The 57,671-nt window shown below is 40.2% G+C and carries 60 protein-coding genes (1 of these 60 running past the window's edge); 18 read left to right on the forward strand and 42 right to left on the reverse strand.

Translation table 11 applies throughout. The features are described from left to right. Positions 1-86: 86 nt before the first annotated feature. The 13 genes from FB379_RS18980 to prfA form a co-directional block, all read right to left on the reverse strand. Positions 87-2,315, reverse strand: coding sequence for a S8 family serine peptidase (locus FB379_RS18980; protein WP_277874796.1), 2,229 nt, complete (start codon positions 2,313-2,315; stop codon positions 87-89). Between the two features lie 275 nt (positions 2,316-2,590). Further along, a complete protein-coding gene (gene upp, locus FB379_RS06700) occupies positions 2,591-3,220 on the reverse strand; it encodes a uracil phosphoribosyltransferase (RefSeq protein WP_063389021.1) in 630 nt (209 codons plus the stop codon). A 188-nt stretch (positions 3,221-3,408) separates the two neighbouring features. After that, positions 3,409-4,650, reverse strand: coding sequence for a serine hydroxymethyltransferase (gene glyA, locus FB379_RS06705; protein WP_063389022.1), 1,242 nt, complete (start codon positions 4,648-4,650; stop codon positions 3,409-3,411). Positions 4,651-5,156: 506 nt separating this feature from the next. After that, complete coding sequence (locus tag FB379_RS06710; protein ID WP_063389023.1) at positions 5,157-5,705, reverse strand: TIGR01440 family protein; 549 nt, start codon at positions 5,703-5,705, stop codon at positions 5,157-5,159. Positions 5,706-5,717: 12 nt separating this feature from the next. Beyond that, positions 5,718-6,164, reverse strand: a complete 447-nt coding sequence (rpiB, locus tag FB379_RS06715) for a ribose 5-phosphate isomerase B (RefSeq protein WP_063389024.1) — start codon at positions 6,162-6,164, stop codon at positions 5,718-5,720. A 16-nt stretch (positions 6,165-6,180) separates the two neighbouring features. After that, entirely contained in the window at positions 6,181-7,476 is a 1,296-nt protein-coding gene (locus FB379_RS06720; RefSeq protein WP_144597571.1) for a methyl-accepting chemotaxis protein, read from the reverse strand. Between the two features lie 16 nt (positions 7,477-7,492). After that, positions 7,493-7,945: a low molecular weight protein arginine phosphatase gene (locus FB379_RS06725; RefSeq protein ID WP_082829607.1), complete on the reverse strand. Its 453-nt coding sequence runs from the start codon at positions 7,943-7,945 to the stop codon at positions 7,493-7,495. Between the two features lie 215 nt (positions 7,946-8,160). After that, entirely contained in the window at positions 8,161-8,706 is a 546-nt protein-coding gene (locus tag FB379_RS06730) for a manganese efflux pump MntP (RefSeq protein ID WP_063389026.1), read from the reverse strand. A gap of 262 nt (positions 8,707-8,968) precedes the next feature. Further along, positions 8,969-10,012, reverse strand: coding sequence for an L-threonylcarbamoyladenylate synthase (locus tag FB379_RS06735; protein ID WP_144597573.1), 1,044 nt, complete (start codon positions 10,010-10,012; stop codon positions 8,969-8,971). A 174-nt stretch (positions 10,013-10,186) separates the two neighbouring features. Beyond that, positions 10,187-10,618, reverse strand: coding sequence for a GNAT family N-acetyltransferase (locus FB379_RS06740; RefSeq protein WP_144597575.1), 432 nt, complete (start codon positions 10,616-10,618; stop codon positions 10,187-10,189). A 64-nt stretch (positions 10,619-10,682) separates the two neighbouring features. Then, the gene (gene spoIIR / locus FB379_RS06745) at positions 10,683-11,327 is read right to left on the reverse strand and encodes a stage II sporulation protein R (RefSeq protein WP_144597577.1); all 645 of its coding nucleotides are present in this window, start codon (positions 11,325-11,327) and stop codon (positions 10,683-10,685) included. 114 nt (positions 11,328-11,441) lie between these two features. Further along, positions 11,442-12,302, reverse strand: coding sequence for a peptide chain release factor N(5)-glutamine methyltransferase (prmC, locus tag FB379_RS06750; protein ID WP_144597579.1), 861 nt, complete (start codon positions 12,300-12,302; stop codon positions 11,442-11,444). Between the two features lie 3 nt (positions 12,303-12,305). Then, positions 12,306-13,376, reverse strand: coding sequence for a peptide chain release factor 1 (gene prfA, locus FB379_RS06755; RefSeq protein ID WP_063389031.1), 1,071 nt, complete (start codon positions 13,374-13,376; stop codon positions 12,306-12,308). A 563-nt stretch (positions 13,377-13,939) separates the two neighbouring features. Between prfA and FB379_RS06760 the strand changes: the two genes are divergently transcribed. After that, positions 13,940-14,449 (forward strand): MerR family transcriptional regulator, encoded by a 510-nt coding sequence (locus FB379_RS06760; RefSeq protein ID WP_144597581.1) that lies wholly within the window; start codon positions 13,940-13,942, stop codon positions 14,447-14,449. A gap of 89 nt (positions 14,450-14,538) precedes the next feature. Here FB379_RS06760 and FB379_RS06765 read toward each other — a convergent pair whose 3' ends face one another. The 9 genes from FB379_RS06765 to FB379_RS06805 form a co-directional block, all read right to left on the reverse strand. Further along, entirely contained in the window at positions 14,539-14,970 is a 432-nt protein-coding gene (locus FB379_RS06765; RefSeq protein WP_066251326.1) for a hypothetical protein, read from the reverse strand. A gap of 134 nt (positions 14,971-15,104) precedes the next feature. Beyond that, entirely contained in the window at positions 15,105-15,677 is a 573-nt protein-coding gene (locus tag FB379_RS06770) for a thymidine kinase (RefSeq protein ID WP_063389034.1), read from the reverse strand. Positions 15,678-15,762: 85 nt separating this feature from the next. Continuing rightward, entirely contained in the window at positions 15,763-15,963 is a 201-nt protein-coding gene (rpmE, locus tag FB379_RS06775; protein WP_063389035.1) for a 50S ribosomal protein L31, read from the reverse strand. Between the two features lie 138 nt (positions 15,964-16,101). Then, positions 16,102-17,379 carry a transcription termination factor Rho gene (rho, locus tag FB379_RS06780; RefSeq protein ID WP_063389036.1) on the reverse strand — a complete coding sequence of 426 codons (1,278 nt, stop codon included), beginning with the start codon at positions 17,377-17,379 and terminating at the stop codon, positions 16,102-16,104. A 272-nt stretch (positions 17,380-17,651) separates the two neighbouring features. Then, complete coding sequence (glpX, locus tag FB379_RS06785; RefSeq protein WP_063389037.1) at positions 17,652-18,617, reverse strand: class II fructose-bisphosphatase; 966 nt, start codon at positions 18,615-18,617, stop codon at positions 17,652-17,654. A gap of 48 nt (positions 18,618-18,665) precedes the next feature. Beyond that, positions 18,666-19,955, reverse strand: coding sequence for a UDP-N-acetylglucosamine 1-carboxyvinyltransferase (locus FB379_RS06790; RefSeq protein ID WP_063389038.1), 1,290 nt, complete (start codon positions 19,953-19,955; stop codon positions 18,666-18,668). A 285-nt stretch (positions 19,956-20,240) separates the two neighbouring features. Beyond that, on the reverse strand, positions 20,241-20,882 hold the full coding sequence (fsa, locus tag FB379_RS06795; RefSeq protein ID WP_144597583.1) for a fructose-6-phosphate aldolase: 642 nt from the start codon (positions 20,880-20,882) through the stop codon (positions 20,241-20,243). Positions 20,883-20,995: 113 nt separating this feature from the next. Next, complete coding sequence (locus FB379_RS06800; RefSeq protein ID WP_063389040.1) at positions 20,996-21,856, reverse strand: class II fructose-bisphosphate aldolase; 861 nt, start codon at positions 21,854-21,856, stop codon at positions 20,996-20,998. A 177-nt stretch (positions 21,857-22,033) separates the two neighbouring features. After that, entirely contained in the window at positions 22,034-22,405 is a 372-nt protein-coding gene (locus tag FB379_RS06805) for a response regulator (RefSeq protein ID WP_144597586.1), read from the reverse strand. Between the two features lie 178 nt (positions 22,406-22,583). On the opposite strand from FB379_RS06805, the gene FB379_RS06810 reads away from it, so the two are divergent. Further along, positions 22,584-23,102 carry a DUF2529 domain-containing protein gene (locus FB379_RS06810; protein ID WP_144597588.1) on the forward strand — a complete coding sequence of 173 codons (519 nt, stop codon included), beginning with the start codon at positions 22,584-22,586 and terminating at the stop codon, positions 23,100-23,102. 428 nt (positions 23,103-23,530) lie between these two features. On the opposite strand, the gene FB379_RS06815 is transcribed toward FB379_RS06810, so the two are convergent. From FB379_RS06815 to FB379_RS06825, 3 genes are all read right to left on the reverse strand, one after another. Continuing rightward, positions 23,531-25,135, reverse strand: a complete 1,605-nt coding sequence (locus tag FB379_RS06815; RefSeq protein WP_063389043.1) for a CTP synthase — start codon at positions 25,133-25,135, stop codon at positions 23,531-23,533. 203 nt (positions 25,136-25,338) lie between these two features. Next, positions 25,339-25,893 carry a DNA-directed RNA polymerase subunit delta gene (gene rpoE, locus FB379_RS06820; RefSeq protein WP_117016863.1) on the reverse strand — a complete coding sequence of 185 codons (555 nt, stop codon included), beginning with the start codon at positions 25,891-25,893 and terminating at the stop codon, positions 25,339-25,341. 291 nt (positions 25,894-26,184) lie between these two features. Beyond that, positions 26,185-28,302 (reverse strand): (Fe-S)-binding protein, encoded by a 2,118-nt coding sequence (locus FB379_RS06825; protein ID WP_117016864.1) that lies wholly within the window; start codon positions 28,300-28,302, stop codon positions 26,185-26,187. Positions 28,303-28,524: 222 nt separating this feature from the next. Here FB379_RS06825 and FB379_RS06830 point away from each other — a divergent pair, with 222 nt between their 5' ends. Continuing rightward, positions 28,525-29,049, forward strand: a complete 525-nt coding sequence (locus tag FB379_RS06830; RefSeq protein WP_063389046.1) for an RNA polymerase sigma factor — start codon at positions 28,525-28,527, stop codon at positions 29,047-29,049. Between the two features lie 518 nt (positions 29,050-29,567). Here the strand turns inward: FB379_RS06830 and argS are convergent. The 4 genes from argS to speE (FB379_RS06850) form a co-directional block, all read right to left on the reverse strand. Then, the gene (argS, locus tag FB379_RS06835) at positions 29,568-31,244 is read right to left on the reverse strand and encodes an arginine--tRNA ligase (protein ID WP_144597590.1); all 1,677 of its coding nucleotides are present in this window, start codon (positions 31,242-31,244) and stop codon (positions 29,568-29,570) included. Further along, positions 31,245-31,670: a YwiB family protein gene (locus tag FB379_RS06840; protein WP_063389048.1), complete on the reverse strand. Its 426-nt coding sequence runs from the start codon at positions 31,668-31,670 to the stop codon at positions 31,245-31,247. It lies immediately after the preceding gene. Between the two features lie 164 nt (positions 31,671-31,834). Continuing rightward, a complete protein-coding gene (gene speB / locus FB379_RS06845) occupies positions 31,835-32,716 on the reverse strand; it encodes an agmatinase (RefSeq protein ID WP_144597592.1) in 882 nt (293 codons plus the stop codon). Between the two features lie 93 nt (positions 32,717-32,809). Next, a complete protein-coding gene (gene speE / locus FB379_RS06850) occupies positions 32,810-33,640 on the reverse strand; it encodes a polyamine aminopropyltransferase (protein WP_082829608.1) in 831 nt (276 codons plus the stop codon). Between the two features lie 197 nt (positions 33,641-33,837). Between speE (FB379_RS06850) and FB379_RS06855 the strand changes: the two genes are divergently transcribed. From FB379_RS06855 to FB379_RS06865, 3 genes are all read left to right on the forward strand, one after another. Then, positions 33,838-35,898 (forward strand): transglycosylase domain-containing protein, encoded by a 2,061-nt coding sequence (locus tag FB379_RS06855; protein WP_144597594.1) that lies wholly within the window; start codon positions 33,838-33,840, stop codon positions 35,896-35,898. 283 nt (positions 35,899-36,181) lie between these two features. Next, positions 36,182-37,015, forward strand: a complete 834-nt coding sequence (lipL, locus tag FB379_RS06860) for an octanoyl-[GcvH]:protein N-octanoyltransferase (RefSeq protein ID WP_094244729.1) — start codon at positions 36,182-36,184, stop codon at positions 37,013-37,015. A gap of 19 nt (positions 37,016-37,034) precedes the next feature. After that, entirely contained in the window at positions 37,035-37,649 is a 615-nt protein-coding gene (locus tag FB379_RS06865) for a PH domain-containing protein (protein ID WP_144597596.1), read from the forward strand. A 226-nt stretch (positions 37,650-37,875) separates the two neighbouring features. On the opposite strand, the gene FB379_RS06870 is transcribed toward FB379_RS06865, so the two are convergent. Then, complete coding sequence (locus FB379_RS06870) at positions 37,876-38,553, reverse strand: RsfA family transcriptional regulator (RefSeq protein WP_066251351.1); 678 nt, start codon at positions 38,551-38,553, stop codon at positions 37,876-37,878. A 182-nt stretch (positions 38,554-38,735) separates the two neighbouring features. Between FB379_RS06870 and FB379_RS06875 the strand changes: the two genes are divergently transcribed. The 5 genes from FB379_RS06875 (at position 38,736) to FB379_RS06895 (ending at position 42,273) form a co-directional block, all read left to right on the forward strand. Next, a complete protein-coding gene (locus FB379_RS06875; RefSeq protein WP_063389054.1) occupies positions 38,736-38,960 on the forward strand; it encodes a YuzB family protein in 225 nt (74 codons plus the stop codon). Positions 38,961-39,126: 166 nt separating this feature from the next. Further along, positions 39,127-40,452, forward strand: coding sequence for an HD domain-containing protein (locus FB379_RS06880; RefSeq protein ID WP_094244733.1), 1,326 nt, complete (start codon positions 39,127-39,129; stop codon positions 40,450-40,452). A 17-nt stretch (positions 40,453-40,469) separates the two neighbouring features. Then, on the forward strand, positions 40,470-40,988 hold the full coding sequence (locus FB379_RS06885) for a YwgA family protein (RefSeq protein WP_063389056.1): 519 nt from the start codon (positions 40,470-40,472) through the stop codon (positions 40,986-40,988). A 100-nt stretch (positions 40,989-41,088) separates the two neighbouring features. Further along, positions 41,089-41,751: a site-2 protease family protein gene (locus FB379_RS06890; RefSeq protein WP_144597598.1), complete on the forward strand. Its 663-nt coding sequence runs from the start codon at positions 41,089-41,091 to the stop codon at positions 41,749-41,751. A gap of 15 nt (positions 41,752-41,766) precedes the next feature. Continuing rightward, positions 41,767-42,273 (forward strand): YwhD family protein, encoded by a 507-nt coding sequence (locus FB379_RS06895; protein WP_063389058.1) that lies wholly within the window; start codon positions 41,767-41,769, stop codon positions 42,271-42,273. Between the two features lie 76 nt (positions 42,274-42,349). Here the strand turns inward: FB379_RS06895 and pta are convergent, their stop codons facing one another. Beyond that, positions 42,350-43,324: a phosphate acetyltransferase gene (gene pta / locus FB379_RS06900; protein ID WP_144597600.1), complete on the reverse strand. Its 975-nt coding sequence runs from the start codon at positions 43,322-43,324 to the stop codon at positions 42,350-42,352. Between the two features lie 225 nt (positions 43,325-43,549). On the opposite strand from pta, the gene hemQ reads away from it, so the two are divergent. Then, the gene (gene hemQ, locus FB379_RS06905) at positions 43,550-44,317 is read left to right on the forward strand and encodes a hydrogen peroxide-dependent heme synthase (RefSeq protein ID WP_063389059.1); all 768 of its coding nucleotides are present in this window, start codon (positions 43,550-43,552) and stop codon (positions 44,315-44,317) included. After that, positions 44,310-44,627 (forward strand): hypothetical protein, encoded by a 318-nt coding sequence (locus FB379_RS06910; protein WP_066251356.1) that lies wholly within the window; start codon positions 44,310-44,312, stop codon positions 44,625-44,627. Before hemQ ends, FB379_RS06910 begins: the two co-directional genes overlap by 8 nt. Before the next feature lie 15 nt (positions 44,628-44,642). Here FB379_RS06910 and FB379_RS06915 read toward each other — a convergent pair whose 3' ends face one another. Then, a complete protein-coding gene (locus tag FB379_RS06915; RefSeq protein WP_277874798.1) occupies positions 44,643-45,326 on the reverse strand; it encodes an alpha/beta fold hydrolase in 684 nt (227 codons plus the stop codon). 377 nt (positions 45,327-45,703) lie between these two features. On the opposite strand from FB379_RS06915, the gene FB379_RS06920 reads away from it, so the two are divergent. Together FB379_RS06920 and gerQ are read left to right on the forward strand one after the other, a co-directional pair. Then, on the forward strand, positions 45,704-46,081 hold the full coding sequence (locus FB379_RS06920; RefSeq protein WP_144597646.1) for a cell wall hydrolase: 378 nt from the start codon (positions 45,704-45,706) through the stop codon (positions 46,079-46,081). Between the two features lie 10 nt (positions 46,082-46,091). Then, positions 46,092-46,535 (forward strand): spore coat protein GerQ, encoded by a 444-nt coding sequence (gerQ, locus tag FB379_RS06925; protein WP_063389060.1) that lies wholly within the window; start codon positions 46,092-46,094, stop codon positions 46,533-46,535. 383 nt (positions 46,536-46,918) lie between these two features. Here gerQ and FB379_RS06930 read toward each other — a convergent pair whose 3' ends face one another. The 5 genes from FB379_RS06930 to FB379_RS06950 form a co-directional block, all read right to left on the reverse strand. Continuing rightward, positions 46,919-48,559 carry a b(o/a)3-type cytochrome-c oxidase subunit 1 gene (locus FB379_RS06930; RefSeq protein WP_063389061.1) on the reverse strand — a complete coding sequence of 547 codons (1,641 nt, stop codon included), beginning with the start codon at positions 48,557-48,559 and terminating at the stop codon, positions 46,919-46,921. Continuing rightward, positions 48,556-49,029 carry a cytochrome c oxidase subunit II gene (locus FB379_RS06935; RefSeq protein WP_063389062.1) on the reverse strand — a complete coding sequence of 158 codons (474 nt, stop codon included), beginning with the start codon at positions 49,027-49,029 and terminating at the stop codon, positions 48,556-48,558. Before FB379_RS06935 ends, FB379_RS06930 begins: the two co-directional genes overlap by 4 nt. Positions 49,030-49,044: 15 nt before the next feature. Then, the gene (locus FB379_RS06940) at positions 49,045-49,200 is read right to left on the reverse strand and encodes a cytochrome c oxidase subunit 2A (RefSeq protein ID WP_117016867.1); all 156 of its coding nucleotides are present in this window, start codon (positions 49,198-49,200) and stop codon (positions 49,045-49,047) included. Between the two features lie 286 nt (positions 49,201-49,486). After that, entirely contained in the window at positions 49,487-49,858 is a 372-nt protein-coding gene (locus tag FB379_RS06945) for a DUF423 domain-containing protein (protein WP_144597604.1), read from the reverse strand. 80 nt (positions 49,859-49,938) lie between these two features. Continuing rightward, complete coding sequence (locus tag FB379_RS06950) at positions 49,939-50,244, reverse strand: YwdI family protein (protein ID WP_144597606.1); 306 nt, start codon at positions 50,242-50,244, stop codon at positions 49,939-49,941. A 151-nt stretch (positions 50,245-50,395) separates the two neighbouring features. Here FB379_RS06950 and speE (FB379_RS06955) point away from each other — a divergent pair, with 151 nt between their 5' ends. Further along, a complete protein-coding gene (gene speE, locus FB379_RS06955) occupies positions 50,396-51,244 on the forward strand; it encodes a polyamine aminopropyltransferase (protein WP_094244739.1) in 849 nt (282 codons plus the stop codon). 717 nt (positions 51,245-51,961) lie between these two features. Here speE (FB379_RS06955) and FB379_RS06960 read toward each other — a convergent pair. The 3 genes from FB379_RS06960 to FB379_RS06965 form a co-directional block, all read right to left on the reverse strand. Further along, positions 51,962-52,390, reverse strand: a complete 429-nt coding sequence (locus FB379_RS06960) for a hypothetical protein (RefSeq protein WP_063389066.1) — start codon at positions 52,388-52,390, stop codon at positions 51,962-51,964. A gap of 28 nt (positions 52,391-52,418) precedes the next feature. Then, positions 52,419-52,592 (reverse strand): hypothetical protein, encoded by a 174-nt coding sequence (locus FB379_RS18445; RefSeq protein ID WP_158640171.1) that lies wholly within the window; start codon positions 52,590-52,592, stop codon positions 52,419-52,421. Between the two features lie 902 nt (positions 52,593-53,494). Further along, on the reverse strand, positions 53,495-54,178 hold the full coding sequence (locus FB379_RS06965; RefSeq protein WP_063389069.1) for a uracil-DNA glycosylase: 684 nt from the start codon (positions 54,176-54,178) through the stop codon (positions 53,495-53,497). Positions 54,179-54,926: 748 nt separating this feature from the next. Here FB379_RS06965 and FB379_RS06970 point away from each other — a divergent pair. Continuing rightward, entirely contained in the window at positions 54,927-55,562 is a 636-nt protein-coding gene (locus FB379_RS06970; protein ID WP_063389070.1) for a L,D-transpeptidase, read from the forward strand. A 137-nt stretch (positions 55,563-55,699) separates the two neighbouring features. On the opposite strand, the gene FB379_RS06975 is transcribed toward FB379_RS06970, so the two are convergent. Both FB379_RS06975 and FB379_RS06980 read right to left on the reverse strand, forming a co-directional pair. Further along, positions 55,700-56,647: an SDR family NAD(P)-dependent oxidoreductase gene (locus FB379_RS06975; protein ID WP_066251363.1), complete on the reverse strand. Its 948-nt coding sequence runs from the start codon at positions 56,645-56,647 to the stop codon at positions 55,700-55,702. A gap of 82 nt (positions 56,648-56,729) precedes the next feature. Then, the gene (locus FB379_RS06980) at positions 56,730-57,302 is read right to left on the reverse strand and encodes a TetR/AcrR family transcriptional regulator (RefSeq protein ID WP_066251367.1); all 573 of its coding nucleotides are present in this window, start codon (positions 57,300-57,302) and stop codon (positions 56,730-56,732) included. Positions 57,303-57,502: 200 nt separating this feature from the next. On the opposite strand from FB379_RS06980, the gene FB379_RS06985 reads away from it, so the two are divergent. Further along, positions 57,503-57,671, forward strand: the beginning of a protein-coding gene (locus tag FB379_RS06985) for a bifunctional hydroxymethylpyrimidine kinase/phosphomethylpyrimidine kinase (protein ID WP_066251370.1). Its footprint extends 641 nt past the window's final position; 169 of the gene's 810 nt are visible here — the first part of the coding sequence; the start codon lies at positions 57,503-57,505; the stop codon falls past the right edge of the window.

A 57,671-nucleotide genomic window follows, 5' to 3' on the forward strand; every position in this document is an offset into this window, starting at 1 on the left:
CATTGTAAAGGATTTTTTTGTTTTGAAATCAATAAAAAATTGAACATTCTTAGTATTTTGAATCATCAGATTTAATTACTGCAATGCTAGTGATCTAAAATGATTGTCGTTTCATAGCTGCTTTCTTCCCCGTCTTTTTTTGCAAAAATAAGCGCTTTGTAAACGCCGTTTGGAATGTCCTTAAATTGCCCGGAAATGTCTCTTTTCAACAAACCTCCCGGAATATTTCTTTGCCAGTCTAAAAAGCCTTTGAATGTTAAAGTGTCCGTATCATACAGGGCAATCCCGAATTCATCCGCCCCTTGCGGCAAATAAAGCTCATAATGGTACATATTCCCTTGATCGGCAAGCCCAAATTCAAATCCCATGATTTTTGGATAATTCGGTTCGCCAACAACGAATAAATATGGAAGGCGGATTGTCTGGCTGCCGGCTGTTACAACAAGAGTCCCGTCATACAATCCTTCCCTCAATGATTTTGGTGCAACATCAATCGAGACGGATACTTCTCTTTTCCCGTTAGCAGGAACCTTTACGGAAATAGGGAGCTGCCATTGAACCCCTTTTTGATAATGCGGTTTAGAAAAAACAAACGTTTTTTCTTGATCGGAGAGATTTTCAAGAGTTAACGTGATCTCTTTCTTTTTCCTGCCGATATTTTTGTGAAATTGACCGAATGATAGAGATGCCGGATAAATGAGAGCTCTTGTCTGAACAGCCGATAAAATATCGATTCTTCCCGCCCCCTGCTCAAACACCTTGTACAGCCTTCCATTTTGATCATAAAGCGGTTTAGCAGTATTCATCATAGCTGCTTTTATTTGTTCCGGCGACCAATCTGGATGCTTTTGTTTGATCAATGCCGCTGCACCTGCTATATGCGGAGCAGCCATGCTTGTTCCTTGAAGAGCCATATACCCTTTAGGTATTGTGCTGTCAATTGCTACACCAGGCGCGACAAGATCGGGCTTCACTTCCCATGTGACTGTTACCGGTCCTTTTGATGAAAAGGGTGCGAGGCGATCTTTTTCTATCTGAATGGTTGTTTTGATGAACGATTTTTCATTCAATTGTTTCAGCAGCCATTCGCCATCTTCCTTTGAGATGGAGACAACAGGAAAGTCCAATTTTTCTTCTAAATTGCCGGTAAATCTCCCTTTCATGTTGTTGCAAATAATCAACGCTTGGGCTCCGGCTGATTTTGCATTTTTCACTTTTTCGGCAAACGTGATCTCCCCGCGCTTCACCAAGGCTATTTTTCCTTTAACAGAAGGTTTAAAGTCTTTTTTCTCCCCTAAGCCTGCATATTCTATCCGTCCTCTAATTGTTGTCCAAGGGGCAGAATTGAACAAAGATTCAGCTGGTATTTTCTTTTGAAATCCTGAAAGGGTTAAATACTTTACGTCAAGCGGCGGTGTCGATGCGCCGACGGAAATTGCTTTGCTTGCAGTGCCAGGCGAACCGACGGTCCAAATGTTAGGTCCAGAGTTTCCGCTTGATACAACTGCAGTTATCCCCTCTTCAACGGCTCGGTTTAACGCCAGGCTTGTCGGATAATCCGGACCGTTCACATCATTGCCAAGGGAAAGATTTACGATATCTACCTGATCCTCAATCGATTTTTCAATCGCTGCAATAACTTGGTCTGTCGTCCCGTACCCATGAGGGCCAAGCGCTCTATAGGCAATGATGGAGGCTTCCGGAGCAACCCCTTTCAATTTTCCATTTGCCGCTATAATTCCTGCTACGTGAGTGCCGTGAATTGTCCTCGAATTGTCTTTCGCGACTGTTTCCATTGGGTCTTTGTCTTGATCTACAAAATCAAATCCGCCTTGATAATTTTTTTGTAAATCTCGGTGGTTGTAGTCGATCCCCGTATCTATAACAGCTACTTTCACTCCTTTTCCTGTCAATCTTTCATCCTTCGTGTCAAAATAGCCGCGTGCATCGATGCCGCCTATAAAAGGAACACTTTCTTCAACCGTTGCTTGAAAAGTCGTTACAGGCTCTGCATGTTCAATGTAAGGCTCTTTTACTAGCTGATCTAGATCTCTTTTTTTCCCTTTTACTGAAAATCCGGTAAACGTTTTTTTATATTCCCAGCAAATGTTTATTTCCGGATATTTTTTTTGAATCAACTCTTTTATTTTTGAAAGGTTCTGATCTGACAAAACAATGATCATTGTGACTTGTTCATCAGCATTCTCTTCAGGGATTTGTGGATGTTCGGGGAAGGTCTTTGCAAAAGCAGTTATATCAAAAACGTGGAAAATGAAGAAAAAAAGCAAACAAATTCGCACTGAAGGGTTTCCCATTTCTATCACCTCAGCACTTATTGTTCGCTATGAACATCAGTTTATTGCATGAAAAAAGTCGTTTTAAGGGAAAAGTGAGAAATTGATGGAGCTGTTTAATAAGTCGTTTTTACGGCTTATTGACGCCTATTAATGTTTCAGAAACGTTGATATATCGATGTTTATGATTTTGTGTTTTCAAATGGGGATTTGACTTTCTGGACAGCTCCTTATATTAATGAATTTTCATACTATGCTAAAAAGAAAGAGAGGGCACTTCACTTCGCCCTCTCCTGTTATTTTGTACCAAATAAACGGTCTCCTGCATCTCCTAAACCTGGTACGATATAGCCATGGTCGTTTAATTTCTCATCAAGTGCGGCAATGTAAATATCGACATCTGGATGAGCTTCTTCCATTGCTTTTACCCCTTCAGGAGCAGCTACTAGACACATGAAACGGATATTTTTTGCACCGCGTTTTTTTAGACACTCTATTGCTTCAACTGCTGAACCGCCGGTAGCCAGCATTGGGTCAACAACGATGAAATCCCGCTCTTCCACATCAGAAGGAAGTTTTACATAGTATTCTACAGGCTTTAATGTTTTCGGATCCCGATATAACCCGATATGGCCGACTTTTGCGGCAGGAATCAGTTTCAAAATGCCGTCAACCATTCCTAGCCCCGCACGCAAAATGGGAATAACCCCAAGTTTTTTTCCTGACAAGATTTTTGTTTTCGCTACTCCTACCGGGGTTTCTACTTCCACTTCCTCCAGCGGAAGATCTCGTGTTATCTCAAACGCCATTAATGTAGCAATCTCATCCACAAGCTCTCGAAATTCTTTTGTTCCGGTTTTTTTATCGCGAATATAGGATAGCTTATGCTGAATTAACGGGTGATCAAATACAAACACTTTGCCCAAGTTTCACATCTCCTTTTCTTTTGCCTCAATAGATTTTACAGAAAAAATTTTTGAGTTTCAACATTTTCATCAACCTTTTTCGACAACATTCCAAACGATGAAATCCATTTTAAATAGTTTTAAGAGGCAGAAAATTAAAATAAAAAAAGAGCGTCCGAAGCATGTGGCTTCGAACACTCAATATTTCCTCAATAATTTGGGTAGAGCGGGAATTTTTCTGTTAAAGCTTGCACCCGTTTTCTCGCTTCTTCCAATTTAGCTTCGTCTTGATGGAATTTCAATGCAAATGCAATAATCGATCCGATTTCATCCATTTCTTCCAAACCAAAACCGCGGCTTGTGACAGCTGCCGTTCCAATACGGATTCCGCTTGTAACAAAAGGTGATTCAGGATCGTATGGAATCGCGTTTTTATTCACAGTAATGCCGATTTCGTCCAAAACATGTTCAGCAACTTTTCCTGTTAATTGCAAGTTGCGGACATCAACTAAAATCAAATGGTTATCTGTTCCTCCAGATACTAAAGTCAGTCCTTCTTCTTTTAATTTTTCTGCCAGCCGCTTCGCATTGTTGATAATGTTTTGCGCATATGTTTTAAATTCTTCTTGTAAAACTTCTCCCAATGCTACCGCTTTTGCCGCAATAACATGCATTAACGGACCGCCTTGAATGCCTGGGAAAATGATTTTATCAATTTGTTTTGCAAATTCTTCTTTGCATAAAATCATTCCGCCTCTTGGACCGCGAAGTGTTTTATGCGTCGTAGTTGTTACAAAATGGGAGTACGGCACAGGATTTTGATGAAGACCTGCAGCAACAAGGCCGGCAATATGAGCCATGTCAACCATTAAGTAAGCTCCCACTTCATCAGCGATTTCCCGAAACTTTTTAAAATCAATTTCACGAGGATAAGCGCTGGCACCAGCAACAATGATTTTCGGTTTATGCTCAAGAGCTTTAGCTCGAACATCATCATAATCGATAAGATGAGTGTTAGGATCAACACCGTATTCAACAAAATTAAATTGCATTCCGCTGAAGTTTACCGGACTTCCATGCGTTAAATGGCCGCCGTGAGACAAATTCATTCCGAGAACAGTGTCCCCATGATTTAAGACAGCATAGTAAACAGCCATATTGGCTTGAGAACCGGAATGCGGCTGAACGTTTGCATGCTCAGCTCCAAAAATTTTTTTCGCCCGTTCGCGAGCTAAATCTTCCGCAACGTCAACATATTCGCATCCTCCATAGTAGCGACGTCCCGGATAACCTTCTGCATATTTATTTGTTAATACAGAACCTTGGGCCTCCATTACCGCTTCACTGACAAAATTTTCTGACGCAATCAGTTCGATTTTCGTACGCTGGCGCTTTAATTCGTTCTGTATCGCTTCATATACTTCAGGATCCTGTTGTTGAATATATTTCATGAAATGTTCCCCCTCTAGTCTTTCATCGATTGAACGGCACAGGCGAGCGACAAAATCGTCATGCCGATCTACTTATTAATCAGAATAACCGTATTGATCATCCTTTGGCAACCCTTTTCTTTTATGTAAGCGTATTCTTCCCAAACTTTTTTTTGGCATGAATAGTTTTTAATTCGGAATTTCTTAAAACCTCGATTCTGCCTGTATACTTAAACTATCAGTTCGTAAATTGAATCATGTCTTGTACAACTCGACCAACGGAGCTTCTGTACCTAACTCAATGCACAGGGTCGTCAAGCAGGAAATGATCGGCAACCTGTATTTTCATTAAACAAAATCGCATCAAAGTTTGATACGACTTTTGCTTACAATTTCTAAAGATGGAGGGGCCCCGATATACTTCAAAGAGATGATGTGCATGATTTTTTTCGTTCCGCTCCACTTCTTTTATAAAAAAATAGCAGCACAAACCATGACGTAAGTTCGCACTGCTAATATTCGAATGTTTATTTTGTATAAACTGCCCGCGCACCGCCGATAAGCTTCGGCCGGCTAAAAGCTAAGTTTACATGGGCTTGTCCGACTTGCTTGACCGAGCTTCTAACAGGGACAGCAACATGCTTTAAATGCATGCCAATAAGTGTATCTCCGATGTCAATGCCTGCATCTGCCTTAATAAATTCAACAACAACCGGATCCCTCATATGCTCATAAGCAAACGCTGCCATGGAACCGCCTGCTTTCGGGATTGGGATGACAGAAACGATTTCGTAATTGCGCTTTTCTGCTGTTTCCCGTTCAACGACAAGAGCGCGATTTAAATGCTCGCAGCATTGAAAAGCGAGCTCTACACCTGTTTCTTTTTGAAATTCCGATAATGCAGAAAATATCATTTCGGCAACATCCGTATTTCCGGCAGTGCCGATTTTTTCTCCGATTACTTCGCTCGTTGAGCACCCTATGACAATCAGCTGCCCTTTTTGAATTGGTGCTTTTTCTTTAAAATCGGCCAGCACTGTTAAAAGCTGTTCCCGGTATTCTTGCAATTCCGGCATTCGATCATCACCTTATAAATGGGTTTCTTCATATTTTGAAATTTTTTCTATTCTATTCGCATGCCTGCCTCCCACATATTCAGTTGTCAGCCACGTTTTCACAATTTCGCGGGCAAGTCCCGGCCCGATGACACGTTCACCCATTGCAAGCATGTTGCTGTCGTTATGCTCCCGGGTTGCTTTTGCACTAAACACATCATGTACAAGGGCGCAGCGAATACCTTTTACTTTATTGGCCGCTATTGACATTCCGATCCCTGTTCCGCAAATTAAAATACCGCGGTCAAATTCTCCTTTCGCGACTCGTTCAGCTGCCGGCAATGCGTAATCAGGATAATCAACTGATGTCCCACAGTCGCAGCCGATATCTTCGTATTCGATATTCATCTCGTCAAGCAATTTTTTGATTTCTTCACGTATGTTGACCCCTCCGTGATCTGAGGCAATTATGACTTTCACTAGCTGCTCCTCCTTTTTATTTTTCATAAGTAAATCGATCGATTACTTTCTTTAGCTGCTGAGCGCTTGCTTCAAGCTCTCTCGTTAATTGATTAATGTTAGAAATATTATCAGCTTGTTCTTGTACAGATGAGGCCACTTCCTGTGCACCAGCAGATGTCTCTTCGGCAATCGCTGCCACTTCTTCGGATTGCGCTCCTGTTTGTTGAATGCTTTTTTGCTGTTCGTCCATCAGCTCGCTGATCACCTTAACCGCTTCGGCAACATGCAAAATCGATTTCGACATCTCCACAAGAATTTTCTCTGTTTCTTTCCCTCTTTGCGCTTCTTGTCGAGCTGTTTTCACTTGATCTCCAATCTGTTCAACAACATTGCTTACTTCTTTTTGAATGTTAGAGATCAGCTCGGAAATTCCTTGAACAGCTTTGGCGCTTTGGTCAGCAAGCTTTCGAACTTCTTCCGCAACGACAGCAAACCCTCTGCCGTGTTCACCTGCTCTTGCCGCTTCAATTGACGCGTTCAGCGCCAGCAGGTTTGTTTGATCGGCAATATCGCCGACAAGGGATACAATAGTCTCCACCTTTTTGGCATTTTCTTCAAGACGCTGTACCGCCAAAATAGATTGCTCGTTTTTTTCGGCCAACGATTGAATCCCTTTAATTAAAGATTGAAATATCTTTTTGCTTTGGTCAAGTGATTGAACCATTTCATTCGCCATTTTTTCGGATACTTTTGCTTTTTCTTTTACCTGACTAGCAAGCTCTACCGTATCTTCCACCGCTTCTGCTGTTTCCTGAATAGCAGCCGCCGATTGGTCGGCTCCTGTTGAAATTTCCTTAATCGTATATGAAATGCTTTCAGCTTGTCTTGTTGCCTGTTCTGTTGCAGCATGTATTTGTTTCACCTGCTCATTTGTTTGCTCAAAATTTATTTCAATGTTTTTCACCATATGTCTTAAATTGGAAAGCATTTCATTAAAGGCTCTGCTTAAGGACCGAATTTCATCATCTGATTTGATGTCAGGAACATTTACGGAAATATCGCCATCGGCCGCTATAAGAGCAGCCTTTTCAAGCCGCTTTAGCGGAGAAATAAGAAATCCAGCTGCAATAGCTGTTAAAATCCCTGACCATATGATTCCAAGAGTCAGCGTCAAAAGGGTAAAAGATGTTCGGTCAATATATTGTTTCACATACTCGTATACAACATAAATGAAAAATCCGCTTGTTGAATATGTAATAAGAGCAACAATCGTAATAAAGATGACGATTTTTAAACGGATGCTGAATTTGTATCGATTCTTGTTTTTCACAGAGTCCACCTGCCTGCTAATTTGTTTCTAATTTTGAAATAAGCTTTTGAAGCAATTGCTCCAGCTCTTCCCTTGTTTTTCTGTACTTTTCCACGGAACTGCCAAACGGATCGGTAATATCACGTATCTCCTCATCTTTTCCAACAACGAACTCGCTTACCGTAAATGTTTTTTCGGCTGCTTTAGGAAAAAATTGGCATAATATGTTTTTATGATCTTTAGTCATCGTAAATACATATGTTGCCCAATCGATATGTTCTTCCGTAAGTTTTGAAGCACTGTGCTCAACATGTATTCCCTTTTCCTCCAGCACTTTTTTTGCATTTTCTGAAATTTTCTGCCCATCCAATGCAAACACGCCTGCTGAACGAACGTTAAATCGGCCGTTTTTTTGCAAATGCTTAAAAATAGCCTCCGCCATCGGGCTTCGACATGTATTTCCGGTGCAAACGAATAAAATGTTTGTCACAAGGTTTTCTCCCTTCTATCTCTCCCTTTTGATGTTACCTTCATTATAATCAAAAAGTTCGAAAGAATGGAAACCATGAGGAATTTTTTTTATTTTTATTATCGACAAAAAGTCACAATTTTTTTGCATAATAGGCATATTTAACCAAAAAAATTAACAAAAAAAAGCACGTCCAATGACTGTGCTCAAACGATTGGTTTAGACAATACAGCTTTCTACATTGAAAATAATAATTTCAAGCCAAATACAAGCAAAATGCTGCCGCCAAAAGCTTCACTATATGTGCCGAACCAATCTTGAACCCGTTTGCCGATCAATAACCCGCTCCAAGTGAGCACCATGCTCATAAAACCAAACATTACGACGGTTAACAAAACCTCCGCTCCGTAGATACCTAGACTTAATCCTACCGAAAAACTGTCTAAACTGACGCTCAGCGCAAAAAGGAACAGGCCGATGCCGACCGGTGCAATGAAAGGCGATTCATCGCGTTTAAAAGACGAATAAATCATTTGAATTCCTAAAAGAGTGAGCAGACATCCTCCAATATACATGGCAACTAAACCAAACTTTTCCGATAGTACTTTCCCCAAGACAATTCCGATAAGCGGCATGATCATATGAAAAATCCCAATATATATACCGATGTCAAAAATTTGCTTCCATCGCAAACGAACTAAGCCCATCCCAAGGCTAACTGAAAAGGCATCCATCCCTAATGCAAATGCCATTAAAAATAAAGTTACTATTTCTGCAGCCATATAGATAACCTCCCCCGGACACGCATATTGAACGATATGCACGTCAGAGGGACATTATGACAAAGAATGGCGCCCGGTTCATTGATCTCTGTTTATTTAACTGCGCGATCTGTTTCTGCCTATGCGTGCGATGGCAGATGAGCCTTTACCATTTTTATATTTGCTTTTGATCTGTCAATTCCGCCTGTTAAACAAAGGATCAGAAAGTCTGGACTCAAAAAAACCGGCCTGAGCGCCGATTTTTGTTCAAGGCATTAAAAGTTTACCGTTCTTTTATGATCCGGTGGGATGCAGCTTTTAACAAGCGATTCATAATAGCTTGTCCAACTCCTTCCGCAGGAAACGCTTCGCTGAATAATACATCCAGCTGTTCTTCATTAAACTTTCTGAGCGAATCATACAGTGCGCTGGCAACTGTTGGCAAATCGCTTCTTTTTCCGCAGACAACAATTTTATCCGCACTGTAAAAACGACTATTTTCTTCTGTTGTCAACACCCCGACTTTTTTTTCTTTTTCTTTCTCTTTTTGTATTAATTGTTCAATAAATTCTTTGCTTCCATCGACAATCGTTAAAGGAGCATCAGGTGCATAATGTGTATATTTCATGCCCGGCGCTTTCGGCAATTCCTCCTGATTCAGCAGCGCAGCATCTATGCGCACCGAACCGATGACTTCTTCTAATTGCTGCTTTGTAACACTACCTGGACGCAGGATCACTGGAATATCCTCGGTGCAGTCAAGTACTGTTGATTCTACGCCAAGTCCAGTAGGGCCTGCATCGACAATTCCCGGGATTCGCCCTTCGAGATCATCCATGACATGTTTAGCAGAAGTGGGACTTGGCTTTCCGGAAAGATTGGCGCTCGGAGCTGCAATCGGCAGATTTGCTGCTTCGATTAATGCTAATGCTGCAGGGTGATCCGGCATGCGCACTGCTACTGTTGATAATCCTGCTGTGGCAAGATTCGACAGACCTTCTTTTTTTGGCAAAACAAGGGTGAGCGGGCCTGGCCAAAAACGGTCAATTAATGGATCAATCCAATCGGGATAGCTATCCACAATCTCTGTTAACTGTTCTTTTTTAGCAATGTGGATAATTAACGGATTATCGCTCGGTCTTCCTTTCGCGCTATAAATTTTTGCTACTGCTTCATCGCTTTTCGCGTTTGCTCCTAGTCCATAGACTGTTTCTGTTGGAAAGGCAACCAATTCATTTTTTTTCAATAGTTCGGCTGCCTGAACAATTTGTGGAGAATTTTTTGTAACATGCTCTAAATTATCCACAATCCAATGCTTCGTTTTCATTTCGTTTACTCCTTTGCTAATACATGGACGAGTGTTATAAATCTTTCTAAGCAATAGTGAAACTGTTCAATTATTTTTCAAGAACAAGCTTTATCCACAAATTGTGGATAAAGCTGTTGATTGCAGTGGATAAATTTTGTGGATATTGTGTATAATTTATACGTATCCATAGCTTTATTTTACCATAAACGCTACATTTGGAACGGATACCAGCTGATTCATGAGATTTGACGCAAGCATGTGGGCAGGCAATTCATCCGCTTGAATCCTCTTGAATCCGAATATTTCTAATAACTCTGCTGCAGAATTTTTGTTGACTGCAAAATAAATATTTTTCAAACGAAACTGTTCCATTAATAAGTCTGCTGATTTTAATAGGGAAATGATATGTCCTTGATTCAAATTGCTGGACACAACGCAAGAGCGGAGGAGACCATCCTGATTGATGACTTCCATTCCTAGACATCCCGCTATTTCACCATGATCAGTCTCCATAATAATAAAATGGCTGTTGTCGAAGCCTTCCGTGGAAACGCCCGCTTGATCTGCAAATTGTTGAATGGTTTTTAAGTCTTCCCTTTCCGCAAACCGCAATGAATAATACACGCTTTCACCCCTTTTATTCGGACAAATCTAGTAATCAATGTATGAGGCAAAAGCTGAATTAGACCTATGAAAACAGATTTGTAAACCATTCTACTAAGAAAAATTTCACTTCTACTTCTTCATCATGTTCTTCAGGAGCGAATAAGATTTTTGTTTTCTCTAATTTCTTTTCTTCTTTTACTTTATCCTTTTCTTCATCCTGTTGAATAGCTTCACCGCTTGAAAAGTCGACAAAGCAAAGCGGCGGAAACAACACACACCACCAGTTGGCTCCTTTTCCTTCTCCAAGAGTGATCAATATGGCTTCATAGTTTCCAGCAGGATAAAGGAAATTTCCATAAAGCTTTGTCGGAAATTGAATTTTTTTAAACTCCACTGTAAAGGATTGGCTGCTGTTTTCCTGTTTTAAAACGCTTTGGACGATATCTTTAATTTCTGGTATTTTTGCTCGAATGATTTTACGCGCCTCTTCAATCGAAGTTAGATCCTGAACCCATTGATTAATTGCTTCATTGACCGCATTCCGAACATTCCGTTTTAAAGCTTGATCTTCCGGAGAATCGCTATTTGCTAAAATTCGCAGACGAATGGCTTCGTCAGGAATGATCACCTTCTCATTTTGTTTTGCGTCTGTCGGCATTTCATAAGCTGTTAATAGGCTGCCAAACAGCATTAAAAAAATATATATAACAGATAATTTCTTTTTCATCGTTTTTCCTCTCCCTTCAGTACGTCATTATCGACAGAAGAGAGAGATCTTAAACATAAAATTGGTTCAGATTTGAAGTTTGCTAGAAAAGGAGGGAATGGCTCGAAAAGCTTATTATAACGAAAGGACAGCAAATACTTTCCGTTCTTTTCCATTCATATCGTATTCAATTTGTACCTCTGCTTTTGGGAACCTATTCTCTAGCATGCTTTTCACATCTTTTCCTTGCCCGTGTCCGATTTCAAATGCGATTAATCCAGGGTAGCGGATCACATCTGGAAGCTGCTCCACAATTTTTCGATAATACAAAAGACCGTCCGCTCCTCCTGAAAGCGCTAATGTCGGCTCCCAGTCCTTTACAACCGTTGACAGCTCCATGATTTCTTCATCCGGAATATACGGCGGATTGGACACAACAACATCCGCTTTTTGCTTCGCATTTATAATAGGTTTCAGCAAATCGCCTTGATAAAAATGCACATTAGCACAAAGCTTTTCGCTATTTTCTTTTGCCACTGCAAGCGCTTTTTCGGAAATATCGGTGGCAGACACGCGCATTTTTGTATTTTCAAGAGCCAATGTGACGGCAATAGCACCGCTCCCCGTGCCAATATCTACAACATCGATTTGCTCCCTTTCAGAAAATAAACGTTCAGAGCGGAGCAGCACGCCGTGAACTAGCTCTTCCGTTTCCGGTCTCGGAATCAATACATGCTCGTTCACCTTAAAAGGGCGGCCGCAAAATTGTTCGCAGCCGATAATATATTGCACAGGCATCCCTTGAGCATGTTTTTGCACGTCCTGCTGAAAGATTTCCCATACTTGTTTGTCAATATCCATTCTTAAATCGGCAAGCAAGCTCGCCCGACTTTTCTTCATATGATGCAAAAGCAGCAATTCTCCCGCATTCTCATCTCTTCCCGCTTGTTTTAAAAAAGAAGAAGCCCATTTGAGGGCTTCGAAAACTTTCGGCATGGTTTACTCCCCTTGGGATTGCAGTTTTTTCGCTTGATCTTCTAAAATGAGAGCATCGATAATTTCATCCAATTTTCCTTCTAGGATGAGATCAAGCTTTTGTAATGTGAGACCGATGCGATGGTCTGTAACTCTGTTTTGCGGGAAGTTGTACGTACGAATGCGTTCCGATCGATCACCGGTTCCAACAGCAAGCTTTCGGTTTTGATCATATTCCGCTTGCGCTTCTTGGCGGTATTTATCTAAAATGCGGGCACGCAAAACCTTCATGGCTTTCTCTTTATTTTTTATTTGCGATTTTTCATCCTGGCAGGATACGACAATTCCGGTTGGAATGTGTGTTAAACGTACAGCTGACATCGTAGTGTTAACGCTTTGTCCCCCAGGACCGCTTGATGCGAATGTATCAACACGGATATCTTTTTCGTTAATTTCTACTTCTACCTCTTCCGCTTCCGGCAAACAGGCGACTGTTGCAGTTGACGTATGAATTCTGCCTCCCGATTCCGTCTCCGGTACCCGCTGCACGCGATGGGCACCGTTTTCAAATTTTAATTTGGAATAGGCTCCTTTTCCTGTAATCATAAAAATGATCTCTTTATAGCCGCCAGTCCCGGTCGTGTTTGCTTCCATCACTTCTATTTTCCAGCCTTTATCTTCCGCATACCTAGTATACATGCGGTAAAGGTCTGCAGCAAAAAGCGCTGCTTCCTCTCCGCCTGCTGCACCGCGGATCTCCATGATAACGTTCTTTTCATCGTTCGGATCTTTTGGAAGCAGTAAAATTTTTAATTGCTCAATCAGCTCGCTTTCCCGCGCTTCAAGCTCTGCCAGTTCCTCTTTTACCATTGCCCGCATTTCTGGATCAAGCTTTTCTTCAAGCATGCTTTTTGCATCTTCTAGCTGCTCTCTTACCTTTTTATATTCACGGTAAACTTCAACCGTTTCTTGAAGATCAGATTGTTCTTTCGAATATTCGCGCAGCTTTTTCGGATCGTTGACAACCTCCGGATCCATTAAAAGCTCATTCAATTTTTCATATCGGTCTTCAACCGCTTGCAAACGTTCTAACACGGAATTTCACCTCTATTTTTAATCATAGCCCACTCATAGGGAAACTCCTATGTGGTGCACCGTTTGTAACTTTCTAAATTATAGTATAGGAAACTGTACCAGTCAAAAACAACCGTTTTTAACAATTGGGAAGCAAAAAAGCTTTTTTCGATATGCGATGCTGCAAAGTCGATTTTACAGGTTCGGACGGCTTTTATAATCAAATCAAGGTTTTGTTAAAAAGCGATTAATCAATCCAATATGCTGCCATCATTTGCACAAAACTAGGAACCTGTTAAAATTTTTCGTTTTTGATCTAGAGTGCAGGACAAAATCAAGTCGGCTGACAGACAAAACCAGATGTATGCGGACGAATGATTCTGCCATGAAATAGAATCAGCGGCCAAATGAAACAGAATATATTTTTTTGAAGTTCTCGCAGTTTCAAACGTTCGGATAATTACCGGCTCCTCTGTCGATATTCTAGAACTTTTGCCGGATGACCGCTTGTTTTGTCAAACAGGAAGGGTTCTCCTATAAAAAGCTGAATATGTATATTATGATCGTTTGAAAGGAGAGGTTCGATGAATACAACCGATGCTGCCAAAAAAATCGGTGTTTCTCCGAAAACAGTTCAGCGCTGGATCAAACAGCTTAATCTTCCAATGGAACGGAACGAACTTGGACACTATATGTTTTCTGACGAGGATATCGCCTTGCTCAAAGAAGTTCACAATCAAATAAAACAAGGAGTTCCAATGCAACAAGTAATAGTAAAAACGAAAAGAAAAGAATCGGCTAAAAATGCTGGTGAAACGGTTTCGAACGAATTGTTGAAAAAAATAGCGGATCTGGAGCAAATGATCTATTCAAAAGCTGACGATGTCGTGTCATATCAGCTTTTAGTGCAAAGAAAGGAAATTGAAGAGCTGACAGGAAGGATCGAGAAGCTCGAAAGAAAAATAAAAGAGCTTGAAAGCAAAAAAAGTATGCCTGAACTTCAAATGTCTTCGCTTCAAATGTCTTCGATCGATAAACCCCGAAAAAAGAAGGCAGTATATAAAACGCTGCTCAGCTCCATTTTCGGTTTATAAGCCCGTCTTCATGACACACACTCGATACACGAAATCAATTTTCGATTTATAAGTTCTTTCATAAAACTCGCTCAATCGGTGAACGAGTTTTATTTTTTATTGATTAACTGAACATGCAAGTTGTATCGGGGCAGTGCGCGCTGCAACTTGTCGTACAGCTCCTTTTGCCGGTTTTCGCGTTGTTGTTCCGTCAATTTTTGCGATGTATAAATAACCGCCCATGCATCGTCCCCGTTTGTCCAAAAAGAATCGAGCTCTAAACCTTTTTCAGTTTCCAGTGTACGGACGATTTGTTCTTTTGCCTCCCTGATCGTCAAGGGGCTGTTCGCAATATTTATGTTTGGATTTTGTGTTTGCTGGTCGACCACATCTCCTGTATTTTCAGGCTTAACGTCCCTCGTCATCAGGTTGGATCCATTATGATCGAGATTTAATGAGCGATTATCTGATATTTTATCCGCCGTTCCACACCCTGACAGTAAATATATTGCCGCCAAAATGAATGGTATCAATATTCGCATAAAAAGCACCTCCTGTTCTTAAGGTGCCCAAAAGGATCAGCTCTTTTAAATGAAAATATTTCCTTATCGTAAGATTCTCTTCATCACACTTTGCCGACAACGTTTCTTCCCATCTAATGCAAATAAGCAATGATTCATAACGGCGGATTCGCGTGGCACTTTCGGCAGACAGGATAGTACTTGTCATTTCCTCCGATTTGGATTTGCTCGCCCGAATATACCGGTTTGCCGTTGTCGTCAATCCGTAAATTCATTGTTGCTTTCCTTTCGCAGAACCAGCAAATCGTTTTCATTTCCTCAATTTTATCCGCAAAAAGCAGCAAATATTTGCTTCCTTCGAAAAGCTCATTTTGAAAATCGTTTTTCAATCCAAACGCCATTGCGGGAATATTCAATTTGTCAACAATATCCGCAAGCTCAAGTACATGCTTTTTCTTTAAAAATTGTGCCTCATCCACTAGCACACAGTACGGCTTAGGCTGATACTCCTTCACAATTTGGAAAATATTCGTATCATCGTAGATCGGTATCGCTTTTCGTCTGAAGCCAATTCTGCTTGATACATATCCAACTTCATCACGAGTATCAATGGCAGACGTGAAAATCAGCACCGATTTGTTTTGTTCCTCATAGTTATGAGCAACCTTTAAAATTTCGATGGATTTGCCGCTGTTCATCGCCCCGTATTTAAAAAACAATTGCGCCATATTTAAAAATCTCTCCCCGTTTTATAAAAACATGTCAAATAAGTGAAAAAACAGGCAGAATGAAAAGACTGCCTGTTTTACATAATTATTTAAGACCGTATTTTTTGTTAAATTTGTCTACACGTCCGGCTGCAGTTGCAAATTTTTGGCGGCCTGTATAGAACGGATGGCATTCAGAACAAATTTCAACGCGCACCTCATCTTTAACAGAACCGCTTTCAAATTCGTTTCCGCATGCACATTTTACGAGTACTCTTTTATAATTTGGATGAATTCCCGGTTTCATAGTTTTCAACTCCTTTACGCCCTGAATCATTTCGAAACAGAGTTTATCTATTCGGAAACGTGCAATTATTTCACGCTTCAACATTCTTAAACACACATGAAAAAATTATAACAAGGGTTTACAAGAAATGCAACATAGTTAGAAACTTTTTATGCCAGTTGTTTTCCATTCTTCTTTTAGCATTTCAAAAAATTCCTCATTTGATTTCGTTTGGCGCATTTTCTTTAAGAAGCGTTCAGCAAAATCCATCTGATCCGACATAGATTTTCGAATCGCCCATAACATTTCTAAATGCTCTTTCGGAATTAACAATTCTTCTTTTCGTGTACCGGAACGGCGAATATCAATGGCAGGGAATATTCTCCTTTCCGCTAATGAACGATCAAGATGAAGCTCCATATTTCCCGTTCCTTTAAATTCTTCGTAAATGACATCATCCATTCGCGATCCCGTATCTACAAGCGCAGTTGCCAATATCGTCAAGCTGCCGCCTTCCTCAATGTTCCGCGCCGCCCCAAAAAACCGCTTTGGACGGTGAAATGCGGCAGGGTCAATCCCTCCTGACAGCGTCCGGCCGCTTGGCGGAATTACTAAGTTATACGCGCGGGCCAACCGGGTTATGCTGTCCATTAAAATAATGACATCCCGTTTATGCTCCACAAGACGCATCGCTCGTTCAAGAACGAGTTCAGCGACTTTAATATGATTCTCCGGCACCTCATCGAAAGTTGAGCTTACGACATCCCCTTTTACAGAACGTTCAATATCGGTTACCTCTTCAGGACGTTCATCAATAAGCAGCACAATCAGTTCAGCCTCAGGATGGTTCGTCGTAATGGCATTGGCAATTTCTTTTAAAAGCATTGTTTTTCCTGCCTTAGGGGGTGCCACAATTAAACCGCGCTGTCCAAAGCCGACTGGTGTAATTAAATCCATAATCCTTGTTGATAAATTTTTAGGTTCGGTTTCCAATTTCATTTGTCTATTTGGATAAAGAGGAGTAAGGCCCGGGAAATGGACGCGTTCTTTCGCAGATTCGGGGTCGTCGCCATTTACCGCTTCAACGTGCAGCAATCCGTAATATCGTTCATTTTCTTTTGGCGGGCGGACTTTTCCAGATACTTTATCGCCGTTTCTTAAATCAAAACGGCGGATTTGCGAGGCTGAAATATAAATATCCTCTGCGCTGGGAGAATAGTTAATTGGACGCAGAAAACCAAATCCTTCAGAAGGAATGATTTCTAAGACGCCTTCCATAAATAGCAAATCTTCTTTCTCCGCATTTGCTTTTAATATTGCAAAAATTAATTCCTTTTTTGTTAATTTGCTGTAATATGAAATTTTAAATTGCCGTGCTAGTTCATACAACTCTTTTAATTTCATATTTTCAAGAGTTGAAATGGAAATCTCGCTCATACTTACACCACGCTTTTCTTACCATATTCAAAATGTTTCACGTTTCGTTCTTCCATCCATTAAAATTATGTTGTTTGAAAATGTAAGGACAAATGGATTGAGAAGGAGGCAGGAAGGTAGGAAGCTTAAAAGCAGAAATCTTTTTATAACAACCTCTTTATTTTTACCTTATTTTTTTACTTTTCGCAATACATTTCAAGCTAAAAAACAGCGGAAAGTATTTTGAAGGGTATATTTTTAAAAAGCAGAGGAGATCTATTCGTCTCCTCTCACTAAGATCGAATAACTAAATTCGGTTTTTTATTCAAAGAATGGCGGCCATCGATAAAGCGCACTGTTCCGGATTTCGCACGCATCACAACAGAATGAGTCGTTGCAATAGAGCTTTTGAATTGCACACCTTTTAACAGCTCGCCATCCGTTACACCTGTTGCAGCAAAAATCGCATCATCGCCTTTTACTAAGTCTTCCATTCGAAGAGTTTTGTTGACATCAATCCCCATTTTTTTACATCGTTCCAGCTCCTGGTCATTTTGCGGCAGCAGCTTTCCTTGTATTTCTCCTCCTAAACATTTTAAAGCAACTGCTGCCAACACTCCTTCAGGAGCCCCTCCAGATCCGAACAAAATATCAACGCCCGTATGGTCAAAGGCGGTATTAATTGCCGCAGCGACATCGCCGTCATTGATCAGTTTAATGCGAACACCCGCTTCTCGAAGGGTTTGAATAATATGCTCATGTCTTTTTCGATTTAAAACAGTTGCTACAACATCTTCGATATCTTTATTTTTCGCCTTTGCAACAGCTTTTAAATTGTCGATAATCGGAGCATCAATATCTATGCACCCGACAGCTTCAGGCCCTACTGCAATTTTGTCCATATACATATCTGGCGCATGGAGCATGTTCCCATGGTCGGCTACCGCTATAACTGCAAGTGCATTCCAGCCGCCTGACGCCACAATATTGGTTCCTTCCAATGGATCTACGGCGACATCGACACGCGGGCCGTAGCCGTTGCCAAGCTTCTCCCCAATATACAGCATCGGAGCCTCGTCCATTTCTCCTTCTCCAATCACAACTGTTCCTTTCATCGGGATCGTATCTAGAACGGTTCGCATTGCTGAGGTCGCGGCATCATCCGCCTCATCTTTTTTGCCGCGGCCCATCCAACGTGCAGACGCAAGGGCAGCTGCTTCTGTCACACGTACAAGTTCCATTGATAAACTTCTTTCCATTTTGTGTTCCTCCCCCTTTGATGTCATTTCATGCAAAATTGGTGATTCTTATGAATTTTGCAATTGCTGAATTTCTTGGTCAGTTAATTTCTCCCTCCATATTTTGGCGCCAATCCCGGCAAGTTTTTCTTCCAAATGGCTGTATCCGCGATCAATATGGTCGATGCCGGTTACCTCTGTTATTCCATCGGCCATTAAACCCGCTGCTACAAGCGATGCCCCTGCCCGAAGATCGCTCGCTTTTACTTTTGCACCTTGAAGAGTTGACGGACCTGTTATGATCGCAGACCGACCCTCCACTTTGATTTGAGCACCCATCCTTCTTAATTCATCAATATGCTTGAATCTTGAAGAGTAAATGGTATCCGTCACCATGCTCGTTCCGTTCGCCTGTGTCAAAAGCGTTGTCATAGGCTGCTGCAAATCGGTTGGAAATCCCGGGTAAACGAGAGTTTTTATATCGACAGGCTTTAATTCTTTATTTCGACGGGCGATATAAACTTGATCATCGCTCGTTTCTACATGGACCCCCATTTCCCGAAGCTTCGCAATAAGGGATTCGAGATGAAGAGGTATGACATTGTCAACGATGAGCTCTTCTGCAATGCCGGCACCGATAATCATATACGTCCCTGCTTCAATTCGATCCGGAATAATCGAATGGCGGCAGCCATGCAGCTTTTCAACCCCATCGATCCGGATGACGTCCGTTCCGGCCCCTTTTATTTTTGCACCCATGCTGGATAATAAAGTTGCAACATCAATAATTTCAGGTTCTTTTGCAGCATTTTCAATAATTGTCCGCCCTTTTGCCAAGACCGCTGCAAGCATGATGTTTATGGTGGCACCCACGCTTACAACATCAAGAAAAATCCGAGCTCCTCTAAGCTCATCCGCACGCAAATAAATGGCACCATGCTCATTTGTTACAGAAGCACCTAAAGCTTCAAACCCTTTTATGTGCTGGTCGATTGGTCTCGGGCCTAAATGACAGCCGCCGGGAAGCCCGATCACCGCTTTTTTAAACCGGCCAAGCATCGCTCCCATTAAATAATAAGAGGCTCTCAGCTTTTTCACTTTTCCGTTTGGAAGCGGCATTGAAAGCATGCTTGTCGGATCGACTGTAATATCGTTTTGATGAAACGAAACTTTGCCCCCTATTTCCTCCAATAAATCGCCCAAAATATGTACATCAGATATATCCGGAAGCCCTTCAATCGTAACGGATGAGCTTGCTAAAATTGTTGCTGGAATCAATGCTACTGCGCTATTTTTGGCGCCGCTTACCTTCACCGTACCTTTCAACTTCTGCCCGCCTGCAACTTTTAACTTTTCCATAGCAGTCTCCCTTCTTGTGACCTAACAGTTTGCTAAAGAAAACGGGATCCAGATTTTCTTTAACAAACTGTCATGATGAAAAGCCCTCTTTACACATTGATTACCATTTGTTGAAAAATACATACGAAAAGGCGGCAATTTTATTGTACACAAATAGATAGGGCATGACAAAACGTTCATCAGAAAAACGAGCAGATTCTACTCCTTCAGGCGTTACAGCAAGTCAAAAGACCGGATTCGACGGCAAAAAATTTTTCAAACGGGGGAAATCCCCCGTTTTATCATTTATCGATTGTTCCAGTCTGCTAAAAATTTCTCAATACCTTGATCAGTCAGCGGATGTTTGAACAGCTGCATCAACACTTTATAAGGAATCGTGGCAATATGAGCTCCGCGCAATGCTGCCTCAGTTACATGCTGCGGATGACGGATGGAAGCAGCAATAATTTTCGTATCAATGCCATGAATATCAAATATTTGGGAGATTTCTGAAATGAGATTCAATCCATTATGACCGATGTCATCTAACCGACCTAAAAAAGGAGAAACATATGTAGCACCTGCTCTTGCAGCTAGTAGCGCTTGATTGGCGTTAAAAATAAGCGTCACGTTTGTATGAATTCCTAATTCTGAGAATTTTTTGACTGCTTTTAGACCATCAGGGGTCATAGGAACTTTTATCGTAATATTTGGTGCAATTTTAGCTAATTCTTGACCTTCCTTAATCATTTCTTCCGCTTTAGTTGAGATGACTTCCGCGCTGACAGATCCGGAAACAATGGATGTAATTTCTATCAATCTTTCTTCAAACGTTACGCCTTTTTCTTTTGCAACCAAGCTAGGGTTAGTTGTTACTCCTGACAAAACGCCTAGTGATTGAGCTTCCTTAATTTCTTCGATATTTGCTGTATCAATAAAAAATAACATGCCTGGTACCTCCCTTATGTGATCGCTTTCGCAAAAACAAGAAACGAAACCGCCATACTTCATAAAAGAAAGGCGGCCGTTAATTGCATAAAGAAATATGAAACCTTATCTATTTATTCTGCTTTTCCGGATGAACCGAATTCGCGCATTTTGCCTTTAACTGTTTCTTTAATGGCTTCCCGGGCAGGACCTAAATATTTGCGCGGATCATACATATCCGGATTTTCTGCCAAAACTTCGCGTACGCGTTTAGCAGATGCTATTTGGTTTTCTGTATTAACGTTAATTTTCGCAGTTCCTAAAGAAATTGCTCTTTGAATATCCTTTGTCGGAATTCCTGTTCCCCCGTGCAGTACTAATGGAACGCCAGTCCGGTTGCTGATTTCCTCCATTTCTTTAAAGCCTAGGTTCGGCTCTCCTTTATACGGACCGTGAACAGATCCCAATGCAGGAGCTAGGCAATCAATACCTGTCCGTTTTACAAGCTCTTCACATTCATTTGGATCAGCGTAAATAATTCCTTCTCCTACTACGTCATCTTCCTGTCCGCCGACAACACCTAATTCCGCTTCAACAGAAACACCATGTAGATGAGCAAGCTCCACTACTTTGGAAGTTAAAGCGACATTCTCTTCAAAAGGATGATGAGAGGCATCGATCATAACAGAAGTAAAGCCGGCATGAATAGCTTTTGCACATGATTCAAAGCTTGAGCCGTGATCTAAATGGATGGCAACTGGAACGGTAATTTTATAATCTTCCATCAAACCTTTTACCATGTTCACAACCGTTTTAAAACCGCCCATATAGCGACCAGCGCCTTCAGAAACGCCTAAAATAACCGGTGATTTTTCTTCTTCTGCTGCTTGCAGAATCGCTTGTGTGAACTCGAGATTGTTTAAATTAAACTGTCCTACAGCATAGCCGTTTTCTTTTGCACGATTTAACATTTCAGTCATTGAAACTAAGGGCATCGAAAAATCCTCCTTAAATTAAGTAGCCTATGTTGCGATTAGCGAAAAGCTCAAATCTAGCATGACCTGAGCAAGAAAAATGTATGTATGATGCCAATCATCTTTTCTTACTAAATAGAATACCAACTTATGAGGATTTCGGCAACTTTATCCCGATAAATTCATGGATTATACACTTTATTTCGTTCGGGAAGGCAAATATTTTCTCACTGTATCCCGCAGCTCGTCAATGTCAAACGGCTTGGCGAAGTGTGTTAATGCCCCTAAATCTTTCGCTTCCTGAATCATATCCAATTCTCCATACGCGGTCATGATAATGACTCGTATATCAGGGTTAACCTTTTTTAGCCTTTTTAAAATTTCAATCCCGTCCATCCCTGGAATTTTCATGTCTAATAAAACGAGATCAGGGGAATGGTTTTCGGCTATTTCTAATGCCTGAAAACCGTTAGCAGCTTGAAAAGTTTGATAACCCTCTTTATTGAACACTTCATTCAGCAAAATCCGAATTCCGTATTGATCGTCGACAATTAAAATTTTTCCATCCATTTTTACACCTCTTAACTTAAACAAATGCAATACTTTTTAAAATTTTATTTAGTTATGTATTCTCGATTAAATTACAATTTCCTGCCAACCGGTTCACAAATTATTCATATTTTGATTCTTCGCCGCTTTTTCTTATTATATAAGCAGAGAACTTTGTATAAAGGTGGCTGATGATTGAATGTTAAAAATTTTTACGACACAATTAACAGGGTTTTTCCAAAGAATTCAAGAGAAAGAAAACAGCCAAATAGAAGATGCCGCACGTCTTCTGGCGCAAGCTGCAATCGGAGAAGGCGCCATTTATGTAAAAGGATGGGGAATTCTTGAAGGAATTTATGCCCAAGTTGAAAAAGGAGAATCCTTTCCGGCATGCAAGCCTTTGCCTGATGTGGATAACGTAACCGCAGCAGACCGCGTTCTCCTTTTCACTCCGTTTTCGACTGATCTTGATGCGATTGATACTGCGCAGCAATTGGCCGAAAAAGGGATTCCAACCGTTGGGGTTTCCGCAACTGTTAACGGCGAAAAAAGCTTACAGCAATTTGTCGATATACATGTAGATTCCAAATTAACAAAACCCATTATTCCCACTGAACATAATGAACGAATCGGCTTCCCTGTGCTCATGACTTCATTATATGTTTACTACTGCTTATTTTTGACTGTGAAAGAAATATTGGAGGAACATGAAGAATAAACTTTACATGCAAGAATGCGAAGAAATTGGCAAATCGCCAATTTCTTTTTTTATGAATTAGCATAGAAACCTATTGATTTCAAATTTAGTCCTCTCTTGTACAGACTTTAGACCTTTATCAATACATTTTGTAGTGCAGAGAAGCTGATGACCTGTTTCATGATTTACAATGCGTTTTTATGAAAAATCGCGTATAAGTCTTTTTTGCGATACTCTAATAAAATTTTATGAAAAATGCGACGCCGTTTATAGGGATGGTTTTTAAATTTAGAACAGCGTCGATTTCCCGGCCGATTCTTTCTTCAAAATGAAAAACAAAGCCGCTGCTTTCGGAAATCAGTGAAAGATTTGTCGTAATAAAAAAATTTGTATTACGAGCAAAAAAAGGCTGTCTAACCAATCGTTCAGACAACCTTTTCTTTCATTTCTTATTGATTTTTCTTGTTTAGAGAAGCGTGAATGAACTCCCGGAAAAGAGGCTGCGGTCTAGTTGGCCGTGATGTAAACTCCGGATGGAATTGGGACGCAACAAACCAAGGGTGGTCTTGTAATTCAATGATTTCTACTAACCGTCCATCTGGACTTGTTCCGGAGAATACAAATCCGGCCTCTTCCATTTGCTGACGGAACTCATTGTTAAATTCGTACCGATGGCGATGACGTTCATAAATTACTTCATCGTTGTAGGCTTCATAAGCCTTTGTTCCTTCTTTCAATTTGCAAGGATATAAACCAAGACGGAGCGTTCCTCCTAAATCCTCTACTTCTTTTTGCTCCGGAAGCAAGTCAATAATCGGATATGGAGTGTTTGGATCAATTTCAGATGAATTCGCACCTTTTAATCCTAGAACGTTGCGGGCAAACTCGATCGAAGCTACCTGCATGCCAAGACAGATGCCAAGGAAAGGAATTTTTTGTTCGCGGGCGTATTGAGTCGCGATTATTTTCCCTTCCACTCCCCTGTCTCCAAATCCGCCAGGAACTAATATACCTTCAGCTCCCTGAAGCAAGTCTGCTACATTCTCCTTCGTAACATGCTCCGCATTGATCCAATCAATTTCCACATCGGCATCATAATAATATCCGGCATGCTTCAAAGCTTCCACAACGGAAATATAGGCGTCCTGAAGCTCGACATATTTGCCGACTAAGGCGATTTTAACTGTTTTTGATAAATTGCGGACTTTATTGACAAGCTCGATCCATTCCGTCATATCAGCTTGTCCGCATTGAAGATCCAAATAATCGCAAACAATTTGATCAAGGTTTTGTTCTTGCAATGCTAAAGGGACGCTGTAAAGAATATCGGCATCACGGCATTCAATGACAGCTTTCGGTTCAATGTCGCAGAACAAAGCAATTTTATCTTTCATCTCTTGGGAAATCGGCATTTCTGTGCGCACTACAATCACATTTGGCTGTATTCCCAATGAGCGCAATTCTTTCACACTATGCTGTGTCGGCTTTGTTTTCATTTCTCCTGCTGCTTTAATATATGGCACAAGAGTACAATGAATGTACATGACGTTTTTGCGGCCTGCTTCATTTTTCATTTGGCGGATTGCTTCCAAAAACGGCAATGATTCAATATCTCCGACGGTACCGCCGATTTCGGTAATAACGACATCAGCATTTGTTTCTCTGCCAGCGCGAAAAACGCGGTCTTTAATTTCATTCGTAATATGGGGGATGACTTGAACGGTTCCGCCTAAATAATCGCCTCTCCGTTCTTTTTTAATGACGGCCGAATAAATTTTTCCTGTTGTGACATTGCTGTACTTATTTAAATTAATATCAATAAAGCGCTCGTAATGGCCTAAATCGAGGTCAGTCTCAGCGCCGTCATCCGTCACGAACACTTCGCCGTGCTGATACGGACTCATTGTCCCCGGATCAACATTGATATATGGATCGAATTTTTGAATCGTCACATTCAACCCGCGGTTTTTTAGAAGTCTGCCAAGAGATGCGGCAGTAATTCCTTTCCCTAAAGATGAAACAACGCCACCGGTTACAAAAATATACTTGGTCATGCAAAAATTCCCTCCAGTTGCAATCTATCCTTTTGTTAATTTGCACAAAATAAATCGTCAGAAGGCATCAACAAAAAAATATGAAAGCTCCCTTCCTTTTCGGAAAGGGAGCTTTCATATTGTAATTTGTTTTCCGTACTTTTAAAGCCCAATTAAAATATTAGCGAGGAAAACTATGAAAGTCAACCCTTAAATTTAGGACATTATTGTTCGTCCAATTCTTCCTCATCGAGATCGAAATCAGCATCCAACTCGTCATCTTCTACATCGTAATCATCGTCAATTAGTTCATCATCAAAGCTTTCATCATCTTCTTCGTCCTCAAAATCATCGTCTTCTTCATCAAGATCAAGCTCTTCTTCATCCACATAATCGTCAAGATCGTCATAGTCAAGATCGTCTTCAACCAAGTCTTCATAATCGTCAAGATCTTCTTCATCGTATGCAATCTTCGCTTTTTTCTTCTTCGTTTTAACCGTCGGCTGGGTTTCTTCTTCAATTTGATCGAGCGGATACCAGCTCTTAATGCCCCAGCTATTTTCCCCAATGCAAATAAATTTTCCATCTATATTTAAATCCGTATAAAACTGTGCAATGCGTTCGGTCGCTTCTTCCTCCGAAAGCCCTAATAAACTGCTAACTTCTTTCATTAATTCTTCAAACGGTATAGCTTGCCTTTTTTCGGAAAGAATAAGGTAAGCGATATCCACCATCGACATTTCTTTCAGCTGCTCCTGCGAGTATTGCGTTAAGCTCAAGGTCAGGCACTCCCTTTCTCGTCTTTCATCTATCTTTATTAAATGAAAGGGCAACGAAAATAGAATAAAGCATGATATAATTCCGAATGATGAATGCCGCCCTTTCAGTGATGTACCATATGATACGTTTGCATACCATTCATTATAAACAAATTTTACAACTTTATGCTACCGTATTGTGTCTTGATTTTAAATTTTTTCGTCAAATTCCATTGTCTATCTTTCTATTTTTTAAAATCTTAAGGCGCCCTTGTGGCGCCTTTTAAAATTGCTTTCTATCTAATCATATCTTTATGAAATGAGCTCTTGCTCCTTCGATTCGCCAAAAACAGCTTTTTCCAGCAGCTCCGCTACATCGTACGTTTTCACTTTATTTTCAACCTCTTTTGCTTTCGTTCCATCTGTCAGCATTGTTAGACAATATGGACATCCGGAGCTGATCACGCTTGGATTGACAGCCAGTGCTTGTTCGGTGCGCGCAACATTGATGCGCACTCCCGTGTCTTCTTCCATCCACATAAGGCCGCCGCCGGCTCCACAGCACATGCCCGTTTCCCGATTCCGTTCCATTTCAACAACTTTTACACCTGGAATGGATGCCAAAATTTCACGGGGCGGATCATAAATTTCGTTGTATCTTCCAAGATAACAAGAATCGTGGAAAGTAATCGTTTCATTCACTTCATATTTCGGAACGAGCTTCTTTTCTTTCAACAGTTTTGCTAAAAGTTCTGTATGATGGTACACTTCGGCTTCAAAACCGAAATCCGGATATTCATTTTTAAATATGTTGTAAGCATGCGGGTCGATTGTAACAATTTTCTTCACATTATATTTTTCAAATTCGGCTATGTTGCTTGCAGCAAGCTCTTGAAATAAAAACTCATTGCCGAGGCGCCTCGGTGTGTCACCTGAATTTTTCTCTTTATTTCCTAATATAGCAAATTTCACACCTGCTTCGTTCAAAAGTTTAGCAAACGATAAAGCGATTTTTTGGCTGCGATTATCAAATGATCCCATGGAACCGACCCAGAATAAATATTCAAACTCCTCGCCTTGCTTTTTCAATTCCTTCACCGTTGGCACGTAGACATCTTCTCGTGATTTGCGCCAATTTTCCTTATCTTTGCGGTTTAGGCCCCACGGATTTCCTTGCCGCTCAATGTTTTGCATCGCCCGCTGCGCATCCGGATTCATTTTTCCTTCTGTTAATACAAGGTAGCGGCGCAGGTCAATGATTTTATCGACATGTTCGTTCATTACTGGACATTGGTCTTCACAATTCCGGCACGTCGTACATGCCCATATTTCTTCCTCTGAAATGACCTCCCCGATGAGGCTTGGATTGTAGTCGAGAGCCGCCGCCGCTTCACCTGTTCCCTTTTGCAGCGACTGAAGGGCCAGCTGATTTCCCATCGTATTTTGAAATGCAAAGGCAGGCACCCAAGGGGACTTGGAAGTGATGGCAGCCCCTTTATTTGTTAAATGATCCCGAAGCTTTATGATTAAATCCATCGGCGAAAGCATTTTTCCAGTACCAGTCGCCGGACACATATTTGTACACCGTCCGCATTCAACACAGGCGTACAAATCGAGAAGCTGCGTTTGCCGGAAATCTTCAATTTTTCCGACTCCATATGATGTTTGAGTTTCGTCTTCAAAATCAATTTTCTCCAACTTCCCTGGATTTGACAAACGACTTAAAAAAACATTGGCAGGTCCTGCAATTAAATGGGCATGTTTAGACTGAGGGACATACACTAAAAATGTGAGCAAAATGAGCAGGTGCACCCACCAAAAAACGTAAAAAATAACAGCGGCGCCTGTTTCACCGACAAAGCCCAGCAGGAAAGCAGCCGATGAGGCAACAGGTTCACTAAAGCTTCGTTCATATCCCCTCCAAATCATGTACATACCGTTTCCAAGCAGTACAGACAGCATTAATCCGCTGATAAAAATAAGGACAAGTCCGGATTTAAACCCTCGTTTTAAACGGACAAGCTTTTCAATGTATCGCCGGTAAAAAGCAGCAACTACCGCTACTAAAATAAGGAGGGTAACAATTTCTTGGAAAAAGGTGAAAATCGGGTATAACGGTCCGAAAGGCAAATGGCTCCCCGGAATCAGCCCTTTTAAAATGAAATCAATCGCACCGAATTGGACAAGAATAAAGCCGTAGAAAAAAATAACATGAACCCAGCCCATTTTCTTGTCTTTTAATAGTTTTTTCTGTCCGAACACATTGACCCAAATCCGTTCGAAACGTTCTTTTACCTTCCCGTCAAATTCTTCTTTTTTTCCAAGTTTGATATAAGCAATTCTAGTTTGAATTAAATAAATAAACAAATACACCGCGTAAACGGTTACAAGCAAAAACGCAAAAAAATTAATCCATAATAGTGTATTCATTATTCTCCCCCATTCATAAAATCCCCCTGTTGTATTTGACTGAAATTTCGGACGTTTCTTAATTATATTATATAATGAATGAACGTTCAGTCAATTCGCCAAATCGTTGAAAATCGGAACCATTTTTCCTTTGTTTCGTATATAATGACAGTTATTTATTTCTAAAATATTGAACAAATTCCAAAATTTATTTGTTAATTTTGCTAGAGGAGTGCCGGAAAAATGGATACGACTGACATTGTCGGGCTCATTAAACAACACCATCATCAAATAAAAAAAACTGTCAAAAGGACTGTGAAAAACGAATCTCTTGTTGATGATATCGTCCAAGAAGTTTGTATTAAAATATATATATATTTTCAAACGAATGATATGCCTACCAATATCAGCGCTTGGATTACGACTGTCTCAAAAAATACAGCCACCGACCATCTTCGAAAAATTCAACGAAACAATCATTTGCTAAACCATCTGCAGCAAGAAGCAATTTTTCACAACTGCTCAGAATGGAATCCCGAATCCGAGGCCTTATTAAAACAAATGATTGAATATGTGCAAAATGCATTAAACGAAATGGATCCTAATACAAAAAAGATTATTCTATTGCGGCAGCAGGGATTATCCTATACAGAAATTGCCCAGCAGATGAATTTGCCTAAAAATACGGTGAAAACAAAAATTTTCCGCGGCCGAAAACAGTTAATGACATTTCTGCAAAAGAACGGGGTTTTTCAAAATGATTTATGAGGATGTTAGTTTTCAATATAACTAAGCGACCAATAATCTCTGCAACGACTGCCGGGCGTTTGCTGAACAACTCAAACAGCGTTCACATCGCTGTGGAAAACTCTCTTGACCTAGCAATAGAGCCTGCAATTTACTTTTGGATCGCGTTTTTTGTTTTTCGCTTTTTTCATTGTCTGCTTTTCCATAGTCTCAGCTGGTTCAGCCTCATTTCAAAAAGCAGTATGATGGATCCTGTTTAATACAGCAAAAAATGAATAAGCTCTTCCCTATCATAAACAAAATACAAAAGGGGTTATAACTCAACAAACAGCACAGCTGTCGGAAAATAAATAGCATGTCTCCTTCAAATATATGCAAACAAAAAAGCAAAAAGCCCTTTTTCACACAATAACTTGTTGAAAAAAGGCTTTTTCTGCTCTCTTCGTTTTAACATCCTAGAAAATGAGGTGCGATTAGGTTGAAATCGGAAAGCATTCCTATTTCCCTTTTACTCGAATCATTTCCCACATCTAAATTCGTTACATTTTTTCAGGAGCGGATACGCCAATTAAGGTAAGGGCATTTTTCAGCGTGATTTGCGTTGCTTTCATAAGAGCAAGCCGCGCCTTAGATTTCATTTCATTGCTTGCATCAAGCACCTTTTCTGCATTGTAGAAGCTGTGTAGCACAGATGCCAGCTCAAAAATGTAATTCGTAATCCGATGCGGAATTCTTTTCTCTGCGGCTTCAGCGACAACGCCAGGGAATTCACCAAGCTTTTTTAACAGCTCTATTTCTTTCTCAGATTGAATTTCATTCAAAAGATCGCTTTCGTTTGCATTGTAAGACAGGCCTTGCTCGTTTCCTTGGCGGAGAATGCTGCATACACGCGCATGAGCGTATTGTGCGTAATAGACAGGATTTTCATTTGATTCCGATACAGCCAAATCCAAGTCAAAATCCATATGCGAGTCGCCGCTTCTCATAGCAAAAAAGTAACGAACGGCATCCAAGCCGACTTCTTCGATCAATTCTCTCATCGTGACAGCCTTGCCAGTACGTTTTGACATTTTCACTTTTTCGCCGTTTTTAAAGAGGCTGACCATTTGCATAATTTCCACTTCAAGAATATTTTGATCATAACCCAGCGCCTGAATGGCTGCTTTCATTCTCGGTATATAGCCATGATGATCCGCGCCCCAAATGTTTATCAGCTTATCAAAGCCGCGATCCAATTTATCTTTATGATAAGCAATATCTGGTGTTAAATACGTATAAGACCCATCCTTCTTAATCAACACTCTATCTTTATCATCGCCAAATGCAGTAGAGCGGAACCATGTTGCCCCGTCTTGTTCATAAATGTGGCCGTTTTTCCGAAGCATGTCGAGCGCCTCATCAATTTTGCCACTTTTGTATAGGGATGTCTCAGAATACCAAACATCGAAGGAAACGCGAAATTCTTCGAGGTCTTTTCTAATTTTCTCAAGCTCATATTTCAGACCGAGGTCACGGAAAAATTGCAGCCGTTCTTCTTCGCTTTTTTCAAGCAGACTGTCGCCATATTCATCAGCAATTTTTTTTCCGATTTCCATAATATCTTGTCCATAGTACCCGTCTTCAGGCATTTCCGCTTCTTTTCCAAGCGCTTCTAAATATCTTGCCTCTACGGACAGAGCTAAATTGTGAATCTGATTTCCAGCGTCATTAATATAATATTCCCGGGTTACATCATACCCCGCTTTTTCTAAAATGTTGCAAAGAGAGTCGCCGAATGCTGCTCCGCGCGCATGCCCTAAGTGAAGATCTCCCGTCGGGTTTGCAGAAACGAACTCCACTTGGATTTTTTTACCTTCCCCAACATTTGATTCGCCGTATTTGTCACCCGCTTGAATAATGGCTGGAATCAACTTAGTTAAATATTCATTATTCATGAAAAAATTAATAAAGCCCGGACCAGCAATATCAATTTTTTCAATGGATGCTTTCGCTCGATCAAAATGTTGAACAATTTCCTCTGCAATCGCCCGAGGCGCTTTTTTAGCTATGCGAGCAAGCTGCATGGCCATGTTTGTTGAGTAATCGCCGTGTGCTTTTTCTTTCGGCACCTCTAAAATAACTTCCGGAATTTGCTCCTCTTCTGCGATGTTTGCTTTCAATACAGCATTTTTTATTTCTTGTTTCAGCTGCTCCTTTACTTCATCTACAATGTTCATTCAATGCTCCTCCTTCTTAAATTGAATGCTTAAACTGTGTAAACGAGGGGTATCTCCATTTATTTCGAGCAAATATTCTATGCTAAGTGTACCATGTTTTTCTTCATCTGTATGCCAGATAAGCGATTTTGTCTCTGCTGCGAGCTTCAGCGTCCCGTACGGTGTTTCATAATTGGCATACGTTTTTTGTCCCTGCTTGAAGCGCTGTCTTAAGCGAATGCCTCCGGAACGTATGAGAGTCGTTTCCTTTTCGCTGATTTTGATTAACGTCTTAACGGTTTCATCATCTTGAATCTCATCATAAACCAAATAAAAAGTGTGCTGCTTTTTGAAAAATTCCCCGGTTGTATAAAATTCAATCCGCTCTTCTTCTGTTTGATTTTGAAAAATCTTGTTTTGAACATAAATTTGAACAGGTACGCGCATGTCTTTATATCATCCTTTTTAGGGATTTATTCTATATTTTAGTGGAAATCATTTGCTGTTAAAAGCTTTATATTGGCCTGCCTGCCGCTTGACGCTCGATCCAAGCTGTTCAGCTTTTGAATAATAAAAAGCCATAGCAGAAGCACTATGGCAGAAAAATGACTTTACTTTCTTTTTGCCACCCAGCCTAATAACATTTCGCGAATCAATTTGCTCGCTGTATTCGCTGTTTGTTCTGAATGGTCATATACAGGTGCGACTTCAACTAAATCAGCGCCGACAACTTTCACATCAGAACGGGCAATTTCATGAATAGAAGCAAGCAGCTCTTTTGATGTAATGCCACCAGCATCGACTGTTCCGGTTCCCGGCGCGTGAGCAGGATCCAGCACATCGATGTCAATCGTAACATATACAGGTCTTTGTGAAAGTTTCGGAAGAATCTTTTTGAGCGGCTCGAGCACTTCAAATTTGGCAATGTAAAGTCCAGCCTCTTTCGCCCATTCAAACTCCTCCTTCATCCCAGATCGGATGCCGAATGAAAAAATATTTTCCGGGCCAATCAAATCGCTTGCTTTCCGGATCGGAGTGGCATGAGACAGAGGCTCGCCTTCATAATGCTCGCGCAAATCTGTATGCGCATCGATATGAATGACCGCTAAATTTGGATATTTTTTATGCATCGCTTTAATGACAGGCCATGTTACAAGGTGCTCTCCTCCAATTCCGAGAGGAAATTTATCCGCTTTTAAAATTTTGTCCACAAAATCTTCAATCAACTCAATGCTCCGCTTTGCATTTCCAAACGGAAGAGGAATATCGCCTGCATCAAAATATTTTACGTCCCCAAGCTCACGATCTAAATAAGGACTGTATTCTTCCAATCCGATGGAAACCTCCCGAATGCGGGCCGGACCGAAACGGGAGCCTGGCCGGTAGCTGACTGTCCAATCCATCGGCATTCCATAAATGACTGCTTCACTTTCCTCAAAGCTTGGATGGCTTCTAATAAAAACATTTCCTGAATAAGCTTCATCAAATCGCATGGACATCACCCTCCTGTCTGAAAAAGCAAGAGGCTGATCCCTCTTGCTTAAACTGTATTATGCTATTCGCTTTTTGTTCAGTTTTCCTAAAGGCTATTTAATTATTTCGGAAACAAACTTCGGTAAAGCGAATGCAGCTTTATGAATTTCTTTCGTGTAATATTTAGAATCCAAGTCAAAGAAACGATCGTCACTTACCTCAATTGGATCATATTTCTTCGATCCGATCGTGAACGTCCACAGCCCGCTAGGATATGTCGGGATGTTTGCAGTATATAGCCTTGTAATCGGGAAAATCTCTTTCACATCATGATAGACATTTTTTATCAAATCTGCCTTAAACCAAGGATTATCCGTTTGCGCGACAAAAACGCCGTCCTCCTTCAAAGCTTTGGATATTCCTGCATAAAACCCTTTTGTAAAGAGGTTGACCGCAGGACCGACAGGCTCGGTTGAATCAACCATAATGCAGTCATATTGATTTTCGCTTTGTGCAATGTGCATAAAGCCGTCGCCAACTTTCACTTCAACGCGTGGATCATCTAGTTTTCCGGCAATTTCCGGCAAGTATTTTTTTGAATACTCGATCACTTTGCCGTCAATTTCTGCAAGTGTTACTTTTTTTACACTTGGATGCTTCAGCACTTCACGGATAACGCCTCCGTCTCCTCCTCCGACAACTAGCACATATTCTGGCTTCGGATGAGTAAACAACGGTACATGGGCCATCATTTCATGGTAGACAAATTCGTCTTTTTGCGATGTCATTACCATTCCATCCAAGAAAAGCATGTTGCCGAATTCTTCTGTCTCCACTACCTCCAATTTTTGGAATTCGGTCTGTTCTGTATGTAAAGTGCGTTTAATTTTCATCGTAATCCCGAAATGTTCTGTCTGTTTTTCTGTATACCAAAGTCCTCCCAAGATTTAATCTTCCTTTCATATGTTTTTCCAATATCTTTCCCTAATTTGAACAGACAACACGTAAACCTCAAAAAAAGTATAGTGGAATCTATCAAAATTGCAAAGAATAAATTTCATTTTTCATAGGTGGAAGTTTAAAAACTTGCGAATCACCTCATACTGAATAACAAAACGAACGGGCTTAAGAGGTGATGGAAATGGAAGCGATGACGCCAAAAGGCATTCGTCTTACCATCAAAACAATCCGGGCATTATTTTTTATTCATTTTTTTGTTTTTGCTGCGGCAGCTATTTGTATTGCGGTTGTTTTGATTGCGGCTAAAGTACAAGGCGCTCCTTCCATTGTTGTGCCGCAATCAACTGTATTGTACGCAAGCAACGGAACGAAAATCGGTGAGGAGCATCACGGCGGCCGCCGTTTTTGGGTGGAACTTGATGAAATTTCACCCTATTTAATCAATGCGACAATCGCTATTGAGGACAAAAATTTTTATGATCATCACGGTTTTGATTTTAAACGAATAGCAGGTGCTGCCGTTGCCGATCTCAAAGCGATGGCAAAGGTGCAGGGAGCCAGCACAATCACCCAGCAATACGCAAGAAATTTATATCTTGGATTTGAAAAAACGTGGGCTCGGAAAATGACAGAAGCTTTTTATACCATTCGGCTCGAGATGAACTACTCGAAAGAAAAAATTTTAGAAGGCTATTTAAATACAATATATTATGGACACGGAGCCTACGGGGCCGAGGCGGCCTCCCGTTATTACTTCGGCAAAAAGGCAAAGGACTTGACGCTCGCCGAAGCCGCTCTACTTGCCGGCATTCCGAAAGGACCGTACTCCTATTCACCGATGGTGAACTATGATTTATCAAAAAAAAGACAAGAGATGATTTTGCAGACAATGGTCAAACAAGGGTTAATTACAAAAAAAGAAAGTGAACTGGCTGCAAAGGAAAAATTAACGTTCAAAACGAACGAAAACACCAAAACAGAAGAGTTTGCCCCCTATTTTCAAGATGAGGTTATGAAAGAAGTAAAAGAAATATTGCAGGACCACCAATTAATTGAAACAGCCGGTCTGAAAATTTTTACTACTCTTGATCCAAATCTGCAAAAAATTGCTGAATCGACCGTAGAAAAAGTCATGAGGAAAGACTCGGATATCCAAGTTGCCTTCTCGGCAATCGATCCGAAAACAGGCGAGGTAAAAGCTCTAATCGGCGGACGGAATTATAAAGAGAGCCCTTTTAACCGCATGACTCAGGCAAAACGTCAGCCTGGTTCAACGATTAAGCCGTTTCTATATTATGCAGCCTTGGAAAATGGATTTACGCCGTCCACAACGCTGAAAAGCGAGCCGACAACGTTCCATTTTCAAAATGGAACAAACACATATTCCCCGGGCAACTACAATGGCTACTACGCAAATGATGAAATTACATTAATAGAAGCCCTTGCTTTGTCCGACAATATTTATGCTGTTAAAACCCATATGTTTATCGGTATGGATCAATTAATAAAAATGGGAAAGCTTTTTGGAATCGGAGAAAATTTTAAAATGGTTCCGTCGCTAGCTTTAGGAACTTCTCCCGTAAGGCCGCTCGATCTCATGAACGCTTACGGCATTTTAGCGAACGGCGGTCAAAAAATAAAACCGATATTTGTCCGTAAAATCATTGATAAAAATGGAAAAGTCTTATATGAGGCAAATGTTGAAAAGGAGCAAATTCTAAATGAACAAACAGCCTTTATCACCGCACATTTAATGACCGGCATGTTTGATCGAAAGCTAAACAGTTATACAACTGTTACAGGGGAAAACATTATCGATCAACTATCAAGGCCTTTTGCTGGGAAATCCGGGACGACAAAGACTGACAGCTGGATGATCGGATTTGCCCCGCAGCTCGTAGCAGGTGTATGGACAGGTTATGACAAAGGAAAGACGATTGACATGGTCGAGGAACGAGGCTATTCGAAAAAAATTTGGGCCGGCTTTATGGAAGAAGCGTTGAAACATGAACCTGTAAAACAATTTAAGCCGCCTGAAGGAGTTGTCGGCGTTTATGTCAATCCGGAAAACGGGCTTTTAGCGACGAAAGAATGTCCCGTCTCCCGCCTTGCGTATTATGTGAAAGGCACGGAACCAACAAAATATTGCATGGAGCACCTCGACAATATGGAAGAGCCGAAAAACAGCGGGCGGAAAAAAAAGGATGAACCATTATGGAGAAGGCTTATGCCGTGGTTTTAGACATATAGGCAAAATAAGGGTTTGCGCATAGTCTTGACGCAAGCCCTTATTTATTTTTCAAAGAAGATGCAGCTCCTATGATATACTATAAAAAAGGACGATATATATTCAGATGTCATAACAAGAGGCCAGTCCTTGTAGAAATCGACCGATTACATGTATGCTACAGCTCTTATATTTTTCGAAAGCTTCAGCGAAAAATCTGAGGAAAAATAAACGAATAGCCGATTTCTACTATCCTTTTCATGCTTAAAAACACACGACTGAAAGGATTATCACAGCAATGAACGAATTATTAAAACAGCCGGAATGGAGAATCATCGATCATTCAAGCTTAGGACTCTTTTTTGATGCCAAGCAATCATTCGCTTACGATGATACGTTGTGCACGACAGTCGGGAGCGGCATGTCCCCCGCGACAGTCCGCACTTGGGTGCATCATGATACGATTGTTCTCGGCATTCAAGATACAAGAGCCCCGTTTTTAAAAGATGGAGTAGATTTTTTAAAAAAACAAGGATATAAAGTCATCGTTCGAAATTCCGGCGGGTTGGCTGTTGTTTTGGATGAAGGGATTTTAAACGTATCGATCATTTTACCGGAAAAGGAAAAAGGAATTGACATTAACCGTGGTTATGATGCAATGAAGGATTTAATCTGTTTCATCTTGAAACCGTATGGCGCAGAAGTCGAAGCAGGAGAAATTGTCGGTTCATATTGTCCCGGGAGCTACGACCTCAGCATTCACGGCAAAAAATTTGCCGGCATTTCTCAGCGCCGTCTTAAGAGAGGCGTAGCGGTTCAAATTTATTTATGCATCACAGGAAGCGGAGCAGCGCGCGCAAACGTGATTAAACAGTTTTATGACAAGGCGGCAAAAGGAGAAGCCGAACATTTCAAGTACCCAAACGTAAATCCGAGCACGATGGCGTCTTTACATGAATTATTAAAGGTGAAGTTAACCGTCCAGGATGTGGTGCACGACCTTTTTGCAGCCTTACAACATTTGAGCGGCCGCATTTATTCCTCCAATTTAACCGACTTTGAACTGGAATTGTATGAAGCAAACTTCATAAGAATGATAGAGCGGAATGAAAAATTTTTGCCTAATATGTAAATCGGGAAGGGAGAAAGTTATGTTTAAAAAAGTAGCTTCTGATGTTTTAGGATTAAGTGATATCGGCACGGTGATCAAGCCGGAGGATTATGATAAAGTGGACGCGGATGATTATGTCATGCATGAGGATGGGGAAAAAATCTACTTCCTCATTAAGTCGAAAACCGACGAGTATTGTTTCACAAACAAAGCGTTAATCCACGTTGACGGCACAAGCGCTGTCAGCAAAAAACGCACTTTAAAGCGGTATGACTACTATGCCCACCGCGTTTCAAACGTTGTGCTTGAAACGGCAGGGACTATTGATTTAGATGTAGAAATCAAATTCCAAATTGGAAACACGCCTTTTTCCATTGATGTTCATAAAAAACATTTAGAAGAGCTAAAAGATTTGTATAAAGCGTTGATTAAAATAGAAGAAATTTCAAACGATCATGACAATTATATGGAGTATGCAAAACAAAGCCTGCAAATGGCCGCCTCTGTATTCACCAACAACCGCATAAATGAAACCAATATTTCCGAGCAATTTAAAGAAATTAACGATATTGCGTTCAATTGGCTGATGAATGCGAAAAAGCAATACAATTTAAAAGATTACGGGTTTGTGTTTGACCTTTTTATCCAGCAATAAACACTAAATAAGTGCTAAAAAATAAATCAAGCAGAGAAAAACAAACCGTTTCTCTACTTGATTTCGTATGTTTGTTTGAAGTAGCTGGCGAATGCCTGCTACTTTCGGACGTTGCGGCTAATGCCGCAATCCCTTTTTATTTTTTGTATGGCTATTATTCAAAATATTGAATAAGATCAGGCTGCCGCTCTTTGTCCTTTAAAAGACGCAGGCGGAGCGTCTTCCGCTATTCCGCCATTTTTTCCAGATTGCCGTTTCGATCCATTTTAAACGTTGTTGTCGGACGTTCTTCTTCCTCAAAGAGAACTAGCTTTCGAGCGCGGTTCATAATCTTCATAAGTGTTTCATAGTCTTCTTGAACTGTTTTCGATTCTTCCTCAAGCTTGGCAACCTTCTTCTCCAACTCTTCGTTTTTCTTAATCAGTTCTTCATTTTCTTTTTTCAAACGCTCGTTTTCTTGCTGCAAAGCCTCGATATGTTCGCTGTTCCCTTGGTAAGTTCTTAAAAATTCAATTACACTATCCATTGTCAGCTCCACTTTTGAATTGGCTGCGAGCTCTGGATGATTATAATTCTTTGAATTTTGCACCGCATTTACTTCAGTAAAATCACCAGGCGACGCTTCAGGCGGCGTATAAAGCAATCGCTTCTTTGCAGTCTGGCCTTTCCCAAGCGCTCTCATTTTCTGCTTTCTCTGTTTTTTTGCAAGCTGCAAAGCTTTTTCATACTTATGGCGCACAACGGCGTTCCAGCGGAAGCCACAGGCGGCCGACGTGCGGTTCAGCTTATCACCAACTTCTTCAAAAGCGTTTAATTGCGTGCTTCCTTCACGGACATGCCGCAAAACGGTTTCTGCTAATAGCAGATCGTTTTCTTCTGTCCAAGCATCCTGTCTTGTTTTCATTCACTCTCAACTCCCTTATTCTTGAATAATACTATTTGTTCTAGCATCATTTTTCCCAAAAGATTAAAAATATATACAAGGATAGTAGATTTTTACAGAAAAGCGCTGTACTTGATTTCAAAAAAAAGACAAGGTATACTACCCGATAGTGCTTATTCATGAAGAAAGGATTGTTCAAAAGGATGGCAAATGAGTTCCGTGTATGCGACGATTGTAAAGCGCCAAATTTAAAATCGCTTATTCCGAAATTAAAGAATTTGGATCCCGATGCTAAAATTGAAATCGGCTGCCAATCGTACTGCGGGCCCGGAAGAAAGAAAACGTTTGTATTTGTGAACAACCGTCCGGTCGCTGCGTTAACGGAAGAAGAGTTAATAGAAAAAGTGAAAGCAAAGCTTAAAAAATAAGAAACCGCCTTTTAAGGAATGATTGCTTCCTGAGGCGGTTTTTTATTTAAGGTTGTTGAACGACATTCCTTTGTGTCTGTTTAGAGCTGCACTTTGAAAAACGAGGTGTTCACCTGAATTTAAACAAGTTATAATATAATCATGTCAAAACGGAAGAGGGAAGAAAATGACCTATGCAAGTGAAAAGCTGCCAGAAGAAAAAGTTTTTAAAGACCCGGTTCACCGTTACATCCACGTTCGCGATAAAATCATTTGGGATTTGATCGGGACAAAAGAGTTTCAACGGCTGCGCCGCATCCGCCAGCTCGGGACAACTTTTTTAACTTTTCACGGTGCGGAGCATAGCCGATTCAACCACTCATTAGGCGTTTATGAGATCGTCCGCCGAATTGTTGATGACGTATTTCGCGGGAGACCGGAATGGAACGAAGATGAGAGGCTGCTAAGTTTATGCGCTGCCCTTTTGCACGATGTCGGACACGGTCCCTTTTCTCATTCGTTTGAAAAGGTCTTCCATCTGGATCACGAAGATTTTACCCAAGCCATTATTTTAGGAAATACAGAAATAAACCGCGTTCTCTCAAAGGCAGGGGCGGAATTCCCGAAAAAAGTGGCAGAGGTCATTGCGAAAACATACAAAAATAAGCAGGTTATCAGCTTAATTTCCAGCCAAATTGACGCCGACCGAATGGATTATTTGCAACGAGATGCTTTTTACACAGGCGTTCAGTACGGCCATTTTGACATGGAACGCATTTTGCGCGTGATGAGGCCGAGAGAGGATCAAGTCGTCATTAAATACAGCGGCATGCATGCTGTCGAAGATTATATTATGAGCCGATATCAAATGTACTGGCAAGTATATTTTCATCCAGTAACGAGAAGCGCTGAAGTCATTTTGTCCAAAATTCTCCATCGAGCAAAAGCTCTGTATGAAAATAATTATTCATTCCAAGCAGATCCAGTCCATTTTTATTCGATTTTCAAAGGAGATGTCACAGTCGAAGATTATTTAAAATTAGACGAATCCATCATCCTTTATTATTTCCAAGAATGGCAAAAGGAAAAGGATCCGATTTTAAGCGATCTGTGCAACAGATTTATAAACAGGCGCCTGTTTAAATATGTGGAGTTTCAACCGTCCAATGAACAATTGATGAAGCTGATTGAACTAACAAATTTGTTCAAAAAAGCAGGCATTGATCCGGAATATTATCTTGTTGTCGACTCGTCTTCAGATCTTCCGTACGATTTTTACCGACCGGGCGAGGAAGAAGAACGGCTGCCGATCCATTTGCTCATGCCAAACGGGGAAATACGGGAGCTTTCAAGAGAGTCGGAAATTGTGGACGCCATTACCGGAAAGCGGAGAACGGATCATAAATTATATTTTCCTCTTGATTTTTTAAAAGATTTCTCGGAGAAACGAAACTTGAAAAAACAAATTTTAGAAATTTTGCAGCTAACTGACAAAGATGGATTTATTCTGTAGGTGAGGAGATGAAGGGTGTGTTAACCGAACACGCAAAATTAATGAAAGTGCTGTCCGCTTCGAAAGAGATCATCGGACGAAAAAAACTGCAAAAAATTATATTTATAGCAAAAAAACTTAATTATCCCTTTTATGAAAAATACGAATTCCATTTTTACGGGCCGTATTCAGAAGAGCTGACGCTTCGCATTGAAGAGCTTTGCAACATGGGCTTTATCAATGAAGTAAAAGAAAAAAAAGGCGGCTATTATCAATACAAATATTCCCTTACAAAGTCGGGGCAGGAATTTTTAAGCCATTACGATTTGGACATGCCCGAACTGCAGAATTGCATAAATGAATTAAACGCCCAATCAGCACGTTTTTTAGAACTTGTATCAACCATTTTATATTTTGATCATTTGGACAAGGAAGAAGTGAAGGAAAAAGTATTCACGCTCAAAAAAAAGCAGCGTTATACGGATGAGGAAGTGGAGGAAGCTTATCAATTTATTCAACGATTGCAAGATCACAAATTCAGTGCAAAAATCAGCTGAATTTTCCCCTAAAAAAATGAAGAAAATCCTTTTTATGTATTTCAACCTTTTTATAGTATACTGTAAGCAAAGGAAATTGTTAGAATAGGAGGGCGCATTTTTGCCGTTTTTATATTACGATTTGGAAGTTATACCGTTTGTCATTATTGCTTTGATCGTCGGCTTCACTATCCATGAATTTTCACATGCATTTGTTGCCTATAAGTTCGGAGATCCGACAGCGAAAAATCAAGGGAGGCTGACCCTTAATCCGATCTCCCATTTAGATCCGATCGGTACTCTTTTAATATTTTTGGCAGGGTTTGGTTGGGCAAAACCCGTTCCGGTGAATCGTTTCTATTTTAAAAATCCCCGCTTATCCGGGGTATTAGTATCTGTAGCTGGTCCATTGAGCAATTTATTCATTGCCTTTCTCGCTTTTTTGCTGCTGAACTTTTTCTTTTCGTTTGGATTATTTGCTGGCTTATCTTATGATGGAGCCAGAATGGTTGAACAATTTTTTAATATTCTTATATCATTAAATATTATGTTGTTTATCTTTAATTTATTGCCGTTTCCGCCGCTTGACGGTTATCGCATCATTGAAGATTTAGCCCCGCCGGACATCCGCGCCAAGCTTACTCAATATGAAAATTACGGAGTGCTTATTTTTTTAATTATTGTTATCACCCCTTTGGATCAATATATTATTCATCCGATATTTAATTGGGGAAGCCGAGCCGTTATCACTCTTTTTCATTTCGTTTTACAACCGTTCTTTTAAAGGAGGGATGTTTACATGACAGAAAAAAAGAAAAAGGTCGAGTTCCAAATTATTAAAAACGATCCAACTGACGGCCATCGCGGCTTTGGAGCAGGCACCCTTAGCCTGGAAAATGTTTCCCCTGTCTTCATTGACATCGAGGAAAAAACGGCATTTGTAGATATCGGCGCAATGCATGCAAGAAGCCAGGTAGAACGCGGCATTAAATTTACTCATGTGAAAGAAGACGTTCCGAACGGAAAACCGTATTGGCTTGTATGGGTAACAATTGACAGAAAAGAAGATGGGCCATATTATGCCGGGGTTGCTGCCTGTTATATGACTGTTGATCGCGAGGCAAGACGAGGTTATAAATCATTGCCTGAACACGTAAACCGCATGGATAAATCGCTAAAACGGAACATCATTGTCGACCACATGGATGAAAGCTCGAAAAAAGTTCTTTCCGATTTTCTTCGAAACCATGATGAAGGCATGTGGGAGCGCTCAAGCGATGAATTAAAGCAAAGCCTTTCTGTTTAGAAGCGGAAGGTGTTGTTGATTCAGTAAAAAATGTGAAAAGCAGGGAATTTTTGATGGAAAATTCCCTGCTTTTTGTTTATGCAAGCGCCTGAAGGGCTGTGATTATCGCTAATTTATATACATCTTCAGCGTTGCAGCCGCGAGATAGATCGTTCACTGGAGAATTCAATCCTTGGAGAATCGGTCCGATCGCTTCAAAGTTTCCAAGTCTCTGTGCAATTTTATAGCCGATGTTTCCAGCTTCAAGGCTCGGGAATATAAATACATTGGCATCGCCTTTAATTACAGATCCCGGCGCTTTCTTTTCCGCAACAGACGGGACGAAAGCTGCATCAAATTGAAACTCTCCGTCCAATATTAAGTCCGGAGCCATTTCTTTTGCCAATTCAACTGCTTTTGCCACTTTTTCTGTTTCTGGGGATGTTGCTGAACCTTTTGTCGAGAAGCTGAGCATAGCAACGCGAGGGTCGATATCAAACATTTTTGCCGTTTTCGCGCTTTCAATAGCGATCTCTGCTAACTCCTGACTGGTTGGAGCGATGTTGATCGCGCAATCAGCAAATATATATTTTTCCTCACCACGAACCATGACGAATACGCCTGATGTTTTTTTCACGTTTTGTTTCGTTTTAATGATTTGAAGAGCCGGCCGCACTGTATCTGCGGTTGAATGTGCCGCACCGCTCACAAGCCCGTCCGCTTCCCCTTTATAAACAAGTATCGTGCCAAAATAATTTTCATCCAAAAGAAGCTTCCGTGCTTCTTCTTCTGTCACCTTTCCATTACGGCGTTCAACAAAGCTTTGAACAAGCTCTTCTATTCCACTGTAATTGGCAGGATTATATATTTTTGCACCTGCAACAGAAATATTTAAACTCTTTGCTTTTTCTTCAATTTCTGTTTCATCCCCAATTAAAATGGGCTGTAACAAATTTTCCTCTGTTAATCGGGAAACTGCTGTTAAAATTCGCTCATCCAATCCTTCAGGAAAAACAATTTTAATATTTTTTCCCGATATTTTATTTTTCAATGCTGCAAAAATGTCTGCCAAAACAAAGTCAGCCTCCTTAATCTTAAAACATTCTTTTAACATGAATTGTTCCATTCACTTTTAGCATACCCCACCTGCTCTTAAATTTAAAATGAAAAATTTCATCATAGCGCTTTCAACAGCACTTTTTTCTGTCACATAATTGTCATACTGTTTTACCCGGATATTCTCCCCTAAACTGTGGTATAGTAAACTTGTACATAGCCAATATGAGAGGTGACGAAAATGAGTGAAGAAGTTCGTTCAAATGAAGCCGTTGAAACGCTCGATGGTTGGTATTGTTTGCACGATTTCCGCTCGATCGATTGGAGCGCTTGGAAAACTTTATCTAGCGATGAACGCCAGGAAGCTATTCATGAATTTCTGAATTTGTTAGAAAAATGGAGTGCAGTGGAAAAAGACCAACAAGGCAGCCACGCTTTATATACGATCGTTGGACAAAAAGCAGATTTGATGATCATGATTCTCCGGCCAACGATGGAAGAATTGAATGAAATTGAAACGGAATTTAATAAAACAAAACTGGCTGAATATACAAGCCCTGCCTATTCATATGTTTCCGTTGTGGAATTGAGCAGCTACGTAGGCGGCGGAAATGATGAAGATCCGTATCAAAATCCATATATCCGATCTAGACTATATCCTATTTTGCCGAAATCAAAATATGTTTGCTTCTATCCGATGGATAAACGCCGTCAAGGCAATGACAATTGGTATATGCTGCCGATGGAAGAGCGCCGGAGCCTCATGAGAAGCCACGGACTTATCGGCCGCAAGTACGGAGATAAAGTAAAACAAATTATTACCGGTTCTGTCGGATTTGATGACTGGGAATGGGGCGTCACGCTCTTCTCTGATGATGTTTTGCAGTTTAAAAAGCTCGTATATGAAATGCGTTTTGATGAAGTAAGCGCCAGATACGGCGAATTTGGCTCTTTCTTTGTCGGCAACATTTTGCATCCTGAAAAAATTGCAGCATTTTTACATGTATAAACCAGTACTGCTTTCAGTACTGGTTTTTTCTGCTGAAGACCTACCAATAGTAAGCAAGCAATCTAGCTGCATGCTTAATGTGCAAGAAAAAATGTCATACTATACAGGAAGTGTAATAAATCACGATTTATCTCTTTCTTCACATGCAAAAAATAAAAGTACGGGAGATTTGAAGAAAAATTTCAATGGAAAGAATGGGCGAGACAGCTTGTCATGCGCAGGCGCAGCCGAATTTGAAAGGCAAGCTTCATACCCGGAGCTGCGCCTAGAGATACTCTATGAAATTGAGTTTTTCTCTTGCGGCAAATGAATTTTCTAGTCCTATTTAATGGTTCTCATGAATTGATTGCAATATCGATGCTAACTCATTTGGCTTTGAATAAAATGGCGAATGGTCTGTATCCAATGTGTATACATGCTCACATGGATTAGCTGAATACATTGCCCGTTGACACTGGATGGTAATGGCGTTGTCGCGCAGACATTCAATATAGTATTTTGGAACACTGCCGAATCTTTCCTCTGTAAGACTTAATTTCGTTGAAAGGACATTTAGTGCTTGAGGACTTAGAAGTGATTTCGCTTTTTCTACATCAGCGTCGTCACAGCACCCATAAAAAACATGCTTTAAGCTGTCCTCTCTCAAGGTAGCATAACCTTCTTTTTCAAATAAAATCATATTAGGTGCGACTTGAGCTTCTATATCAGTAGGAATTATATCTGTCATAGCTTCTCCATCCCTCAAGAGGAAAGCGGTTACAAAAATGAGCGCCTTAACTTTTTCTGATCTGTATTCTGCACTCTGCGAGATAACGATACCTCCCATACTATGGCCGACAAGGTAAACTGGTTCTTCAGCATCATCCAAAATGGAACATACTTTGTCAGTGTAGCTCTTTAGCGAAACTTGTGAAATTGGTGTTTGATCTGAACCGTGTCCGGGTAAATCAATTGCATAAACGGTGTGTCCGGCTTTTTCAAGCAATGGGGTGACTTTTCCCAACACCATGCACCATGCCAAGCGCCATGGATGAATACATATATGCCACTTCTCAAAATATGGGGCTGTCCAGTCAAAATCCACTGAAAATAAAACATCATAAGCATTGATATATCAGTGTTTCTAAAACATTAAAGGGGCGTCTATAAGCCGGAAAATCGACTTATTAGACAGCCCCTCATACTTTATAAGCTTCTTTTTTTCTTTTATACAGAACAAAGATGTCGGAATGGGAATTTTTCCGAATGTCATAAAAAAGGTTTCATCGTCATACATTGGAATGAAAGATTACTATTTAGGCAATGTCTTTTTAAAGAAAAAGGCAGGTGAAAAAATGGCTGTAATTCCCACATACTGAAGAAGATGTAAAGCTATTGGCCAGATTGATGAGAGCTGAAGCAGAAGGAGACGGAGATTTAGGCATGCTTCTTGTAGGCAATGTCGGTGTCAACCGTGTCCTTGCAGATTGTTTAGACTTTAAGGATATACGCACCGTTCGCAGTATGGTGTTTCAAAGCCCCGGAGGCTTCGAAGCCACACAGAAAGGATATTTTTATCAGGCTGCAAGGCAAAATGAAATAGACTTAGCAAGAAAAGTTTTGAAAGGAAACCGCTACAGTCCTGCAGAAACTGCTTTGTGGTTTTTTAAGCCATATGGCGATTGCCCTGCTACATGGTATAACCAATATAACTCAGGACGATATAAATCCCATTGTTTTTATTTTCCTGCACAATCTGCTTGCCCAAGCGTATACAGATTTTAGGAGGTTGAACATGAGCAACAAAAAACAGAACCAACGGCAGCAGCAGGGGTATCCAGTTCCTGCAGTTACTCCTGTACAGCCAACCTATCCGTACGGATTTTACGCGCCCAGCGGGTCTGTTATCGGCGCCCCTCCCTCAGCTCAACCAAGCGGCACCAGCGGTCAAGCTGTACCCGGAATGCTTCCGCTTGAAGAATCCTATGTCGAAAACATTTTGCGCTTAAATAAAGGGAAATTGGCCACCGTATACATGACCTTTGAAAACAATCCTGAATGGCCGGCGAAAGTATTTCGCGGCGTCATTGAAGCTGCCGGAAGAGATCATCTCATTTTAAGCGACCCGCAAACAGGAAGGCGATATTTATTGCTGATGGTTTTTTTGAATTACGTCACTTTCGATGAGGAAATCGTATATACATCCCCTCAAAGTCTCGCTTCTTATCCACCAAGATAAGAAAAACGCTAGACAGAGAGAGGCCGGTAGGAATGCTGCAAGACGCTTTATAATTTCTTGAACAGCGCCCTGCCCTTGTCTAGCTTCCTTGTCAAATAGACAGAAGTCTAAGCAGGACAGAAGTCTAAGCAGCCTTGCTTCTTTAATGAAGCAAGGTTATTCAGCTTTTCTATGAGCTTTTATTTTCATTTCGATCTTACTTATATAAATAAAAGCACTTAAATTTCAAAAACGGCCAATAAAGCTTTTTTTCCCTTCGACTTAAAACGTATAATCGAGATTCAGAAAAAATTTCCGATTACCTCCCCCATTTCATCTAGGGCATTTTCCGCATCCATAGCAATAAAAAAAACCGGGCGTGAAAATTCCACGCCCAGTTTCTTCTACCAGAATTTAAATCCCGGTGAACTTGGTGCATTTTCAATGATATCGATGACCGGTACTGTATAAGCGATTACAATTAGCACAACAGACAGACCGATCCAAATTTTCCAATTTTCTAGAAGCAATGGCGTTTTTTCCGCATCTTCATGAACTTCACCAACTGGAAATTCTTCCGTTCCTTTTGGAGCAGCCACTGCCAAATTTATAACAATATAAAGAATCATCAAAATGGCAACGAATAAGATGGCTCCGCCAACCGCCATGATAGTTTGATAAGACATCCATTCCAACGCCTGCGGATGGTCTCCATATGTTGTATAAGCGGTCCGCCGAGGAGCTCCAAACAGACCAACTGTATGCATGGCTCCTGACATTAGGAACATACCGATGCACCAGAAAACGGTTTGAATGATCCCTAATTTATTTAATCGCGGTGTTAACGTTCTGCCTGTTAAATGAGGAACCAACCAATAGGAAATACCAAAAAACGTCAACGCTACAGTGGTGGCCACTGTTAAATGGAAATGTCCTGTTACCCATAAAGTGTTATGAACGACTTGGTTCATTTGGTTACTTGCATTAATGATTCCGCCTGCTCCGCCAGGAATAAAAACGAGCATTCCCATAAACGGTGCAAAAAAGCGAACATCTGTCCACGGAAGCTTTTTCACCCAGCCAAACAGTCCGCTGGCCCCTTTTTCTCTTCCGCTTATTTCAAATGTTGCAAACAAAGCGAAAGCTGTCATTAAAGATGGAACAATGACCATAAACGTCAACACAATTTGCAAAAACTTCCAAAACGGAGTGATCCCAGACTCTAGTATTTGATGATGGAAGCCGACTGGGATGGAAAAAAGAACAAACAGTACAAACGCCAGTCTTGCAAGCGAATCGCTGAAAATTTTCCCGCCTATTATTTTTGGAATGATGACGTACCAGCACATATAGGCAGGCAATAACCAGAAATACACTAATGGATGGCCGAAATACCAAAAAAGTGTTCTGCTTAACAGCACATTGATTTTATCGACTAACCCGAAGGACCAAGGAATAAACTGGAATAATACCGTTACTGCTACGCCCAATGTTGCTATGATCCATAAAATCATTGTGGCAACTGCCATAAAGCTTAATAGAGGAGACGGCTTTCCTTCATTTTTCTTTTTCCAGACAGCGTATTGGCTAAACATGCCAGCTCCGCTTACCCAGCTGCCGACTACAACAAGCGTCAGACCGATATAAAACCATGGCGATGCTTTAAGTGGTGCATAAAAAGTGTATAGAACGGTCGCTTTATTTAATAAGATCATAACCGTTGTAATCGCTGTTCCAATCGTCATAAGCCAAAAGCCGATCCAAGCCGACTTTTTGGCAAACGGAGTTAAATCACCTGTCGTCCGACTCATGGAAGCATATAAAAAACCAATGATAAAAAATGTTGTAAAAACAAGTGCCAACAAAACGCCATGAGCAGTCAAAAGCTGATAATATCCGATCCCTGCCGGAAGCTCAAGCGTTCCGCTTCTAACAAAAGCCTGCAATAACCCGGCAATCGCTCCTAAAAACAATGCAATATAACCAACTGCAATATGGGCGAGCGCCAGCTTTCCATCGTTTGGGTGAAGCGCTGTATTTTTCATGCTTTTGTCACCTCAATTTTCGTGCTCATCATTTGGTGCCCAGTACCGCAATATTCGTTGCAAATTATTAAATAGCTGCCGGGTTTATGAAATGTATGTGTAAGCGAATTCACATGTCCCGGGGTCACCATCATGTTTACATTTGTGCCAACGATTTCAAGGCCATGAACAACATCTTTGCTTGTCACGATAATATGAACTTTTGCTCCCTCCGGTATTTTTATGTCATTCGGCATAAAGGCAAAAGCTTGAGAAACTATAACAAGTTCGTATTCGTTGTCTCCAATTTTCTTTAAGCCTGGTTGATTAAACGGCTCTGTCGTGTCTACTTTTTGCGGATCCAATGTGGTCAGATCACTCGGCGGATGATGACCTTGTGCAAATGCACTGATGCCCACGATTGTTAAAAACATCACAAGCGTACCTATACCTATTAATAGCCAAACCTTTTCAAGTCTGTGCAAATGCAAGATGATCCCCCTCCTTTATAATCGTTGAATAAATAAGTAGTAAACTCCAAACCAAGAAAGTATTAAAAAAAGAGCCAGCATAAGAACGGATAAAAAAGTGCCAAATAACGAATATTCTTTCTTTTGAGCAATTTCCTGCTCTTTTTTATCGGAGATGAATTCTTTTGCCACCCATAACACCACCTTTTCTTCTTTTAAAAAAATTGTAGTTTAGCTTACGTTAGTCAATCTGTGAAAAAAATCACATTTTCCATAGTACTTTTTGACAGTATGTTGAACAAAAAAACATTGCATTCACACTGAATCTTCTATCATTAGGAAGCTAGGAGCCAAAATGAACGGGACACATTTTTGGATAAAGCTCTGGCTATGACCTTTGAATCGGTTAAGAAGGTCACCCTTTCATTTCTTTGCACAAAAAAACGCCTGTCCCGATATAGTAGACAGACGTTTATATTTACATATATTTAACTGCAGCAACAGCAAGAAGAACCCATGCAATTAAAAATGAAATGCCTCCAAGCGGCGTAATTGCACCTAACACTTTGATCTGCGTCACACTTAATATATACAGGCTTCCGGAAAACAGGAGAATACCGATGAGCATCAGCCACCCGGCCCAATTTGCATAGCCTGCCTGCGGATGCTGCTGCAAAAACAGAGCCGTGATAAAAAGGCCAATCGAATGGAACATTTGATATTGTACACCTGTTTGCCATGTCTCTAAATATTTTTGCGGAATTTTCCCTTCCAAACCATGGGCGCCGAATGCTCCTAAAGCTACAGACAAAAAAGCACCGACGGCTCCAAGAATGAAAAATATTTTCATCATCTTCACCCCTTTTTCCCTTCATCTTACCTTATCGTCCGTTTTTTTTAAATGAAGATTTTACAGATGACAAGATTTTGTTAGAAATCAAAAATAGATTCTCCATTTGCATCGTCTTCGACCAACAAACGTTCTTTCATTGTCAGCGTTTTGCTGTTTGCATTTCCGATCATTTTTTCCAGCTCTAATGGAGTTATTTCACTTTCGCTTTTTGGCTCTTGACTAGCTGAAAAATCATAATTTTCCTCTTGTTGATCCAAAATAACATCACATAAAGAACGGATGACAAGAAGCCGGGCTTTTAGATCATGAGGTGTTCCTGCTGCCTTTGCCTTTTTCAGTTCCTCCTCCATTTTTCCTATTATGCTTGAGACCGGTATATTCAACTCCTATCGCTCCTTATTGAAAGATAATGATCTTGCTTTTTTTATCATATTTGATTTTTTCCTTATTGACAAACTTGTCTGCTTCATTCACTTTTCATAACAAACTTGTTACAATAAGTAAGGAATTTTTGAGCACAAGGAGGGCCTGCAGATGGACAATCAATATTTGCAAACAATAAACGGCGATTTATGGTTAACAGAAGATGAAAGAGAAAATTTAAAAATCAGCTATAGAATCAAAGAAGTGCTTTTTTCAAAGCAATCCCCTTTTCAACATGTTATGGTATTGGATTCATATGATTTTGGCCGCATGCTAGTGCTAGATGGAGTTGTGCAAACCACTTCTATTGATGGGCATATATATAATGAAATGATTTCCCATGTCCCGCTCAATCTCCACCCAAATCCGGAAAAAGTGCTGATCATCGGCGGCGGAGACTGCGGTGTTGCCAGAGAAGTATGCAAATATGATTCAGTGAAGGAAATCGATATGGTGGAAATTGACGAGCTTGTCGTTTCCGCATGCAAGGAGCATCTGCCTGAAGTGTCAGGAAACTTAAGCGACCCGCGCGTAAATTTCTTATTTATTGACGGCGTGAAATATGTAGAAAACAAACAAAATGAATACGATGTGATCATTGTTGACTCTTCTGACCCGATTGGACCGGCAGAACAGCTGTTTTCAAAAGATTTTTATACCAACCTATATAAAGCGTTAAAAGACGATGGCCTCATGGTATGCCAAAGTCAATCGCCTGTTTTCCACTTGGATGTTTTAAAACGGTCTTATAGCCATATTCAATCTTTATTCCCGATTACAAAACTATACACAGCTGTTGTTCCTACATATCCGGGAGGACTATGGAGCTTTACAATCGGATCGAAAAAATATGAAGATGTAAAGTCGGACAATTTTTCGAAAGATACAAAATATGTAAATCAAGCCATTCTCGAAGGGTGCTTTAAGCTTCCTGAGTTTTTGCAGCAAGCATTGAAATAATGGAGCTGGCCCAAAAGTCATTGAAAGTTGGCTTTTTGGGCCTCTATTTGTTTTGACAAAAAAACATACTTTCTAGTAAAAATGCAAGCGTCAAACGAACAATAAAGAAAGAACTGTGTGCTGCAAAATAAAGTACATAATATTGCAATCAGACAAAGACGAGAATTTGCTTAAAGAAACGCAAAAAGTGAGAGGCGATGGTAAAGCACCTCTCACTTAGATAAAATCTCTTTTGCAACTGGGAATTCGCCTATGCTGGTATTCGCCAGCTACTTTCAAAAATACAAAAGCCAATGAAGAAAAACGAGCTGTTTTCTCCACTTACTTCATTTAGCGACTTTATCAGAAAGTCTAAAATATGATATGTTGCTTATTTTTCAAACAGTTTACAAATAAATGGGATGCCAATCATCAAATGGTATTTTGATAACTTGATGAAACTATTTGTGAAATATACTCACCTACTAAAACAACTAATCCCGCAAAAACTGCGGAAAAAACGGCTTGTTTCATAATAATCATTTCTCCCCCAATTGGGGAAAGACTATAGAATATTTACTATAATTATACTTTCTATACTGGGACGCCAGTTACATATTCAGATAAAATAGCCCCTACGATAGCTCCTGCAACTGCTCCACCAATTCCACCTTTAATTATTGCTCGGAAATCAGTTTTAGTTAACCAGAATTCGACTCGGACGAGTGTGCTCTTTTATTATTTTGTTGAAAGAATCTTTTTGCATACTGGAAAAAGGTTATCTTCATCTTTTGCAAATTTTTTTAATAGGTTTTCAGTAACTTCAATTGGAAAACTTTGTTTGTCTTCATCAGTGAGAGAAAGTGTTTCAATGACATACTGATGAAACTCCTGAAGATTTGGAAATTCACCAGTTTTTCTATACATTCTTTCTGTTTTACTGACTAATAAGGTTAATTTATGATACTTAGTTGCATCAATATTTAATTTTAAAAGAACATAGTCTATATCATTTTTATCAATATGTTTGTTTGTTTCAACAAGTTCAACCAATAGTTTCATTACTTTACCCAGTTTTTGTGTTAATTGATATGTTTCTTTATCAAGTCTGTTAATTTGTTCAATTTCTTCTTCAATATGTTTAATTCTATCCTCTAATTCTTTCATTCATACTTCCCCTCCCTACCTATGTGTCTTACACTGGAGCCAAAAATTCAATAGCTTCTCTAATTACGGAGGCTACAATTCTAGCTGTGGTTTTTCCTAGAGGTTTTTTTAATGCTTGATAAACAGCATCTTCTATCTTACCATAGGTTAAAATTTCCACACTTTCTAATTTTCTTAAAGCAGGTTTAACGTAAGTATGCATTAAATTTCCTACTTTAACAGCTGCGTCTTTCCCTAAAGTTTTACCTACAAAATTAGTTATGGTAGTAGTGTTATTAATCGCCCATTTTAAAGCTTTTTTAACTGCATAGCTAGGAACAGAGTTTGTTTGAACGCCGCCAGGTCTAACTGGGTCAGTTACTGTAATAGAACCTGGTCTATCTAATTGATAATTTTTAGCAAAACTATTATAGTCGAGAACTAACTTTTTTTCTCATTATTTAAAGCATCATAATCATTTTCAGTTGGTAATACAGTAGTTGGTTCATTTGTCGCAGCACTTGTTTTATTACCTTCAAATCCTACGAATGTTGTTAATAGTATTGCTGAAGAACTTAAGATTAAGATACCTTTTTTAACATATTTTTCCTCCTTGTAATAAATAAAATTGTTAGGAATGATCGTACTTTGTCAAATCCTCTACTCCGCAAAGAACAAAGCGATGCTTTTGTAGTCTTGAGATATTGGTCATTTGCTTCGAACCTCCTTTCTATTTGAAAGACGTTTTACAAGTCTATATTGCTTCAATATTTCCTAAAAAATCCTTTTATGCGCAAATATGACAGATTCCAATGCAATGACGAGTGTGCACAAATCTATTCTTGAAGAAAAACCGAGGCAGAAAGTGCGCCCCGTCATATTAAAGGCAATCGGTCGTTCCGCAGATTTTCTTTTCGAGGGCTTTCGAAAGTCCAAACGGAGTTGGAATTGTGGCCATGGAACACAATCTATTGAAAGCGTCCGGAAAATCATTCACTTTCAACAGAATCTCCAAAAAAATAAAAAGACGGATGAAGAAAAACTTTATGATGTTTCTTCATCCGTTTTATTTTTGGATAGTCCCTTTTTCATGTTTCCACTTATCACGCAAACGGCAGGCAGCAATTAAATGTCATTATCGCTGATGCACCAGTCAATTTCTTCTGATCCGATGGACTTTAAAAATTGATTTGCTTTAGAAAAAGGCCTGCTGCCAAAAAAGCCTCTGTTTGCCGAAAATGGCGATGGATGCGGCGACTCAATGACAAAATGCTTATTCATGTTAATCATTTCTTTTTTCGCCTGTGCATGCCTTCCCCATAAAATAAAGACGACTGGACGCTCTCGCTCGTTTAAACAGCTAATCACTCGATCGGTAAATTGTTCCCATCCTTTTCCTTTATGAGAATTGGCTAGTCCCTGCCTTACCGTCAGCACAGTGTTCAATAATAGAACACCTTGCTTCGCCCATTTGACAAGATGACCGTGGTTTGGAGGCTTGCAGCCGAGATCGTTCTCAAGCTCGATGAAAATATTTTTCAGAGACGGCGGCTGAGCAATCCCCGGCTTTACGGAAAAGCTTAATCCATGTGCTTGATTTGGCCCATGATACGGATCTTGGCCTAAAATGACAACCTTTACTTCTTCATAAGGCGTGTAATGCAAAGCATTAAAAATGTCGTACATATCCGGATAAATCGTATGATGGGCATATTCCTGCTTCAAAAATTCCCGCAGCTCTTTGTAGTATGGCTTTTCAAACTCTTCTTTCAACAGTCCCCACCAATCATTTTTTAAAATCTGCTTCAACGTTTGCCACCCTCTTAGCTTCTACTGATCTATCACTATTTTTAATGTTATGATGATTCGGCTTTTTTTGTCAAAGGGTGACAGCTGTCGCTAATATTTTGCAAAATGTTCCACATGAAACATTAAGGCTTTCGACAGAAGCAAGAGGGCAAAAATCGCAGTAAAGACTGAAATATCAACTTTTTTGCCGTTCCCATTTTAAAGTGAGAAGCTTGGTGCCCTAAATGTACGAAAAACATTTGATGCATTTTTATCACGTTTAAACACGCCGGAATGCTCCAAGATAACGCAAATGTTCTGACGATTCTATTGATTTTCGTCTGTTAGAAACTCGCAGGTAAACGGAATATCCATTCATTTTTAACAATTACCGAATAGCCAAATGAGACAAAGCTCGTCATTGAAAAAATGCTGAAACAGACGGACAAGGCCTACGACATCAAAGGTGCTGCCCCCCTCGATGCTTTAATGTGGCAGACGCCCATAAGGAAGGCATTTTAGGCGAGGGTCATGATCCTGAGGCACACCTCATCCCAATCATTTGCTAGAAGAGGTTTCGAGCTTGATGTCGATACACAAGACGGAAATAATTTTTTTGCTTACTCCTTTATTCAAGTTCACAAAAAAATTATTTATGTTTCTTTTTGATTACAAATTTTTTCGTAATTGCAGCTTTTTTTGAATAGTTCTTTGCATAAGCACATAATTTTATAAAGAGAATGAACAGAAAGGACAGGTTTAAAAACATATGAGCATAAAGAAAATCTATATAGGTATCGCATTTATTTCTTGTTTCTTTTTTATTCTTTCATCACCAGTTGCAGCTGAACAAAAGATTGATGGTCAGCTGATCATAATAAACAAGAGCGTAAATAAACTGGCATTTTTTGAAGACGGAATTCTTCAAAGAGTATTTCATGTCGCAACAGGAAAATATGCTCAGCTAACTCCAGAAGGCATTTTCCCCATTGTCACAAAAATTAAAAACCGCCCTTATTTTAAAGAAAAGATTCCAGGAGGAGACCCGAGAAATCCATTGGGTGATCGCTGGCTTGGTCTTGATGCTTTGGGATATTATGGAAATAATTTTGCCATTCACGGCAATAATAATCCAAGATCGATTGGAACGTATGCAAGCAGCGGATGTGTCCGCATGCATAACGCCGAAATTCGCTGGCTCTTTGAAAAAGTTGAGCTGCATACGCCAGTCATTATTCTCAAATCCAATAAAAGCTTTGACGTTATTGCAAAAGAGCACGGATATTATACTGAACAAGGGGTTCCTGTCACTATTCGGAATGGAAGAGTGCTGTTTGAAAGGGAACAGTTAACGAAATCACCCGAAAATATGTATTCACCGCAGGGAGCTTTTGCTAAACAATAAACCATGGGGCGGAGACGGAGCAAGCAGCTGAATTACTCCGTTCCACTCAAAAGGTTTGCTGAATTAGACGAAATCGGGAAAGTATTGAGCATTTAGTCTCTCCGTTCCATGCGAAGCCAGTTGCAACATCGGGGTGATCACGCTTCTTCTTGATGTTTCATAAAATCAACAGTTGCGATGATGCCTTGTTCGTAAGGAGTTTTTGGCAGCGGCCCGATTCTTTTTTCAAATTTTTCACCCGATAATACGACAGGCTCTTCGACTAAGTACATCATTTCAACCATTTCCTTCATCATCGGGCTGAATAACCCTAAAAAATAAATCATCGATTTCGTGACAACACTTACTTTCTTTTCATATTGAAGCTTTTCCCTCAAGATTTGAATAATTTCCCGTCCGGAAATAACTCCCGCCCCCGGTATATTCCAGTGCTCATGATAGGTATCGTCCCTTAATGCAAGCTCAACTAAAGCTTTGGCACCGTCCGGCAAAAAAATATATTCCCTCGGTATATTTAAATCCCCGATAAATTGAGATCGTTTATTTTGGACAACTTTTTTTAACGTATGATGCAACAATGTTTTTTCCCCACATGGACCGTAAAAATCGGGGAAGTGAGCGATCAAGTAGTCTACTCCACTCTTTTCCACCATTTCAGCAAGCCGCAATCGTATTTTTCCTTTTTTAGTATGAGGATTTTTCGGATCAGTCTCGGACATTGTTTTTCCATTTGACCGTCCATATGCATAAATATTATCAACGACAACAAGCTTAGCTTTTTCTTTTTTTGCTGCCGCCAGCACATTTTCCATGATGATCAGTAGATCTCTCTCCCACTGCGGATACGGTATGTTAATGGCATGGAAAATCCATTCCGCACCTTCGCATGCTTGCAAGATGCTGGATCGATGGAGGGCATCTCCAGCGACAATGCTGATGCGACTGTTCAAACGGTGAAACATTTTTTTCATTTTTTCTGTATTGCGGGCTACGGCGACAACCTCAATATTCTCTCTATTCAGCAATTCATGAACTAAATTGTAGCCCATTCCGCCTGATGCACCTAAAATAACCGCTTTTTTCATCCTTTTTACCTCCGATCTTAAAATTAACCATTGGTCAATAATATGCAAAAAAGTAAATAAGCTTAAGTGCTTATTACTTTTTTTAATTTAAAAATCCTTTGATTAAAAAAGCAACATATTGTTCAGCAAGTCCTTCCATATCTTTATACTCAGCATCGGTCTGTACATATTTCGTTACAAAACCGCTTACTGCAAGAAACAAACACCAAATGACTGTTGGATTTGCTTTATCGGGAGCAAACTGAAAAATAGCCTGCGCAAAACGTTCATATGACTTATTCGGCTCTTGCTCCATCAGCATATCAAGCTCGAGATTTTGTGTTAAAAACATCAGCTTATAATGACTTTTATATGTCAGCCCGAATTCAATAAACTTTAACAAGATCGTTTTTACAGCTTCTTCTTTAGAAGAATACGAGGCTTGCAGCACTTTTTCTAACAGCCCGTCTAAAAATTGAAAATCCGTCTGCACAATTTTATAAAAAAGCTCTGCTTTATTTTGAAAATGATAATAAAGCGCTCCATGTGTGCAGTGCAATTCTTTGGCGATTTCCCGCATGGAAACATGTTCATATCCTTTTATGACAAAAAGCTCTCTAGCAGCATTCATAATTGCCTCTTTCGTTAATTCAGTGTCTTTTTTTCTAGGAGCCAATTGTTCCATTCCTTTCTTAACAACAACAAGCGTGCCTCTGATTTTGGCGTGTTGGCATTTAGCTGCATTCTTATTTATTAACCGATGGTTAATTATATTTTAATCCTTTTTTTGTTTTTAAGCAAATGTTTTTCTCTTCTTATGGTACAAACTGCTATAATGTTGTTATAAAATCTTTACAGCTGGATGGAGGTAACAAAATGACAATGAAAAAAGCCTTGACGATCGCAGGTTCCGATTCCAGCGGTGGAGCAGGTTTACAAGCGGACTTAAAAACGTTCCAAGAATACGGAGTTTATGGAATGACTGCGGTCACTACAATTGTAGCAATGGATCCTCATAACGGATGGCAGCATCAAGTATTCCCTA

It is taken from the genome of Aeribacillus composti, from assembly GCF_007827555.1.
Classification (GTDB): domain Bacteria; phylum Bacillota; class Bacilli; order Bacillales; family Aeribacillaceae; genus Aeribacillus; species Aeribacillus composti.

Coding starts and splice junctions, on each gene's coding strand:
- FB379_RS18980 (WP_277874796.1), bottom strand. CDS start 2,315: ATGGGAAACCCTTCAGTGCGAATTTGTTTGCTTTTTTTCTTCATTTTC.
- glyA (WP_063389022.1), bottom strand. CDS start 4,650: ATGAAATATATTCAACAACAGGATCCTGAAGTATATGAAGCGATACAG.
- FB379_RS06710 (WP_063389023.1), bottom strand. CDS start 5,705: ATGCCGGAATTGCAAGAATACCGGGAACAGCTTTTAACAGTGCTGGCC.
- FB379_RS06730 (WP_063389026.1), bottom strand. CDS start 8,706: ATGGCTGCAGAAATAGTAACTTTATTTTTAATGGCATTTGCATTAGGG.
- FB379_RS06735 (WP_144597573.1), bottom strand. CDS start 10,012: ATGAAAACGAAGCATTGGATTGTGGATAATTTAGAGCATGTTACAAAA.
- spoIIR (WP_144597577.1), bottom strand. CDS start 11,327: ATGAAAAAGAAATTATCTGTTATATATATTTTTTTAATGCTGTTTGGC.
- prmC (WP_144597579.1), bottom strand. CDS start 12,302: ATGCCGAAAGTTTTCGAAGCCCTCAAATGGGCTTCTTCTTTTTTAAAA.
- FB379_RS06760 (WP_144597581.1), top strand. CDS start 13,940: ATGAATACAACCGATGCTGCCAAAAAAATCGGTGTTTCTCCGAAAACA.
- FB379_RS06765 (WP_066251326.1), bottom strand. CDS start 14,970: ATGCGAATATTGATACCATTCATTTTGGCGGCAATATATTTACTGTCA.
- FB379_RS06770 (WP_063389034.1), bottom strand. CDS start 15,677: ATGGCGCAATTGTTTTTTAAATACGGGGCGATGAACAGCGGCAAATCC.
- rpmE (WP_063389035.1), bottom strand. CDS start 15,963: ATGAAACCGGGAATTCATCCAAATTATAAAAGAGTACTCGTAAAATGT.
- rho (WP_063389036.1), bottom strand. CDS start 17,379: ATGAGCGAGATTTCCATTTCAACTCTTGAAAATATGAAATTAAAAGAG.
- glpX (WP_063389037.1), bottom strand. CDS start 18,617: ATGGAAAGAAGTTTATCAATGGAACTTGTACGTGTGACAGAAGCAGCT.
- FB379_RS06790 (WP_063389038.1), bottom strand. CDS start 19,955: ATGGAAAAGTTAAAAGTTGCAGGCGGGCAGAAGTTGAAAGGTACGGTG.
- fsa (WP_144597583.1), bottom strand. CDS start 20,882: ATGTTATTTTTTATTGATACAGCAAATATCGAAGAAATTAAGGAAGCT.
- FB379_RS06800 (WP_063389040.1), bottom strand. CDS start 21,856: ATGCCCTTAGTTTCAATGACTGAAATGTTAAATCGTGCAAAAGAAAAC.
- FB379_RS06805 (WP_144597586.1), bottom strand. CDS start 22,405: ATGGATGGAAAAATTTTAATTGTCGACGATCAATACGGAATTCGGATT.
- FB379_RS06810 (WP_144597588.1), top strand. CDS start 22,584: ATGTTAAAAATTTTTACGACACAATTAACAGGGTTTTTCCAAAGAATT.
- FB379_RS06815 (WP_063389043.1), bottom strand. CDS start 25,135: ATGACCAAGTATATTTTTGTAACCGGTGGCGTTGTTTCATCTTTAGGG.
- FB379_RS06825 (WP_117016864.1), bottom strand. CDS start 28,302: ATGAATACACTATTATGGATTAATTTTTTTGCGTTTTTGCTTGTAACC.
- FB379_RS06830 (WP_063389046.1), top strand. CDS start 28,525: ATGGATACGACTGACATTGTCGGGCTCATTAAACAACACCATCATCAA.
- argS (WP_144597590.1), bottom strand. CDS start 31,244: ATGAACATTGTAGATGAAGTAAAGGAGCAGCTGAAACAAGAAATAAAA.
- FB379_RS06840 (WP_063389048.1), bottom strand. CDS start 31,670: ATGCGCGTACCTGTTCAAATTTATGTTCAAAACAAGATTTTTCAAAAT.
- speB (WP_144597592.1), bottom strand. CDS start 32,716: ATGCGATTTGATGAAGCTTATTCAGGAAATGTTTTTATTAGAAGCCAT.
- FB379_RS06855 (WP_144597594.1), top strand. CDS start 33,838: ATGGAAGCGATGACGCCAAAAGGCATTCGTCTTACCATCAAAACAATC.
- lipL (WP_094244729.1), top strand. CDS start 36,182: ATGAACGAATTATTAAAACAGCCGGAATGGAGAATCATCGATCATTCA.
- FB379_RS06865 (WP_144597596.1), top strand. CDS start 37,035: ATGTTTAAAAAAGTAGCTTCTGATGTTTTAGGATTAAGTGATATCGGC.
- FB379_RS06870 (WP_066251351.1), bottom strand. CDS start 38,553: ATGAAAACAAGACAGGATGCTTGGACAGAAGAAAACGATCTGCTATTA.
- FB379_RS06875 (WP_063389054.1), top strand. CDS start 38,736: ATGGCAAATGAGTTCCGTGTATGCGACGATTGTAAAGCGCCAAATTTA.
- FB379_RS06880 (WP_094244733.1), top strand. CDS start 39,127: ATGACCTATGCAAGTGAAAAGCTGCCAGAAGAAAAAGTTTTTAAAGAC.
- FB379_RS06895 (WP_063389058.1), top strand. CDS start 41,767: ATGACAGAAAAAAAGAAAAAGGTCGAGTTCCAAATTATTAAAAACGAT.
- hemQ (WP_063389059.1), top strand. CDS start 43,550: ATGAGTGAAGAAGTTCGTTCAAATGAAGCCGTTGAAACGCTCGATGGT.
- FB379_RS06910 (WP_066251356.1), top strand. CDS start 44,310: ATGTATAAACCAGTACTGCTTTCAGTACTGGTTTTTTCTGCTGAAGAC.
- FB379_RS06915 (WP_277874798.1), bottom strand. CDS start 45,326: ATGGTGTTGGGAAAAGTCACCCCATTGCTTGAAAAAGCCGGACACACC.
- FB379_RS06920 (WP_144597646.1), top strand. CDS start 45,704: ATGAGAGCTGAAGCAGAAGGAGACGGAGATTTAGGCATGCTTCTTGTA.
- gerQ (WP_063389060.1), top strand. CDS start 46,092: ATGAGCAACAAAAAACAGAACCAACGGCAGCAGCAGGGGTATCCAGTT.
- FB379_RS06930 (WP_063389061.1), bottom strand. CDS start 48,559: ATGAAAAATACAGCGCTTCACCCAAACGATGGAAAGCTGGCGCTCGCC.
- FB379_RS06945 (WP_144597604.1), bottom strand. CDS start 49,858: ATGAAAATATTTTTCATTCTTGGAGCCGTCGGTGCTTTTTTGTCTGTA.
- speE (WP_094244739.1), top strand. CDS start 50,396: ATGGACAATCAATATTTGCAAACAATAAACGGCGATTTATGGTTAACA.
- FB379_RS06960 (WP_063389066.1), bottom strand. CDS start 52,390: ATGAAAGAATTAGAGGATAGAATTAAACATATTGAAGAAGAAATTGAA.
- FB379_RS18445 (WP_158640171.1), bottom strand. CDS start 52,592: ATGCATACTTACGTTAAACCTGCTTTAAGAAAATTAGAAAGTGTGGAA.
- FB379_RS06970 (WP_063389070.1), top strand. CDS start 54,927: ATGAGCATAAAGAAAATCTATATAGGTATCGCATTTATTTCTTGTTTC.
- FB379_RS06975 (WP_066251363.1), bottom strand. CDS start 56,647: ATGAAAAAAGCGGTTATTTTAGGTGCATCAGGCGGAATGGGCTACAAT.